The sequence below is a fragment of the Aeromonas aquatilis genome (genome assembly GCF_054052405.1).
On the sequence record NZ_JBSTYP010000017.1, the window covers coordinates 1 to 56,255 of the forward strand.

Below are 56,255 nucleotides of genomic sequence, written 5' to 3' on the forward strand. Positions count from 1 at the left end.
GGGGCGTACAGCTTCACCCCGGCCGCCAACTACAATGGCGCGGTGCCGGTGGTTACCTATGTGCTGACCGACGGCTCGGGTCCGACCGACAGCTCGACCCTGAGCATCACCGTGACCCCGGTGAACGACGCACCTACTACCTCCGGCGGTTATTCCCAGGGTGAAGAAGATATGCCGCTTACTTTGAAGTGGAGCGACTTCAAGGCCAGCGATGTCGATACCGCTGCGGCTCAGCTGTCGATCAAGATCACCTCACTGCCGGCTGATGGGGTGCTGCAGTACAAGGATGCCAACGGTAACTGGCAGTCAGTGGTGAAAGATCAGGTATTTAGCCAGGCCGATATCGTCGCCGGCAAGCTGCAGTTCCTGCCTGACCAGCATGAGGCGAGCGGGTCGGTGAGCAGTGGTGCAAACACCGGAGCGGACGGTAACAAGCTGGGGGATTATGCGTCGTTCGGTTATCAGGTGAGCGACGGGGTAAACAACAGCGGTAATGCGACCTTTGTGGTTGACGTCAAGCCGGTGGCTGACGGCGTGACGCTGAAGGTTGAGCTGGTGAGTGGCGGGTTTGTGCCGGGCGCGGTGAAGGTGGAGCAGATTGTGTCCGGCCTGAATGGCAAGACGCCTTCTACGTCGCCGACTGGCGGAGATGATTATCTGGTTTCCAGTAATGGCAACTGGGTTCAGGCCGGTGGCGGCAACGACACGATCAAATATGGCAGTGGTGGCAGCTTCCAGGCCGATGGCGGGGTGGGTAACGACATACTGATCGGTGGTGCCAGTGTCAACGATCACCTGATTGGTGGCGATGGCGATGACATTCTGATCGGGGGTAAAAACGCAACTTCCTCGGTCAAGCTGCAGGGGGATGGAGGTAACGACACGCTGATTGCCCAGAGCTTGAAGGCCTCTACCTCATATTATGGTGGCGATGGTCTGGATGTGGCCTATATGCCGGGTTCGATGAAGGATCTGAAGCTGGTGACGACAGGGTTGCCACCGAGCTGTAATTACCGATTGGTTTATCAAGATCCGGTTAGCGGGGCGCTGACCAACCATGATTTTTACAGCGTTGAGACCCTTTACCTGCAAGATGGCAAGTATGAGTTCAAGGATGGCAACCTGACCAAGGTGGCTGATCTGGCGACGTTGAAAGTGGATGTCGATCTGATCGATACCGATGGCAGCGAACATTTTACCGAGCTGACCATCAAAGGGTTACCTCAGGGGACGCTACTGTCAGGCGGCACACTGCAGGCAGACGGCAGCTGGAAGGTGCCAGCCAGCATGCTGGATAAAGACGGGAAATTGTCGCTGCAGGTGGAGTTGCCTGTCGGTAGCCAGAATATCAAGGTGACCGTGGTGGCCGGCTCGCAAGAGTATGACATGAATGGTCAGCCGATAGCCGGTGAAGTGAAATATACCGAAGCGGATACCGGCTTTATGGTCAAGCCCAGCAATCCGAACGGTGATAACACTGTCGAGGGTGGGCGTGGTGATGATGTATTGCTGGGAGATATCGGTGGTATCAAGACCTCGGTTGAACCGGGCAAAAATTACAATATCGCTCTGATCGTTGATATGTCGGGTAGCATGAAGTGGGGATTAGATGGCAGCCAATCTCCTGCAGCGGGTAAAGACAGAATGACGTTGACGATTGCAGCGCTGAAAGTGCTGGCCAATCAGCTTGCAGATCATGATGGTGTCGTTAACGTGACGCTCATAGGCTTTCATGAGTGGGCAAGTTCACTGTTGACGATTAACGATCTCTCCAAGAGTAATGTGCAGTCATTTATCGACAAGGTCAGCTCGTTGTCTGCTGGCGGTGTGACCAACTATGAGGATGCCTTTATCAAGGCGACCGAGTGGTTTAACAGCAAGCCTGGTAGCAGCTCCGGATTGACCTTTGAGAATGTCACTTATTTCCTGACCGATGGTGATCCGACGGCTTATAACGGGAACAGAAACGCATCTGAATCAGATGCGATGCAAAAAGCCATCGATGCGTTTGCTCCTTTATCTGGGCAGAGCGAGGTCAAGGCGATCGGCATCGGTAATGGCGTGACGAAGGAGAATCTGAATTATTTTGACAACACGCAGGTGACTGGCTCAGGCAGTGAATATGAAAACACTCTGTTACTGAATGATTTTTCTGGCAATGCGGGGTCTTGGAACACGAGTAGCTGGAGCAAGACTGGCGATAGCTCGGGGAGTGTCACAAGGGTCGGTAGTCGGTTGGAGTTGAAGGACAATGCGGGAAATGATGCGTCGGTATTTGCCAGCGAAAAAATGACATTGGTGGCTGGTAGCGGTCTGCGCTTCGACCTTGGCAAGGGTGGTGATGTCGGCTCCGCTGACAGTTTCTCGGTGCAACTACAACGCTGGAACGGCACTTCCTGGGTGAATGTGGGCGCTGCTGTGACCTCCATTGGCACCATCAGCAGCGGCGCGCTGCTTGCCGGGGATTACCGTTATGTCTTTACCATAAACGAGGGGAGAAACTCAGGAACAGCTACCCTGACTATCGATAACCTGAGCAAGGTGACCTACCCGCCGGTTGGCCAACCCGATATCATCACCACGGCAGATCAGCTTAAGGCTGTGCTGGTTGGCAGTTCGACCACCAATACACCTGCGGCAGTGGGGGCGGATGTCCTGCACGGTGGCGCGGGTAACGATGTTCTGTTCGGGGATGCCATCAACACCGACAACCTGCCCTGGGGCACGGCCGGTAATCCGGCCAAGCCAGCAGATTGGGTTGATGGTAAGGGACTGGATGGGCTGACCCAGTTCCTGACCTTGAAAAACGGTTATGCACCCAGCTCGATAGAGCTTTACGAGTACATTAAGGGAAATGCCAACTCACTTGATGTGGCGGGCGATACCCGAGGGGGCAACGACAAGCTGCACGGTGGTCTGGGGGACGATATCCTGTTTGGCCAGGGCGGTGACGATGAGCTCTACGGTGACGATGGCAAGGATATCCTTTATGGCGGCACCGGCAGCGACAAGCTGGATGGTGGTGCCGGGAACGATATTCTGAGCGGCGGCTTGGGCAACGATACTCTGAGCGGTGGTTTGGGCAACGATACTCTGAACGGTGGTCTGGGCAATGACATACTGACCGGTGGCGATGGAGCGGATATCTTCGTGTGGAACAAGGGGGATACCGAATCAGGCAAGTTGGCCGTTGATACTGTCACGGACTTCAAACCGAGCCTGAGTGATCCGACGCTGCGCGACAAGCTGGATCTGAGTGATCTGCTGGATCACGATGGCGCTAAAAATGAATCATCATTGAAAGGTTTGTTGTCTGTGTTTGAAGATAGCCAAGGCGTGCATTTCAAGGTCAGCGAGTCGCAGGGGGGCCTTGCTACCCAAGAGATCGTGTTGTCTGGTCATAGTTTTGCAAGTCTGACCGGTAATAGTGCGTCAAGTGCCAGTCAGGTTATCGACTACATGTTGGCCAACAACATGCTCGATATCGACAAGTAAGCCCAATTTGGGGCAATAAAAAAGCGGCAGAGCAATCTGCCGCTTTTTTTATCTTTGCAGGGAAGAGAAATCAGTTGCCGAGGGTGGCGAACAGGCTCTGCTCCAGGGTGCCGCGGGAGACGCAGACCGGCTTGATGGACGGGGCCGGTACACGCTCGCCTGAGGATTCAACGAAGAACAGCTCGGTGTTGCCCTTGACGTTGACGGTGGCCACGCTGCTGTTACCGCTCTGGGTGATGATCAGGTTGATCTGCAGGTTCGGGTTGCCCAGTGCAACTTTGGAACCCATGGTACCGCAGTCCAGCCACTCCAGCCCGTCGGCTGACTGGTTGACGTTGGCGGTCATCAGGCCGGAGCCACGCTGGCTGTTTTCGATGGTGAGGCCGTGATCGGTGAACCACTTCTCGGCGCGTGCCCACACCAGATCCACCGGGATCGCCATTTCCTGAGTGTTGTTGGTTGCCTTGGCAATTGGCTGGTTGTAGCGATACTCCTCACCGCCGTTATTGTCACCAGCACAACCAACCAGCAGCAGCGCCAATGCGCTCCCCATCATCTTTTTCATCTTGTTTCTCTCGTCCATATCACCAGGCCATTGGCCAACCGGCGCCTATTATCGCCGGAGCGACAATCTCTGTCAGCAACCATCCAGCGTTCGGTGTTATGGGGAGGTGATCGGGGTGCTTTACAAAATGGGTTTGCTATCATAGATTTGCTCGAAATTCCTCCATAAGCGCCCCTGTGACCAACATGCTCACCCCGGATCTGCTGCAGCAGATCATCGACCAATTGCCAATGAGTATCTTCTGTCGGGATAGTCATGGGCGTTATCTGTTCGCCAATCGTGAGTTCGCCCGTGAAGCCAAGCTGGAGTCGCCTGCCGAGGTAGTCGGCAAGACAGATGCAGAGATGCCCTGGGGCGATCTCTTTCGCAGTGAGGATGAACAGCTGCTTGCCGGGGGCGTGCCGATGCTGTATCAGCAGCTCCATTGCAACCGGGGTGGTGATACCTGCTGGATGGAGGTGCACAAGGTGCCTCTTTACACCCCGCAGGGAGAGGCGTGCGCAGTGTTCGGCGTAGTTAACGAGATTGCCCAGCGCAAGAGCCTGGAACAGACGGTCAAACAGCAGCAGTTGTTGCAGCGTTTTCTGCTCGATGCCATTCCTGATCTGATCCGTTTCGATGATCACAATGGGGTGCTGCTGGAGTGCAATCAGGCGTTTCTCGACTTTATCGGCCAGGGGGCGGATGAGGTGCTGGGTCAGCAACTGCCGTTCCGGTTGTCGGCGCCGCAGGGGATGGGCCACGGCGAGTGCTGTCTGCTGGATGCCAGTGGGCAGGGACGACACATGGAGATCACCCGGGTCGATGTCCCCGATGGTGACGGCCACTCCCTCGGGATCCTGACGCTGGGGCGTGACATCACCGGTCTGCGCACCACTCAGGCGCAGTTGCAGCAGGAGCAGCACTACGACAGTCTGACCGGACTGCTCAAACTCTCCCGGTTCTTGCAGACCAGCCGCCATCTTGGGGGGCGCAATGCCACATTGGTGCTGGTCGATCTGCACCATTTTCGTGAGATCAACGATCGCTTCGGGATCCGGATTGCTGACCGCCTGCTCAGCCAGGTGGCCAAGCGGTTGCAGCAGCTGGTACCGCCGCGTTCCCTGCTCTGTCGGGTCGCTGCCGATGACTTCAGCCTGCTGCTGCCGGACTTCAACGAGCCATTGCAGGGGTGGAGCCAGCATCTGCAGCAGCAGTTGATGGAGCACTATCAGGTGGAAGATCACCGCATCCAGATCCCGGTGTTTCTGGGAGTGGCCCAGGGGCGGGCAAGCGATGCCGAGCGGTTGCTCAGCCATGCCGAGGCTGCGCTGGCGCAGGGCAAACGGCAGCAACAGTACTGCACCCTGTTTGATCCCGAGCTGCATGCCCGGCTCAAGCGGCGTCAGCTGATCGCCGCTCAGTTGCCGCTCGCCATCAAGTCAGCCCAGCTGGTTGCCGTCTATCAGCCCATCATTTGTACCCGCACCCACCGGCTGCACGGGGCCGAGCTGCTCTGTCGCTGGCCCCATCCCGAGCTTGGGATGATCTCCCCCGACGAATTCATGCCGTTGGCGGAAGAGATGGGGATCATCGGTCAGCTTGGTCAGCTGATGCTGGAGCAGGGCTGTGCCCAGCTGGCGCAGTGGCAAACTGCGCAGCCGGATATGGTGCTCTCCATCAACCTCTCGCCGCTGCAGTTTCGTGATCCGGCGCTCTGTGAGCGGGTCTCGGCCTGCATCGCTCGCCATGGTCTCAAGGCCAGTCAGCTGGAGCTGGAGATCACCGAAGGGGTACTGATGGAGAACGCCGATGAGATTGAGACCAACCTCGACAACCTGATCGCCGCCGGTTTTCAGCTGGCCATCGACGACTTCGGTACCGGTTACTGCTCGCTGGCCTACCTGCCGCGTTTGCAGGTGGCGACCCTCAAGCTGGATCGCAGCTTCACACAGGGGCTGGCCAGCAATAGCGCGACCACCGCTATCGTGCGTTCGGTGATCGGGTTGGGCCATGAGCTCGGGATCCGGATCACCGCCGAAGGGGTTGAGACACCCGAGCAGCAGTTGTGGTTGACCGAGGCGGGGTGTGATCGGTTACAGGGCTATCTATTCAGTCGCCCCCTGCCGCCAGCGGAGTTTGCCGCCAGTTATCTGGTGTGAGATATCGCCAGAAACAACAAGGCCACCGCAAGGTGGCCTTCAGATTGCTGAAGAACCCCCTCTTTTTCAAAGAGGGGGTTCTTTTTTCGCTCGGCGTCATGGGGCTGCTCATTGGCTGACAAGTCGGCCTATCGGCCATCTTCGCCATGAAAAAGGCATCAAAGACCATGCTATCGCCCTAACAAGACCATCTGCCGGGGAATTCGGCGGAGTCGGGCCCTTACTCCCCTTCCTGCTCTGCACCAACGCGATTTTCTTCATGTTCTGGCACGCGGCGGCCAGCAGTCCTTGCATCTGCACTTTGCCCAGACCCCGATAACGCGCATATCGGTGCCCGTGATGCTGTTTCGCATCCGCAAAACTGCGCTCCACCGTCTCTTGCCGCCCCTTGTAAATCTGTTTGCCCACTTCGCTCAGCCGGTTTTCGGCTATCCGCTCCCGGTCTCCCTGCCAGACATGCCGGCTTAATTGCTTGATACCCTTTTTACTGCGCGTGCATTGCGCCCGTAGCGGGCATTCCCGGCACTTGTCCGGGTCGCTGGCATACAGCCGGTATCCCTCCCCGTTGGTGGTCTGGTAGCGCAGGATTTCGTTTTGCGGGCAGTGGTAGCAGTCTTGCTGCGCATCGTAGCGATATTCACGTTTGGCCAGCATGCCCTTCCTTTTCGAGGGGCGGCAGTAGCCAATGACGCTGTGTGCCAACCCTCGCTCAATCAGCCCATGGCATTAGCAAGGGGGCATTGCTATAGCCCGCATCCAGTCCCACCGCTTCGACGTCAAAGCCAAAGGTCTCGATTTGTCGGTCCAGCCTGGCGAGATAGGGCACGCTGTCATGGACGTTGCCCGGGGTGATGAAGCTGTCGGTGATGATGGCGTATTTGGCATCGACCGTGCGGTGGTCAAGGTAGAAGAAGCCCTTGGGTTTGCCCTCGCGCACCATGTAGCCGCTATCGGGGTCGGTGGTGCTCTGCTTGATGGTCCGCGTTTCCCCGGTGGGGGTGGCAGCTTGAGACTTGCCTTGCACTGGTTGCTCCGATTGCTCCGATTGCTCCGATTGCTCCGATTGTGCGGCTTTTACCCGGCGGCGCAGCGGTTTTTTCCCATGCTGTTCACGGTCCTCATCGATAGCCTGCTCCAGCTCATCAAGATAGGCTTTGGGGGTGACAGTGACCTCGACCTCGGTCAGCTTCTTCTTGTTGGCATTGGCTTGCAGGTGGGTGCTGTCGGTATAGAGAACCCGGCCGCCGACCATCCGGTAGCTCATGGCCTGATTGACGATTTCATCGAAGATGTCCTGATAGATAGAGGACTCGGCAAAGCGGCGGCGGCGGGTCTGACAGAAGCTGGAGGCATCAATAACCTTGTCGGTCAGCCGCATGCGCAAGAACCAGCGATAGGCCACGTTGAGGTGAATTTCCTGAACCAGACGGCGCTCACTGCGAATGCCAAAGAGATAGCCGATGAAGAGCATCTTGAAGAAAAGAACCGGGTCGATGGCGGGGCGGCCATTGTCTGGGCAATAGCAGTGGCGAACCTTGTCGCGAATGAATTCAAAGGAGATGAACTTGCCGATTTTGCGCAGGAGGTGGTCTTGGGGGACGAGTTCCTCAAGGGTGACCATCTCGATCTCAAATTGTTGGGGTGCGGGTTCTCTGAGCATGGTGCAGTCCATTTATTGGCCATGCAGCAATTAGATCAAACCCCGGGATCGGCGTCCAGGGGTTTGTCAGCAGTCTGAAGGCCACCGCAAGGTGGCCTTGTTGTTTTACGATGGAGGCAGGATCAATCCTGGAAGTAGGTACCCCAGCCATCGTAATCCACCCCGTATTTTTCCAGGATGGGCAGCATCTTGGCGATATCGGCTACGATCGCTTCGACATTCAGCTTGCACTCGATGGTGGCATCGAAGCAGAAGATGGTAGCGCCGTCATCCAGTTCCATCTCTTCGGCATCGGTCACTTCAAAACCGGCCTTGAACAGGTCAACCGCTGCTTTTTCCAGACGGTCGAAATCCTGGCAGGCGAAGTGGTGCTCGATGTCGTAATCCGCATCGGGATTGCTGCCATCGGCCAGCAGTTCGTTGACGATCTCGGTGGTCTCATCACGCCACTCTTGCATATTCAGACTCATGTTGCCTCCAGGCGGTATCATTGCGGCAAAGCATACTCGCAGAGTGGATTCGGCTCAATGCGGCGGACCCACTGAACCTCGAATTTCCATCATATTAGCGCAGACTGCAGGGGGTTCAGAGGCCAACAAGTACGGGAAACGGGACTGGAATGGCGAATAAATGGTCGTTTCGTTCGGTTGTTGAGCGAACGCGCTTTTTATCGTGCCATCATGGTTGACACTCTACGCAGGAAAGGGTTTAATGCGCGCCGTTGCCCAGATAGCTCAGTCGGTAGAGCAGGGGATTGAAAATCCCCGTGTCGGCGGTTCGATTCCGTCTCTGGGCACCAAAATTCCTCCTTAGTTCAGTCGGTAGAACGGCGGACTGTTAATCCGTATGTCACTGGTTCAAGTCCAGTAGGAGGAGCCAAATTCGAAAAGCCCGCTCAATCGAGCGGGCTTTTTCATTTCTAGTTGCTGTTGCATGCTGCCAAAAAGAGCGTTGCGCCACAGGTGGCACTGAACAGCAGCATTCCGGTCTGCAGCATGCTGCCAGGGCATGGCTTCTTCTCTCTTTTTCTGGCCCTGATCCACTTCGGTTTCATCACATTCCCTTATCCATGTTGTCAGCCTGAATGGCTGCACTCCTGTGCAGGCAAGCCATCTTTGTTGAATGGCGCCATGGCGTCAATCTCCCCCGCAAAACAATTAATTCAGCACCGTTGAAGAGCGGCTTGTCGGGTGATGTTTCGACCTTTAAGCCATTGTTAACATTTTGGAAAACCGGAGTGACCCCAAGGCAGGGTGGGGCTATGATGGGTGCAATGATGTTCCCATCCTGACGGAGAGATCCCAGATGAACAGCCCCTTGAGCTATGTACTGGACGGTATTCATTGTGAGCCGCACTTTTTTACCGTTCCCCTCGATCATGATGAGCCGGATGGTGACAGCATTACCCTGTTTGCCCGCACCCTCTGCCGTAAAGACAAGCTCGATGAGAAGTTGCCCTGGCTGCTGTTTCTGCAAGGTGGGCCGGGGTTCGGGGCACCGCGCCCGACGGCCAACAGTGGTTGGCTCAAGCGGGCGTTGCAGGAGTTCAGAGTGCTGCTGCTGGATCAGCGCGGCACCGGGATGTCGAGCCCCATCCATGGCCATGCCCTGGCCAACATGACCCCGACCGAACAGGCGGAGTATCTCAGCCATTTTCGCGCCGACAGCATAGTGCAAGATGCCGAGTTCATCCGGCAGGAGCTTAGCCCCAAGCATCGTTGGAGCCTGCTGGGGCAAAGCTTTGGCGGTTTTTGCTGCCTGACCTATCTCTCGCTCTTCCCCGATAGCCTGCGGGAGGTCTATATCACCGGCGGTATCGCGCCGATCGGCCGCAGTGCCGAGGAGGTTTACCGCGCCACCTACCAGAGGGTGGCTGACAAGAACCGTGCTTTCTTCGCCCGCTTCCCCCACGCTCAGGGGATTGCCAACCGGTTGGCCAACCATCTGCACCAGCACGATGTGCGACTGCCCAACGGCCAGCGCCTGACGGTGGAGCAGTTCCAGCAGCAGGGGCTGGATCTCGGTGCTACGGGTGCTTTCGAGGAGCTTTATTACCTGCTGGAAGAGGCCTTTATCGGCGACACGCTGAGCCCGGCCTTTCTCTATCAGGTGCAGAGCATGCAGCCATTCAATACCAACCCGTTGTTTGCCATCTTGCACGAGGCTATCTATGCCGAAGGGGAGGCGACTCGCTGGGCGGCGGCTCGGGTCAGGGGGGAATTCCCGGCGGTGAACTGGGCACCCGGCAAGGATTTCGCCTTCACCGGCGAGATGGTTTACCCCTGGATGTTCGAGCAGTTCCGCGAGTTGCTGCCCCTGAAAGAGGCGGCTCATTTGCTGGCCAACAAGGCGGACTGGGGTGCGCTCTATGATCCGGCACAATTGGCCCGCAACCAGGTGCCGGTAGCCTGCGCTGTCTATGCCGAGGATATGTATGTGGAGTTTGACTACAGTCGCGAAACTCTGCGTGGTCTTGGCAACAGTCGCGCCTGGATCACCAATGAGTATGAGCACAACGGTTTGCGTGCCGATGGTGAAGCGATTCTTGATCGCCTGATCGCCTTGAATCGCGACCGTTAATTGCCGTTATCGGCAACCATCGCGGGAGCTCGGATTCCCGCGATGGTTGTTATGAAAGCGTGACACCCTGAACCTTGACCCGTATCCGCCAGACGATGAGTGGATAGCCGGCTGATTAATTTCCCCCTCTTTCACTGTCTCTGTCGATCCCTCACCATATACTTGCCAAACGACTCTGTATTGAGTAGCGGTCAAACCGATTGACCAACCCGTGCTCGTTACCATTAGAAAGTCGCTCCGATGCTCTGTATCCGCGTATCTGATATGCCATCTCTGCATGCCCCGCTATCCGGGGGAGGGGATGGTCGTGCTTTTCAATCAAGATAAGGATGTATGATGAGAAAGTCTCTGTTGGCCTGCTCCCTGTTGCTGTGCCCTGTCGTGTTTGCTGCGACCCCCCATTGGGAATATAGCGGCGAGGCGGGGCCTGCCCACTGGGCAAAGCTGACCCCGGAGTTTGGTCAGTGTGCGGGCAGCAATCAGTCGCCGGTTGACCTGAGCGGGCTGGTCGAGGCCAAGCTGGCTCCGCTGGCGCTCCACTATCAGGCGGGTGGCAAGACCGTGGTCAATAACGGTCATACCGTGCAGGTCGGTTATGCCCCGGGCAGCACCTTGCAACTCGATGGCACTACCTTTGAGCTCAAGCAGTTCCACTTCCACGCCCCGAGTGAAAACCTCATCGAGGGCAAATCCTATCCGCTGGAAGGGCATCTGGTACACGTCAGTGACAAGGGAGAGATCGCGGTAGTGGCGGTGATGTTCGAGGCGGGCAAGGCGAATTCGGCACTGGCGGCAGCCTGGAGCGCGTTACCTGCCAAGGTGGGGGAGATCCAGGCCCTCAAGGCGCCGCTCTCCGCTGAGCAACTGCTGCCCGAGAACCGTGACTACTATCGCTTTAGCGGTTCCCTCACCACGCCGCCCTGCTCGGAAGGGGTGCGCTGGCTGGTAATGAAGCAGCCGGTCGAGGTCAGTCAAGCCCAGATCGATGCCTTCAAGGCGGTGATGCACCACCCCAACAACCGGCCGGTGCAACCACTCAATGGGCGCGTGGTACTGCAATAACACAGCGCAGCTGATAGCAAAAACAACAAGAGGGCCGCGAGGCCCTCTTTTACATGGCGAGGTGTCGGTGTGCGATCAGAGGCTGGCGGCGATGCGGGCGCCGAGGGCCGCGTTGTTCAGTACCAGCTGGATGTTGGCGGCGAGCGAGTTGCCGCCGGTCAGCTCGCAGACGCGGGCCAGCAGGAAGGGGGTTGACGCCTTGCCCTTGATCCCCTGCTCGTCCGCTTCATGGAGCGCCCGGGCAATGGCTGCGTCGATATCGGCTTTCGGCATGGCGTGTGCGGTCGGGATGGGATTGGCCACCACGGCGCCGCCCGCCAGTCCCAGCTCCCACTTGAGGCGCAGCGCCTCGGCGATGGCTGCCGGGGTATCGAGGCGATAATCGACCCTGAAGCCGCTCTCGCGGGTGTAGAAGGCGGGCAGCTCCTCGGTTTGATAGCCGATCACCGGCACCCCTTGCGTCTCCAGATACTCCAGAGTCAGCCCGATATCGAGAATTGATTTGGCACCGGCACAGACCACTGCCACTGGCGTTTGCGCCAGCTCCTGCAGATCGGCCGAGATATCGAAGGTCTCCTGCGCGCCGCGATGTACCCCGCCAATGCCACCGGTGGCAAAGACCCGGATCCCCACCATGGCAGCGATGATCATGGTGGAGGCGACCGTGGTGGCTCCCATCCCCTTGCGCGCCAATACGAACGGAATGTCGCGGCGGCTGCACTTGGTGACGCTGTGGCCTGCCCGGCCCAGTGCTTCCAGCGCACCGGCATCCAGACCCACCTTGAGGCGGCCGTCGATGATGGCGATGGTGGCCGGAATGGCGCCGTTATCGCGCACCACCTGCTCCACCTGACGGGCCGTCTCCACGTTCTGCGGATAGGGCATGCCGTGGGAGATGATGGTGGATTCGAGGGCGACGACCGGTTTGCCGGCGGCTAGCGCGGCAGCAACTTCCGGTTGGATATCGAGGTAAGCGTTCAGCATGAGTACTCCTCCAGTATGCGGTCAACGGCGGTCTTGCTCAGACCGGAAAAAACGGTATCGGAACAATTGACGGTGAGGGCGGCGCAGCCCAGGGCAAAGCGGGTGGTTTGGGCTATGTCGAGCTGTTGCAGCCAGGCGTGGGCGAGGCCAGCCATAAAGGCATCCCCGCCGCCGGTGACGTTGAGTACCGGACTGCCCAGCACCGGCAGGTGGCCCTGCTGCTCGCCATCGCTGTAGAAGATCCCCTGTTCACCCAGACTGAGGAACAGTCGCTTGACCCCGGCGCGGTGGAACCAGGCGGCCACCATGGGCCAGGTTTCGGGTCCGGCGATGGTTATGCCGCACAGCTGCTCAGCCTCGCTGCGATTGGGTTTGAGGGTGTGGATCTTGCCGAGCCAGGGGCGGATCTTCTCCACCTTGGCCACCGAAACAGTATCGACAAAGATGGCGTGATCACCCTGCCGTTCAAACAGCCAGTCGAGGGTGTGGATGGCCAGATTGGTGTCGAGCACCCAGAGCCGGGCACCGCCGAGAAAGCCGCCGAGTGGGGTCAGGCGGGCAGGAGTGAGCTGCTCGATAATGGCCATGTCATTGATGGCACAGCTCATTTCGCCGCTGCCATCATGCAGGCTGAGATAACAGGAGGTGGTGTGGCCATCGAGCACCAGAGTCTGGCGCACATCGACGCCGGCCCGCTGGCTTACCTCCAGCAGATGGTGACCATACTGGTCGTTGCCGACAGCAGTCAGCAGTCGGGTATCACTGCCGAGCCGCGCCAGATTCTCGGCGATATTGCGGCCAACACCACCGGCCGAGGTACGCACCTTGCCCGGATTGGAGTCGCCGAGCAGCAGGTTGTCGTTGCTGGTGCCGCAAATATCCATATTGGCGCCCCCAATCACCACGACGTAGGGGCCTTCTCGCAGTACATACCCTCTGCCTTGCACATATCCCTGCCGGATCAGGCTGGAGATGTGGCTGGCCAGCGCGGAGCGGCTGATGCCGAGGCGATCGGCCAGCTCCTGCTGGGCAATCATGGGATCCTGACGCAGCAGGGCGAGGATCTCTTGTTCACGCTCAGTCATAGACAAGTATCCATTTACAAACGTTTGTCCATTATTGCTGGGAAACGTTTGCTGGCTATCGACTTGTACAAAATTTGTCGGGTTGCGCACAAAAAATCGACATTCGTGATGGGGCGACGAGTCGTTGAGCCTGGCGAGGTACTTTTAACGGGTCGATGACCTCGCAGCTGATTATAATGGCCGCCGCAAGATTAAGGAGAGATGATGGAAAAGAGTGCATTCTGCTGCGTGGGGCTGGTCAATCCCAAGTCCCCGGAAAATGTTGGTTCCGTGATGCGGGCGGCCGGTTGCTACGGGGTAGACGAGGTCTACTACACCGGCAACCGCTTCGAGCTGGCGCGCCGCTTTGCCACCGATACCAAGCAGATGGTGGAAAAGATCCCGCTGCTCGGGGTGGATGATCTGATGGCGTTTATCCCGCAGGGATGCGTGCCCGTGGTGGTCGATCTGATCGATGGCGCTACGCCGCTTCCCGACTATATCCATCCGGAACGCGCCTTCTATATCTTCGGGCCGGAGGATGGCACGCTCGATCCCGCCCTCTATGGCGCGGTGAAAGATGTGGTCTATGTACCGACCAAGGGCTGTATGAATCTGGCCGCTTCGGTCAATGTGATCCTCTATGACCGGCTGGCAAAGGGATATCGACAGCCCTGAATCGTGGTGTGGCGATGGATAATCACACAGTAATGGAAAAAGTGCTGTTCAGTGGCAAGTTGCTGGATGTGGTGACTGCGGGTGTCTCTTGTTCTTTACTGGCTGATCCCTCTTTCTTGGCTGCGTCAGCCTGCAAGCGAGCAATTTCAGCCATGATCACTGCCAGCTGCTGTTGCAGCACTTTTATCTGTTCTTGTCGCAGCTTTGCTGACTCTTTATCCGTTGGCGCATCATCCCCATTAGGTTTTGTCAGGTTACTGATCTGTTTTTGAATTTTCGCCGCCTTGGCTTGTAATTGCGCAATTTTTCCTTGGGGTTCACCAGAATGATTGTTGTCACTGGCTGCCGTTTCATGGCGACCGATGGCTGAGGGGGGGTAAGGAAATCTGCATGCTGGCTCCCGTTATTGTTAATTAATTTGATTAATTAACCCCTTATCGGCCAAGCGTCGAGATACTTAATTTCTTTCTTCTATCACTGCATTAATGGTCATCAGATCGGAGCTTTTTTTCCTGCTCCTCGATAAAACCGCGATAGTAGTCATAGAGCTGATTGCGCCGATAAATATCAGCCAGGGTGCCGTCGCTAATCAACTTGACCATCTCTTGATCCCACAGTTGCAGTAGCCTGTGACCCTGTGCGGTGTCGGCAAAGATGGGATAGGTCGGGATCCAGCGCAGGAAGGCGCGATGCAGGTCGGTGGGGATGTCATCATCCGCATAGAGCACGCCGGCAGTCAGGTAATAGCGATGGCGCTCTTTGCCGAGTAGTTGCAGGGCCATCTCATCGCTATCGATCTCATGCCACTGCATGGTGACAGCAATGTATTTTTCGAATGCCCAGCCTCGTCGCCATACCACAGATTGTCCCTGCAGGCTTTTTTCCCCCTGCCACTTGGGCTGCCATTTTTGGAGCATGAACACGGTCAGGTCATCGGCCGACGCAGGATAGCGAGGTTGTCGTACACCGATGACTTCATCGCGATATACCCCCATTGCCATATCGCCTCCTTTTTTGGCAATGACAGCGAGAGCTCGTTTATAGGGCACGATATGGGGAGTGATTTGATAACCGTGGGGTTGGTAGATGGCGCGGACCTGATCGAGATAAATGCCTTTGCCATCTTGTTGGCAAAAGCCGGGCCAGTCGTCGCAATAAACCTCAATAGAATCTGCCCGGCAATTAACCACCGAGCACAAACAACAGAGCAACAGACAGATGCGTAGCATGGTCAGAGCTAGCCTCGTTGGGGCAGAGGAAAAAACTGATACCCTGCTTTATACCATGGCATTGATCGTGGCAGGGCGTAGAAAAAATCTCGCATCTCCATTTTGCGACAGGGTCGAGGGTTATTTGCCATCGTCTTGTTATGATCAGGAAAAGATTCAATAGTGCCCCAATCAGGAGAGGAGACTGCATTATGCCATCGATTAAAACGCTGCTCTGTCCGGTCGATTTTTCCCAGATGTCTCGCGCGGTACTCGACTATGCCGTTTTCATGGCACAGAGCCATCAGGCACAGCTCAAGCTGATCCACGTGGTTGATCAACTGTATGGTTTTGACAGTTACAAGATCCTGCATATGACGGCCATCGAGATCACCCACGAGATGGAGCGTCAGGCCAGAACCCAGCTCAAAGAGCTGGTTGCCACCCTGCCGATCCCGGCCACCTTTGATATTCGCTTTGGTCGCGCCGCCGATGAGATCGTCATTCAGGCCAAGGAGGATGAGGTTGAGCTGATCGTGATGGGCAGCCATGGCCGCTCCGGTATCAGCCATCTGCTGGTAGGCAGTGTCGCCGAGTCTGTGGTGCGCCATGCTCCCTGCCCGGTACTGGTGGTGCGCCAATAACGCGCCCCGTTTAGCGTGAAAAGCGTAACAAACAAGGCCAGCGATTGCTGGCCTTGCTTTTTCTCGCTAGCCGTGGGCGTAGATGACACTCCCTCCCTTGATGGTATCTATGATGGCCCTAGCCTGCTCTTTGGGCAGGGCGGGGCAACCCCAGCTGCGGCCCAGCTTGTCATATTTGCGCAGATGGGTGGGGCTGGCATAGGCGGCGCCGTGTACCACGATGGCACGCTTGCGGGCATTGCTGTTCTTGCCGGGGCTGAGCCCGTCCAGCCGCAGGGAGTAGCCATGCTTGCCCAGATAGGTTTCTGCGGTGCGATAGACTCCGAGGGAACTTTGGCGGGAGTTGAGCTGGTTGGAAAAGCGCTTTGCGGCCAGTTCACCTGAGTTGCGGCCATGGCTGACCCAGGTGTGATAGAGCAGCTTGTGGCGTTTCATATCGATGACAAACAGCCTGCGCTGGGTGGATGGCTTGCTGTAATCGATGATGGTTAGAATGGGTTTGCGTTTGTGGCGCACGGTTTGAAAACTGTTGAGGGCCTGACGAAAGATCTGTTTATCCAGCTTGCCAGCCAGACCCAGCTGGCGATAGAGGCTCTGATCCCCGCTTGCATGCGCCTGGCCGTCCAAGCTGATGGCGAGCAGCAGTGGCAACAGCGGCCACATCAGCCAGTGTTTGTGTCGGGCGTATCCTTTCATCCGTGAATTACCTCGCTATTCCCGGCCGTTCAGGCGTTCGCAGATACTCCATTATCCGCTCAATAGTTATATGCAAGGTACTGAAAAGTCGCAATAAAAAACCGGCCGCAGAGCGGCCGGAAGTAATTCAAATAGTAGACATTGGTATCACAGGGTATAACTGACTTCCAATTACTTAGAAGTTGTACTGCAGAGCAACGCCGACTACGTCGTCAGTGTTCTGGCCCAGCTTGCTGGTAGAGTTACCAACGGAATCCAGCAGGTTGACCTTGTAGTCAACGTAGGCGTTGAAGTTGTCGGTGAAGTTGTACCAGGCACCAATAGATACGTACTCGGTCAGGGTGTCATCGAATTTGACATTAGTGTCATTCTTCACGTCAGTGCGCAGGTAAGCCAGAGATGGCTTGAACTTGCCGATGGTGTACTGGGCGACCGCTTCGTAACCATCGTGCTTCTCGGCATAGCCGTTCTTGACGAAGATGTGATCTTCACCGTGAGCATAGGTGGCAGCCAGGTAGAGGTCACCCACAGCGTACTTGGCACCAAAGCCCATCAGCTTGGCATCCTTGTCACCACCGAAGGCAGAGAATTGAGCTTGCTCATCGGTCTTGCCAGCCTGGTTGTAGGCAGCTGACAGGCCCAGACCCATATCGAAGTCATAGGAGGCCGCTACAGCAAAACCCTCTTTGGAACCTTTCTTGTTCCAAGTTGTGCCATTGGTGTTGAAGTTGGAGCGATCGGCATTCTGCGGATCATTCTTGCCGGTGAACTGGGCACCCAGGGTCAAACCATTTTGGTTGAATATGTACTTGGCAACACCATTGGTACGCCCGGTACCAAATACTTCGGTGCCTTATCAAGACTGGGTGTGACGTTTTTTGACAGGATAAAAAGAGATTAAATTCAATGAATTATTTTCTAGTGACTTTTTTAACATCAAGACTGTTCTGAGCAACAAGGTCGATGGCTCAAGTTGTGAGCTATATCACTCAGGGGAGAATGGGGCGGGGCGGGAGCCTTGCAAGGCTCCCCCCAGTGATCAGATGGGCTTTTGCCACAGGGTCAACAGCAGATCCTGTTCCAGCTCATCCGGGCCCTGTTGCGCGAAGGCGTGACGCTGCTCACCGGTTGCCCGCCAGCCGAGGCGGCTGGTCTCCAGAATAAAGCTGCGCATGGCGTGATCCATGGCGAGGCTGAATTGGCAGCGCTGTTGGGCCACCTGATTGAGGCCGCCGAGGGTGGGCCAGCTAAGGGGATGTTCCATGCTCACCGGGTTGAGGCTGACTCGCAGTTGCCACTGATGGCGGGGGCCCGGCTGCAGATAGAGCAGATAGCCACCGGGGGCCAGCCACTCTGCCAGCAATTCGCTTTTTACCTTGAGATCGTTGACCAGCAGTACCTGAGCCGAGCTCGGTTGCAGCGGTGCGCGGGCAGGATCGGCAATGACAAACTGACCGTCCGGCTGCGCTTTTTTGGCGGCAAAGATGGTGTTCTTGGCGATATCAACGCCAGCAAACTGCCAGCCGGGCAGGCGCTCTGCCAGCGCACGGCAGTAGTAGCCTTCACCACATCCTAGATGAACCAGCTCTTGCGGGGCAAGGGGCGCGAGCAGGGCGGCCATGGCCTCGACCAGCGGTAGTTGGTGGCCGGCTTCCAAGAAATGGTGCTTGGCGCGCATCAGGGCTCGGCTGTCGCTGTCTTTGGGGTTTTTCTTGCCGGGGATGAGATCCAGATAACCTTCCGGTGCCGGATCGAAGTGATGCTTGTTGTCGCAATAGCGCCCCTGGGAGGCTTCATGAAGATGGAGCGGGCTGCGGCAACGGGGACATTGAAGGTGCATAGAAACTCTCTTGGCGAACGCCGGAACAGTGAAGGGCGTTCGGGATTATAGGGGAGAGGATCAAAAAAGGCTGCCGTAGCAGCCTTTTTTATCCCAAGGCCTCAGTCAGGCCTGTGGACGGATCATCAGCGAGTGCCAAAGACCACAATGGTCTTGCCGTGAGCAGAGATGAGCTCCTGCTCTTCCAGCATTTTGAGGATGCGGCCCACGGTTTCACGGGAACAGCCGACGATCTGGCCGATCTCCTGACGGGTGATCTTGATCTGCATGCCATCCGGGTGGGTCATGGCATCCGGCTGTTTGGCCAGGTTGAGCAGGGTCTGGGCGATCCGGCCGGTCACATCCAGGAAGGCGAGGTTACCCACTTTCTGGCTGGTGTGTTGCAGGCGCTTGGCCATCTGGCCGGAGAGGCGCAGCAGAATGTCCGGGTTGACCTGGATCAGCTGGCGGAACTTCTTGTAGGAGATCTCTGCCACTTCGCAGGATCCTTTGGCGCGAACCCAGGCGGAGCGCTCGGGATTCTCGTTCTCTTCGAACATCCCCATCTCGCCCAGGAAGTCGCCCTGGTTCAGATAGGAGAGGATCATCTCTTTGCCCTCATCGTCCTTGATCAAGACGGCCACAGTGCCCTTGACGATGTAATAGAGGGTCTCCGCTTTTTCACCCGCATGGATCAGGGTGCTCTTGGCGGGATACTTATGAATGTGGCAGTGCGACAAGAACCATTCCAGGGTGGGATCGCTTTGCGGTTTGCCAATGACCATGAGAATTCCTCTGTAGTGTCTTTTTATGGACTTGTGCGTCCGGGCAAGTTGCCAATCTTGCCATTCCTTGTATTAGTCGCAGTAGGATAAGAGCCTTTGCCTGTGCTGACAAGGCTTTGCGGGCTTTTGACAGAGCCCTTTGAGTAATGCCTGCTGCGCCGCTTCGGCCATTCTAGGGAAGATAGAGGTCGGAGATGTTGATTTTGATCTATTTCTATCCCGACTTCGGCTGTTCGGCAGGGAGATAGGACTGGGTTATGCTAGGGTTCCATCATCATGATGAACAGGAGAGATCGCGAGATGAAAGCCAGGGTCAGCTGGGTGGAAGGAATGAAGTTTGTCGGGGAGAGCGAATCCGGTCACCGGGTTATTCTGGATGGCGCCAACCCCGGCGAGGGGGCCAGCCCGATGGAGATGATCCTGCTGGCGGTCGGTGGCTGCAGCTCCATTGATGTGGTCTCCATCCTCGAAAAAGCACGCCAGTCGGTGACTGCGTGTCATGTCGATGTCAGTGGCGAGCGGGTCGATAGCGTGCCGCGGGTTTTCGAGACGATTAACCTGCACTTTGTGGTCACCGGCAAGGGGCTGGCGGAGAAGCAGGTCGCCAGAGCCGTTGCACTGTCGATGGAAAAATACTGTTCTGTTTCCCTGATGTTGGAAAAAGCGGTACAAATTACCCATAGTTATCAAATTGTTGAAGCTTGATAACTGTCGATTGTTTCGTTGGAACTCAGGCATAAGGCCGTCACGCAAGGCCATTACATAAGGAAAGTGCAATGAAAAAATTGATCGCTCTGCTTCCCCTGCTGGGTCTGGCGGCGTGCAGCAGCCCGCAGCCCACCCAGTATCAATACAGCCAATACCAGTGTGGCGAAGAGATGTTGGCTATCACCTATGATGCCCAGGCTGACATGGTGCAGTTCCCCTATGCAGGGGTTTACCACAAGCTGGGCCGCGTCGAGGCTGAGTCCGGCGCCAAATATTCAGACGGTGTGACCACCTTCTGGAATCAGGACAAGCAAGGACTGCTTACCCAGAAAGGGGTGACACTGCTGACTTGTACGCTCAAATAGCTTGATGGTGTGCCGCTTCGGCCCCGGTGCTGATTGGCGGCTGGAGGCCACAAAAAACGGCTTGCCGAGAGGCAAGCCGTTTTTCTATCCACTCATATTCGCCAGACCAGTGTCAGTTGGCAGGAACGGCCTGCAGCAGCGTGGTGGCCAATTGTTGGCTCAACTGCTGGCGCTCATTGTCTGTCACACTCACATCGCTGGTCAGCTGGATGATGCTGCTCCAGACCGCTTTCTGGGTTTTGCGATCGAGCAGCACGATGGCCAGCGAACCTTTGCGCTCGTTGGCCGAGGCATATACCCCGGGCGTCATGCCAAGGCGTGCGAAAATCTCGCCGTCACTCATATCCTTGCCGCCCGCGACGCCGATGGCGACCCACAGATCAGCCTCGTCAAGCGGTGCACTCTGCCACCCCTTGCTATTGAGCTCCCGGCTTACCGCCTGCTGCATTGGCTCAAGCCACCCTTCCGCTAACTCACCGGCAAATTGATACTGCTCGGCCAGGGCGTAGCGCGGGGTTGCACCATAGGTCCAGTTGCCCATCGGGCGAACCAGCATGGTGCCGGACTCCAGCGTGGGGGCCGCCGGCCCGCTGCTGCAACCGCCAAGCAGGGCGAGCAGTGCCACAGAGAGATAAGCAAGCCGCATCGTGAACTCCTTTGAATCAGGTTATTTTGCCGGTTTCGATCAATTGCTGGATGAGCGGGCGCAGGATCAGCTCCATCGCAAAGCCCATCTTGCCACCCGGCACCACTATGGTGTTCATCCGCGACATGAATGAGCCGTCGATCATCGACAGCAGGTAGGGGAAATCCACCTGCTTGATACCGCGAAACCGGATCACCAGCATACTCTCGTCCAGACTCGGGATCACCTTGGCGCTGAAGGGGTTGGAGGTATCCACCGTCGGTACTCGCTGGAAGTTGATATGGGTGCGCGAGAACTGCGGGGTGATGAAGTTGATGTAGTCATCCATGGAGCGGACGATGGAGTCGGTCACCGCCTCGCGGGAATGCCCTCGCTCCGAGGTATCGCGGATCAGCTTCTGGATCCACTCCAGGTTGACGATGGGCACTACGCCTATCAGAAAATCCACGTGGCGCGCCACATTGTGATCCTCGGTGACCACACCACCGTGCAGCCCTTCATAAAACAGCAGGTCTGTGTCGCTGGGCAGATGCTGCCAGGGGGTGAAGGTGCCGGGCATCTGGTTGAAGGGCACCGCCTCGTCAAAGCTGTGCAGGTAGCGGCGATACTGGCCATTGCCATCCTGCCCATAGCCCTGAAAAAAGCTCTCCAGCAGCCCGAAGTCATTGGCCTCAGGGCCAAAATAGCTGATATGACGCCCCTGTTCGCGCGCCTTGCGGATCGCTACATCCATTTCCGGTCGGGTGTAGCGGTGAAAACTGTCACCTTCCACCACCGCCGCGGTATATCCCAGTTGATGGAACATGGAGCGAAAGGCGTTGGTGGAGGTGGAGGTGCCGGCACCGGACGAACCGGTAACAGCAATAATGGGGTGCTTGGCCGACATGGGATTCTCTCTTCCTTGGGAATTCCGTTATAAGGTCCGGATTGCGGTTGGGTCAAGAGTGCTCGATGAAGCGGTCTTTCATCACGATATTCACCGATTCGTGCAGCTCGCTATAGACGATGACAGCTTTGCCTTGCTGTAATTGTTCTCTCACAGCATCGACTTTGACGCCAAGCGGTACATCCTGCTCTCCATATTCTGTTCCTTCCTGCAACACAAAATGTTCGATCAGGTTGGTCAGGGTGTCGCCGTCCAGTTCTTGCCAGGGAATGATCATTTAAAGGTCTCACAGCAAAAGAGGTGATCGTCAGGCTATTGTTGTGTTGAATCCCGCGAATGCAATCACTTTTTACCTTTTCACCGGAGTCTGAGAGATGTTGTCTGAAGCGCAGCGCAGCGCGCCGTTAACCCTGACTGAGCATCTGGACAGCGCACGTCGAGAGGCGATTGCCCGAGGCATGGTGTGGTTCTGGTTGTTGAACTGGCTGGTGGTGTTGTTTCTTTCGATACGCTACGAGGTTTACAGCCAGGTTGGGCTCGCCAGTGATGACAGCTTGCCCTGGCGCTTTCAGAGTGAGCTGGCTCTGGTCATGGTGGTGCTATTGCTGCTACCTGTTGTCAGCCTCTTTTGTGACCATCTGCAGGACCGCCTCTGGTTACGGTTGGCTGCACTAGTGATGGTGCTATGGGGCGGACTCTGGACGCTGCACATCTACACGATTGGTCAGGTAGAGCTGCGGGGAGGGGTCAGCTATGCCAACGGGATCATGCGGCTCAACCTGCTGGCTGCGCTCATCGCGTTTTATCCCGATCGCAAGGTGTTTTATGGCTATCTCTTGGGCCCGATGACGGTGGGTGTGGGGTTGGGGCTCTTTTTACGCGTCGATTTTCCCCAGATCTACCTGCTTGGCGTGTTGTTTGGCGTGATTGCGCTGGAGGTCGGCCGCCGCATGCTGCACCGCTGGTTTGAGTTGGCGATCATGCGGGAGCATGAAAATCTGACGCTGCTGCGCCAACTTGATCAGCTCGCCAAGCAAGATCCTCTGACCGGTGTCGCCAACCGGCGGCATTTCAATATCGAGTTGGATCGCGCGTTGGCCCATAGCCAGGAGAGCGGCGCTCCGCTATCGCTCATCCTGATGGATGTGGACTATTTCAAGCGCTTCAACGACTACTACGGCCATCAGGTGGGGGATATGTGCCTCAAGGAGGTGGCACAAGCGCTCAACCGTGCGGTACGCACGCCATCTGATCTGGTGGCCCGCTATGGCGGAGAGGAGTTTGTGTTGCTGCTGCCCAATACCGACCGTCAGGCGGCGGCCAGCGTGGCACAGCGGCTGCAAGATGGCTTGGCCAGCCTGCGGCTGGAGCATCTGGCGTCCGATGTTGCCCCCTGGGTGACGGTGAGTCAGGGTATTGCCAGCTCAGTGTCTGGCGAAGGGGCGAGCCAGTTGCTGGAGCGGGCCGATCAGGCGCTCTATCGGGCCAAGGAGTTGGGACGTAATCAGTTCTGCGTTGCAGAGTGACTCTGTTCGGCAATCCAGCGACTGATCCGTTCGTCCAGCCAGAAGCGTGGTCGCCAGGGTGTGCCGTGCAAAAAGCCGACATGGCCGCCGCGTTGGCTCAGCTCATAGCGCACCGTGGGCGAGAGCTGCTCCGGCCGGGGGATGACGGCGTGTGACATAAAGGGATCGTCGGCGGCGTGAATGACCAGGGTCGGGATGGGGATCTGAGCCAGCAGCGGTAGCCCCGAGCAGCTCTGGTAGTAGTGGCTGGCGCTGTGAAAGCCGTGCAGCGGCGCGGTGACTTGCTCGTCAAAATCACGCAGGGTGGCAATCTGCTCCACTTGTCGAGGTTGCCAGCGTTCACTCGCTTGCTGCTGGTGGCTGATCTTGTTGAGCAGGTTGCGGCGCATGGTGCGCAGCAGATAGTTCTGATAGACCTTCGAGAAGCCCTGATTGACCCGCTCGGCGCAGCTTGCCAGTTGCAGCGGAGCCGAGACCACCACCGCCGCTTTCAATGCCGCAGGACAGCCCCGTGCCAGCAGATTGACCAGCATATTGCCACCCAGTGAAAAGCCGATGGTGATCAGCGGTTTGCCCGGGAAGCGCTGGCTCAGCTCGGCAATCAGCTCCTGCGCATCACCGATGGCGCCGGAGTGATAGGCCTGCAGGTGGCGATTGGGCTCGCCGCTGCAACCGCGAAAGTGCATCAGCACAGCCTCTCTGCCCTCTTGCTGCAGATGGGCGAACAATCCCTTGGCATAGTGGGAGTGAATGCTTCCCTCCAGCCCGTGAAACACCACCACCAGTGGCTGCTCGTCAAGGCAGACCTCCCCGCTCCAGGCGAGGTCGACAAAGTCCCCATCCTGCAGTTCAAACCGCTCCGCCACAAAACGGGCAGGGGTGCGGCGCAGCCATTTGGGCAATATGGTCTGCAGATGAGGATTGCGTGCCCACCAGGGGGCGTGGAAGTGGCTCTCGGTCAGCATGGGATCGTTGGTCTGGGTCAAAGATAAAGAGGACGGGAGGTTTTCTCCTCCCGCCAGTCAGTCACTTGCTTATTTCAGCAGGCGATCGTGATGCTCGGCACCGCGCAGCATGGCCTGGATCAGCTCGTTGGCCTCGAACTTGGTCAGCGCTTCATGGGCCCCCACCTGATGGGCCCGTTCCACACTGATCTCGCTGGAGAGCGAGGTGTGCAGGATGATGTAGGCCCCCGCCAGCTTGCTGTCGCTCTGCACCTCGAAGGCCAGCTCGTAGCCATCGAGCCCCGGCATCTCGATATCGCTCACCAGAATGTCGATGGGGGTCTTCTGACTCGCCCGCTCCTGCATCAGGGTCAATGCATCCTTGCCGTTGGAACGGACTTCATAGGGGATATTGATGTAGTCCAGCGCCGCCATCAGCTGACGGCGGGCGACAGAGGAGTCATCGACCAGCAGGATCCGCATCGGCTTGATCCGTTCGCGCTGCACATCGGTCAGCACCGGATAGAGGTGGCTCGGGTCATCCGGATAGACCCTGGAGAGGATCAGCTCCACATCCAGCAACTGGATCAACTGGTCATTGACCCGGGTGACGCCGGTGACGAACACATTTTGGCCGAGGGCGGCGGGCGGTGACTCGATATCGCGCCAGTTGCACTCGGTGATCTTGTCGATGCCTCGCACCAGAAAGCCCACCAACGTGCGGCGGCAGTCGGTGATGATGATGAAGCAGTGAGGCATCTCCTCCTTGCTGATCGGGCGATAACCCACCGCCATCGCCATGTCGATCACCGGAATGGTGGAGCCACGCATATTGGCGGCCCCCAAAACGGTCGGGTGCGAGTGCGGCATTGCCGTCAGCTGGGTGTAGGGGACTATCTCCTTCACCTTGAGGGTGCCGATAGCAAAGGATTGTTTGGCTGAAAGGTGAAACAGCAACATGCCCTGGGATTGATTGGCTTTGCTCGTCATGGCAGATGTCCTGTTGGTCGAAACGTTGGCAGTCACTTCAGGCCTCTAGCATAAAGGATTACGGGGGGGATGGCCCTCCCTTGTTAGCGACCATCTGGCAAAAAACTGGACCCATTCAGCCAATTTCGTTGGCGTATTCCATCGGCGTCCAGTTATTGAACACCATCCTCGCCAACTCCCCACTGTTGGCAGGCAGCTTGCAATGCGGCCTCATCGGCATAACCCAGCTTGCTGGCCACCTGCGCGGGTTTGCTGCCGCCTTTGAGCAATCTGAGCGCCTGCAGCAGTTGCCACTGTTGTTGCAATTCACTCCCTTCCACTGGCGCATCGGCTTGTTGTGCCCACTGTTGCAGAGACTCCGGTTGGCCATTGGCCAGCGCTTGCCAGCAGGCTTGCAGCTCACCGTGGCCCTGCTGGCTGATGGCACACTGTTGCAGCTCATCCAGGATCACCTGCAGTCGCTGACCGTAGGCCCCTTGCCACTCTTTCGGACGTTGCCACCGGGCCAGCGAGTCGAGCAGGGCATCGAGCAGCGGGGTGGTCTGCAGCCAGCCTGCCTGCTGCGGCTGAGCCACGCGCAAAGAGACGCTCAGCTGATCGTAATCGCAACTGCTGAGGGGGCTGAAGGCCGCAAGGGCATCGGCGCAGAGCCAGAAGCTGCTGCCTGCCGGCAGCAACAGCTCATGTTGGCCCAGTCTCAGCAGCGCGGCGCCACGGGTGATCCGCAACAGCTGCCCGACCGGAGTTCGTTTGCGGTTGCCGGCGTGCAGGCACTGGCAGGAAAAATGGTGATACTCGATGGCGTGATGCATGTAAAAACCCTGATATGATGCTGCCTGGAGGTAACAAATATGGAAACCAGACGTAAAAAACGCTTCATTGCCGGTGCTGTCTGCCCGGCGTGCGGCAAGTTGGACAACATGATGCTGTATCTGGAGCATGGAGTCGAGAAGGTGACCTGCGTCGCCTGTGGCGATACCCAGGTACAAACGCCTGCCGAGGTCGACAAGCAGACTCGCGAGGCGGAAGAGGTGATAGGTGTGTTTCGCCCTTGATAAGGCAACGGCGGGTGGAATGCGGGTCTCCTCGCTGACGCTGTTGCCGTTTTTTTCGTCACTCCGTGGCGCCGCACGGCATATGCGCGGCCCACTTTTTAGGGTATTCTGAGCCCGTTTTTTTCTATCCGCAGGATCCTGACATGAAAGTAGCTCCTCTGAGCGTGGTTACGCTGGAATACACAGTCACCGACGAGCACGGTGAAGTCATCGACAGCACTGTCGGCAAAGAGCCGCTGGTCTATCTGCACGGCACCCGTTACCTGGTCTCTGGCCTGGAAGCCGAGCTGGAAGGTCGCGCGGTAGGTGAAGCCTTCGAAGTGACTCTGGCACCGAGCCAGGCCTACGGCGAATATGACGAGACACTGGTACAAGAAGTACCGGGCGAGCTGTTCGACGGCATGGAAGTCTCCGAAGGGGATACTTTTGTGGCTGAAACCGACGATGGCCACCGTCCGGTGACCGTGGTTGAAGTGTCCGAAGAGTTCGTCAAGGTGGATGGCAACCATCCGCTGGCAGGCGTAACCCTGGGCTTCAAGGTCGAGATCAAGGACGTGCGTGCTGCCACTGCCGAAGAGCTGGCTCACGGCCACGTTCACGGTGCCGGTGGTTGCGGTCACGATCACGGTCATGACCACGATCACGGCGGCTGCTGTGGCGGTCATGGTCACGACCACGATGAGGATCACGGCCAAGGCGGTTGCTGCGGCGGTGCTGGCCACGGTCACGATCATGGCCACGACCACGGTGACGACCATGGTCACGGCGGCTGCTGCGGTGGCGGTGGTTGCGGTGGCAAGGGCCATCACCACTGATCACGGCTATGCCGATGATAAAAATCTGCCATTAGGAGTCATACCGAGCAATTAAAGATAGTTAATTGCTCCTCCTTGGGTGACGACATCCGAAGCCAGTTATTCTGGCTTCGGATTTTTTATGTCTGTCAAATAGGCTCGCGGCTTTTCCCAAGCTAACAGGGCCGCTTATTTTTGGTTAATGCTCAACATTATTTCCTTCTCGATTCCGCGATGTGTTTTTGGCTCGGTGCGTAAACGGGTTACCAAATCGGTGTCTTCATCAGCACAATATGACCAAGTTACTTCATGCCCCAACAGCTGCCAGCGTCAGTCTCTATTTGGTCTCGTTGTGCCCCATAAAAAAATAGCCAGTCAGACTTAACTGACTGGCTATTTCCTAGTGACTAACTGATTGGCGCGAAGCCTTACAGCTGCTCGATACCGACGATATGCCAAGGGGCATTGTTTTTGGCCAGATCGCGCTCGAGGTGCCACACCTCTTTGATGTCTTCTTCGACCTGCTCCTGACGGTCCATGTAGCGGCCGCTGAAGCGCACGCTCACCTGAGCCCAGTCGCTGCCGTAGTCGGCGCGTACCAGCTGGGTATCGACGTACATCACTTCGGTATGCTGGTCGCCAGTCAGTTCGGCGCGCTCGGCTTTGAGCTGTTCAAACAGTTCCGGGCTGACGTACTCGCGCACTTTTTCCAGATCGTTCTTGTTCCACGCCTCTTGCAGGGTGCGATAGTGATCGCGGGCACCGGCCAGGAAGCTGTTCATGTCAAAGCCTGGCGGCAGGCGGAACGGCACGTCGCTGTCGGCAAAGCCGGTGGCTTGCGGTGCGCTGTTGCTCTGCTCAAACTGCTGCGGGGTCGCGGATTGCGGTGGCTGATAGCCCGCATAGGCGGCCTGTTGTGGCTGTGGCGTCGCGACCTTGCCCTTGCGCAGGGTACGGATCAGGAAGACGGCACCCAGCGCCAACAGGGCGATCAGCAGGAAGTCCATTCCTTGCAGACCTTCAAAGGCACCGCTGCCCAGCAGGTAGGCGAACAGGCCGCCAGCCAGCAGGCCGCCCAGCAGGCCACCCATCATGCCGCTCTTTTTCGGCGCAGTCTGGGCACCCAGTGCCGGGTTCTTGGTGTCGACCGGTTTGGCCGCAGGCTGGGCTGGCGCAGTTTTGTAACTTTTACCAAAGGATTTGCCGCCGCCAAATTTCTTGGCTTCGGCGTGAGGTGCCCCCAGGCCAATGGCCAGGATCACGGCAAACAGGGTCAGCATCTTTTTCATTTTGACTCTTTTCACTCTCGTCTGTGGGTGGGGCATGCTCCGCTTTGGCAAGCTCAGCAAGGCGCATGGCAGGCTGCCTGTCCCTAATTGTGTCGCAGCTTGTATTCATCAATATCACCTCTGGCATGAATTATTCATGAACGAGGTTGCCGCGATGCGGCGTCAAACAAGAGGAGTAAACCGGATGAAAAGCAGAAGATTGAGTCGCAAGGAGCGCAAAATGCGAAGCAAAATCAAAATGGTCAAGGTAGAGCAGACTCTGGTTTGGCCCTTTATGATGGTATGAGCCGCCAGATAGGGCTCGCCGTAGTTGGCTTTCTTTTGTAAAATTCCCGTCCCCTTCCCGCTGCGGTTTTTATGTGTATGGCAGAGCAAGTGACGGCGAAAAAAGACGCCAAGACACAACAGCTGAAAGTTCCTCCCCACTCTTTTGAGGCCGAACAGTCCGTACTGGGCGGCCTGATGCTGGATAACGATGCCTGGGATCGGGTTGCCGAACGGGTCATCGATCAGGATTTCTACAGCCGTCCGCACCGGTTGATCTTCCAGGCCATGACCCGCCTCTCCAACGCGGGCAACCCCATCGACCTCATCACCCTGCAGGAGGAGCTGGAACGCTCCGAGCAGTTGGAGGAGTCCGGTGGCTTCGCCTATCTGGTGGAGATCGCCAAGAACACCCCGAGTGCCGCCAACATCAACGCCTACGCCGAAATCGTGCGCGAGCGAGCGGTCGTACGGGAGATGATCTCGGTCGCCAACGAGATAGTCGAAGCAGGCTACGAGCCGCAGGGCCGTACCTCAGGCGATCTGCTGGATCTTGCCGAGAGCAAGGTATTCAAGATTGCCGAGCAGCGCAGCAGCGCCAACGAGGGGCCCCAGCCCCTGAAGCTCATTCTCGAGCAGACCGTCGACAAGATTGAAGAGCTGTTCAAGACCCCGCACAACGGCGTGACCGGGGTATCGAGCGGTTACAACGATCTCGACAAGATGACCGCCGGTTTGCAGCGCTCGGACTTGATCATCGTGGCGGCCCGTCCCTCCATGGGCAAGACCACCTTTGCCATGAACCTCTGTGAACATGCAGCGCTGACAGCTGACAAGCCGGTGCTCATCTTCTCGCTGGAGATGCCCTCCGAGCAGATCATCATGCGTATGCTCGCCTCGGTGGGGCGTATCGACCAGACCAAGGTGCGTACCGGTCAGCTCGACGACGAGGATTGGGCCCGTCTCTCCTCCACCATGGGTCTGCTGCTCGAGAAGGGCAAGATGTATATCGATGACGCCTCCGGCCTCACCCCGACCGACGTGCGTTCTCGCGCCCGTCGTATTGCCCGTGAGCACGGCGGCCTTTCGATGATCATGATCGACTACCTGCAGCTGATGCGGGTGCCGGCGCTCTCTGACAACCGTACTTTGGAGATCGGCGAGATCTCCCGCTCTCTCAAGGCCTTGGCGAAAGAGCTGCAGTGCCCGGTGGTGGCGCTCTCCCAGCTCAACCGAAGCCTGGAACAGCGGGCCGACAAGCGCCCGGTCAACTCGGACCTTCGTGAATCGGGCTCCATCGAGCAGGATGCGGACTTGATCATGTTTATCTATCGTGATGAGGTTTATCACGATGACAGCCCGGACAAGGGGATTGCCGAGATCATCATCGGCAAGCAGCGTAACGGCCCAATCGGCCGGGTGCGCCTCACCTTCCAGGGCCAGTTCTCCCGGTTCGACAACTATGCCGGTCCGGCGTTTGATGATGATTATTGATAAGTAATGGATAAGGCCGTCCGGATGGGGATTGCCAAGAGAGCCCTGAAAGATGCCGGATATCTCCGGCAAGCAGCGTAACGGTGCCAATGTCGGCCGGGTGCGTCTCACCTTCCAGGGCCAGTTCTCCCGGTTCGACAATTATGCCGGTCCGGCCTTCGACGACGATAAGTGAGTGGCGGTCTTCGGCCCGATGAGGGGGAGACCATTTGTGCCCTCGTAAGGGAAAACCATGAAAGCGGCTACTGCCCAAATCAACACTGCGGCCTTGCGCCACAACCTCGCCGTGGTCAAGCGCCACGCTCCCGCTTGCAAGATCATCGCTGTGGTCAAGGCGAATGCCTATGGCCACGGACTGCTGCCGGTCGCCCGCACCCTTGTGGATGCGGATGCCTATGCGGTGGCCCGCATCGAAGAGGCGCTGATGCTGCGCTCCTGCGCCGTGGTCAAGCCCATAGTACTGCTGGAGGGATTCTTCTCTGCCGACGACCTGCCGGTGCTGGCGGCCAACAACCTGCAGACGGCGGTTCACACCTGGGAGCAGCTCGAAGCGCTGGAGCAGGCCGAGCTGCCAGCTCCTGTGGTGGCCTGGCTCAAGCTCGACACCGGCATGCACCGGCTCGGGGTGCGCAGCGATGAGATGCCTGCCTTTATCGAACGACTCGGCAAGTGCAAAAACGTGGTGCAGCCGTTCAACATCATGACCCACTTCAGCCGTTCCGATGAGCTGGAGCAGCCTACTACCCGCGAGCAGATCGACTTGTTCAGCAAGTTGACCGCACCGCTGGCGGGCGAGCGTGCCATGGCCAACTCGGCGGGCATTCTGGCCTGGCCAGACTCCCACTGCGACTGGGTGCGCCCCGGCGTCATCCTCTATGGCGTGTCGCCCTTCCCCAACACGGTGGCGGCCGATTACGACCTGCAGCCGGTGATGACCTTGAAGACCCAGCTGATTGCGGTACGGGATCACAAGGCGGGCGAGCCGGTGGGCTACGGCGCCAACTGGGTGTCCGATCGCGATACTCGCCTTGGCGTGATTGCCATCGGCTACGGTGACGGCTATCCGCGCATGGCGCCCAACGGCACATCCGTGCTGATCAACGGCCGCATCGTGCCGCTGGTGGGACGTGTCTCCATGGATATGAGCACGGTGGATCTGGGGCCGGGCGCGACCGACAAGCCCGGCGACGAGGCGGTGCTGTGGGGCGAGGGGCTGCCAGTGGAGCGGGTGGCCGACGAGATTGGCACCATCCCCTACGAGCTCATCACCAAGCTCACCTCCCGCGTCTTTATGGAATACGTCTGATGTGGCAGCAGTGCCTGTTGACCCTGAAGCCCCGTTCGCGGGGCTTTCATCTGGTGACGGACGAGCTGGTGGCCAAGCTGCCGATGCTGGCGGATTACCGGGTCGGCATGGCGCACCTGCTGCTGCAACACACCTCCGCCTCGCTCACCCTCAACGAAAACTGCGATCCGAGCGTGCGCAGCGATATGGAGGCTCATCTCCACCGGTTGGCGCCGGAAGATGCCCCCTACTATCGCCACACCTATGAGGGGGCGGATGACATGCCCGCCCACATCAAATCCTCCCTGCTCGGGGTGAGCCTGCAACTGCCAGTTCGCGATGGTCAGCTGGCGCTCGGCACCTGGCAGGGGATCTGGCTCGGTGAGCATCGCGTCGATGGCGGTGCCCGCAAGGTGCTGGTAACCCTGCAGGGTGAGTAGTCAGGCTGCAACCAGCTGAAAGATGACGATAAAAAAGAGGGATGGCATTGAGCCATCCCTCTTTTGTTTTTACGGTTTCGCGAGCTATCCGCTGGCAAGTGGCGCGGCGCTCTGCGTGGCTCAGCCGACCTTGAAGGGGGTCAGCTCGGCTAGCGGGCTCGCGTCCATAAAGGCTTGCGGCTCCTGGCCATGTTTGAAGATCTTGAAGTCCTGATCGCGGGCGCTCCAGTACTCAACGGTATCGCCGCTGATCTGCAACAGGCTCGCTTCGCGCAGGGCCACCACATATTCGCTCGGGTTGATGGCGCAGAACTCGGCCAGACGTTCGTCGCGGGTCTCGCCCATGTGGCCGCTGATGCTGGCATCCAGATAGTGCGGGTTGATCTGCAGCGGGAACAGGCCCAGCGCTGGCAGTACGGCGGCGTTACAGACCGGCATATCGTTGGTGGTGCGGATGCTCGGGGTCGCCACGTTGCAACCGGCGCTCCAGCCCACATAGGGGACGCCCCGCTCGCGCACGGCACGCTGGATCGGCACGATCAGGCCGTTTTCGTGCAGCATCTGGTTGAGGCGCCAGGTGTTGCCACCGCTGATAAAGATGGCATCGGCCTGATTGACGGCATCGACCGGATCATCGAAGTGGTGAATGCTGATGGTCTCGATCCCGAGGCTCTCGGTGAGATCATTGGCGCGGGCATCCCAGTCGCTGCGGATCACCGCGTAGGGGATCAGCAGAATACGCTTGACCGGTTTGCGGGCCAGCAGGCTCTGCACCCGGTCGCGGGCCCAGCCGAGCAGCCCCGGAAATTCGTTGGCTTTACCGTTGCTAAGCAGAAGCAGTTCCATCAAATAGGTCCTCAAAAAGTGAAAGCAGAGGAGGGAGGGCCACCGGATCCGAAGTGCGGCCCGATGGCAAGAGGAGGCATGCTACCACCATTGGCGCAGCGGTTCTGTGATCGGGGGGCCCATTCAACGGCTATGGATGAGTAACTCAATGCCAAACGGTGGATTAATGAACCGTGGTCAACTCGTCACCCATCGCCAATAAAAGACCCCGCCGCAGCGGGGTCATGTCAGGGGTAAAGCTACTCGCTCATCAGGAGGCGGTCGCTTCCACCACCTTGTAGGAGGGCTGCTGGCGCAGCTTCCACAGCTCGCTCCATTTGCGCAGGGCGGAGAGCAGGATCAGCATCCCCAGTACCAGCATGATGAGGGAGATGATGCCGTTCATCGGGTTGTAACCCTTGGCCGCCGCGTTGAAGTAGACGTTGCTCATCATCCAGTAACCGGCGTAGTTGACGGTGACGAACAGGTAGGCCAGCGGGATCAGGCAGGTCAGCATGTAACGGCGCTTGCTGGCCAGTCGCAAGATGATGGTGGCACCGATGATGAGGCCCACCGAGGCCATCAGCTGGTTCGAGACCCCGAACAGCGCCCACACAGATCCGATATCACCGGACATCAGCAGGTAGCCCCACATCACGCAGGCGAGCACGCTGGCCCCGATGGCGCCCGGCATCCAGTCGATGCGCTTGAGGGGCGGGTAGAACTCGCCGAAGAAGTCCTGAATGAGGTAGCGGGAGACCCGGGTACCGGAGTCAACGGCCGTCAGGATGAACACCGCTTCGAACATCACCACGAACTGGAAGAAGTAGGAGGCGAGGTTACTGAACCAGGGCACCTTGGTGAAGATGTAGGACATGCCCACCGCCAGGGTGACGGCGCCGCCGGTGCGGCCGTTCAGATCCATGCCGATCTCCTGGGAGAGGAACGGCAGATCCACCACCTGCATCCCCAGTTTGGCGAAGGCTTCCGGGGTGGCGTTGATGGCGAAGTAGTCCGCCGGGTGCAGGGCAGTGGCGGCGATCAGCGCCATCACGCCCACCACGCACTCGGCCAGCATGGCACCGAAGGCAACCGGCAGGATGTCGTTCCACTTGTCCACCAGTTTCGGGGTAGTGCCGGAGCCAATAAAGGCGTGGAAGCCGGAGATGGCGCCACAGGCGATGGTGATGGAGATGAAGGGCCAGACCGGGCCACCCAGTACCGGGCCGCCGCCGTGGACAAACTGGGTCATGGCGGGGAACTGGATCTCCGGGTTGATGCAGATGACGCCGATCACCAGGGCGCCGAATACACCGATCTTCATAAAGCTGGAGATGTAGCCGCGCGGGGTGAGCAGCAGCCAGACCGGCAGGGCGGTGGCGAAGAAGGCGTAGATGGGCAGCGCCAGACTGATGGTCTCGGCACGCAGGGTCAGCCAGGCACCGAAGGCGCTCTCCTGCACGTAGGGGCCGAAGAAGACACAGGCCAGCACGGCGGCAAACCCGACCCAGGAGGCGGCTTGCAGGTTGCCGGTCAGCTTGTGCCAAATTCCCACCACCATGGAGATGGGGATGGTCATGAAGACGGCAAACACGCCCCAGGCGTTACGCTCCAGCGCGTGCACCACCACCATGGAGAGACCCGCCATGGTGATGGTGATGATGAAGAGCATCGCCAGACCGGTGCACCAGCCGGCGATGGGGCCGAGTTCGGCCTTGGCCACCTCGGAGAGGGACTTGCCCTGATGCTTCATGGAGGCGAACAGCACCACGGTGTCGTGCACCGCACCGCCGATGACGCAGCCGATCAGCAGCCAGAGAAAGCTTGGCAGGTAACCGTACTGGGCGGCCAGTACCGGGCCGACCAGCGGGCCGGCGGCGGCGATGGCCGCAAAGTGCTGGCCGAAGTTGACCCACTTGTTGGTCGGCACATAGTTCTTGCCATCTTCCAGCTGGTGGGAGGGGGTGACCAGTTTGTCGTCAGCCTGCAGCACCTTGCGCACAAAGAACACGCCGTAGAGGCGATATGCAATGGCGAGGATGCAGAGGGCCGCAATGACAAAAGTGATTGCGTGTTGCATGGGGGAGTTTCCTTTTCCTGTGGCCAGTCTGGCCGGGCTCATGCTGCACTCTACCGATGCGGTGGGGAAAGGGGAGGGAAGAAAAGGTCAGTGGCCGGGTTCCGCCCGCGAGTGGCAGAAAAGCGACCCCGAGTGGTTTGGCGGGAGTGCCGACGGCCGTGATCAGCGGGTGAGTGGTAGCTGGTAGAGCAGGTGTGGGATGAGGCGTCCCGCCCCATCAGGGAATATCGAGCAGCTCCTTGAGGGGCTTGAGATAGCGGCGACTCACCGGCACCTTGTGGCCGCCCTGAGTCACCACTTCCGCCAGCCCGCCGTCCAGCAGCAGGATTTCGCGGATCTGGCCCGGGTTGAGCAGGTACTGGCGGTGACAGCGCACGAAGCCGGTCTTCTCTTCCAGAGTGCGCAGGGTCAGCTCGGTGGTGCCCTGCTGCTGGCCGCTGATCACCCGGTTGCCGGTGAGATCGCTGTGGATGAACTCCACCTCGCCAAGGGGCAGTAGCAGAATGCGGTTGTGGCCGGTGCAGGGGATACTGCGCAGGGGTTGGGCGATGCGGGTCGGATCCGGCAGCGGTTGGCCAGCTAATTCGCCTTTGGGAGAGAGTAGCCGCTGGATGCGCTCCAGCGCCTTGTTCATCCGCTCCGCGGTGACCGGTTTGAGCAGGTAGTCGAGGGCGTTCTCCTCGAACGCACGCAGGGCAAACTCGTCGTAGGCGGTGATGAAGACGATGTGAGGGCGCAAGTCAGGATCCAGCATGCCCACCAGCTCCAGCCCGTTGATGCGCGGCATCTGGATGTCTAGAAACAGCAGGTCGGGTTTGAGGCGATGGATGGCGGGCAGCGCCTCCATGGCGTGGGCGCACTCTCCCAGCAGGCGAATATTGCCCGCCTGCTCCAGCAGCAGCCGCAGCTCCTCGCGGGCGAGGGGTTCATCGTCAACGATCAGGGCGGTCAGCATGGGCTCTCCTGCAGGGGAAGGGTGATCCTCACCCGGGTTGATTGATGGGGGTCGCAGTCGATGGCGACCCCGTACTCGGCGCCGTAACGGGCCTTAATGCGCCGATCCACTATGTTCATGCCAAGGCCGCTCCCCTCCTGTTTCGTCTGGTAGAGCCCGGCGTTGTCGCATACCTCCAGCACCACTCGCTGCGCCTCAACCCTGGCAGTCAGGGTCAGCAGGCCGGGTTCGAACATCTGGGAGATGCCGTGCTTGACCGCATTCTCGACGATGGGTTGCAGGGAGAAGGTGGGCAGCCGGTACTCCATCAGCGGCTCGGGAATATGGATCTGCACGCTCAGGTGCTCGGCGAAGCGGGCCTGTTCGATATGCAGGTAGGCGTTCACATGCTCCAGCTCATCGGCCAGGGTCACCTCGTCCCCCTGCCGTTTGAGGTTCTTGCGAAAGAAGGTGGAGAGGTTGTGCACCAGGGTGCGGGCGCTTTCGGGGTCGCGCCGGATCACCGCCGACAGGGTGTTGAGGGCATTGAACAGAAAGTGCGGGTTGATCTGCGCCTGCAACAGCTTGATCTCCGACTGTGCCAACAGCCGTTTCTGCTCGTTGTACTTACTGGCCAGGATCTGGCCGGAGAGCAGCCGGGCAATCCCTTCCCCCAGGGTGCGGTTGATGGAGGAGAAGAACTTGCGCTTGGGCTCGTAGAGCTTGATGGTGCCAACCACCGACCCCTCTTCCCCCCGCAGCGGAATGACCAGCGAGGAGCCGAGCCGGCACTGGGGATGCAGGTTGCAGCTGTAGGGGATGAGGTTGCCGTCGGCATAGACCACCTCGTTGTGCTGGATCGCCTTGAAAGTGTGGGCCGAATTGATGGCGGTGCCCGGCAGATGGTGATCCTCGCCGATGCCGATAAAGGCGAGCAGCTTCTCCCGATCGGTGATGGCCACCGCGCCCACTCCGGTCTCTTCGTAGAGAATGCGCGCCATCTGCTGGCACGCCTGCTGGGTGAAGCCCTTGTCCAGCACCCGCATCGCCCGCTCGGCAATCTTGAGGGCGCGGGCGGAGAAGGCGACCGAGTACTTCTCCAGCATGGCGCGGTGATCGAGGATCATCCGCATGAACATGGCGGCCCCCAGGGTATTGGCCACCAGCATGGGGGCGATGATGTTCTCGATAAGGTGGATGGCATCATCGAGGGGGCGGGCCACCAACAGAATGATCCCCATCTGCATCAGCTCGGCGATAAGGGCCACCGAGCCCACCACCCAGGGGCTGAACAGCAGGTCGAGCCGGTGGCGGGCGACGAAGTGGCGGTGCACCAGCCCGCCAAGCAGCCCCTCGGCGATGGTGGAGAAGGTACAGGCCAGCGCAGTGAAGCCCCCCAGCGAGTAGCGGTGAATGCCGCCGGTGAGCCCCACCAGCAGTCCCACGGCCGGGCCGCCGACTATGCCCCCCAGCACGGCGCCGATAGCGCGGGTATTGGCGATGGAGTCCTCTACCCTCAGGCCAAAGTAGGTGCCCATGACACAGAAGCCGGAGAAGATGAGGTAGCAGAGGATCTTGTGGGGCCAGCTCAGGGTCACCTGAGTGAGCGGCATGAACAGCGGCGTCTTGGAGAGCAGCCAGGCGATCACCAGATAGACGCAGAGCTGCTGGAACAGCGAGATCACCAGAGTGAATTGTTCAAACGCCACGGCTCGTTGCCCCGGTAATGGTTGGTCATTTAATGGACGCGGAGTATTAGCAAACCCCATACCCCCTTGCAAGACAGGGGTATCGGAATGGTGGCGTAGCGCACGATTTGCCGAATCGTCTGCCGCCGTGGCGGGCGGTAACTGTCTGGTTACTCAGCATGGAGTCTGATCCAGCGGCAGACGCGGCGATATGGCGAAAACAAAAAGGGGGCCAGAAGGCCCCCGAATTGACGGTCAGTGGGTAGCTCAATCGAGTTTCAGATCGACCCAGACCAGACGGTGATCCGAGCTGACCCCCTTGGCGATGCCGAGTTTCGCATCATAGACCAGGTGATAACCCGCCTCGAAGCTGGCAGGCCAGTAGATACCGCTCTTCACCGCGTTGAGGTTGGCGGAGGGGATGACGTGGTCCAGCTGCAGCACGCTGGAGTTGGTGATGCGTTCCGGGTTGGGGCGATTGAGGTTGCGTTTGCAGTCGGCCCCCTTGCTGACACACTCCGGGCCCCCTTCGCTGACCGGGATCAGGGTGCCATTGGTGATGGCCTGATTCATCAGCGGATTGTTAAGCAGATCCTGAATCGCACTCAGGTCACCGTCACCGGTTTGCGGATCGGCATTGAGATCGCCCGCGATAACGAACTTGGCGTTTTGCTTCAATCCACCCTTGGTGCCCTTGTCATCGGTCATGTAGTTGAGACCCTTGACGTAGTCGTTCCAGAAGGCGATCTCGGCACGGTTGTGCTTGACGGTATGGCGCGCCGCGTTGGCAAAGATCGGTGGGGTCGGGTGGGAGATCAGGAAGTGAATGACCTCTTCCCCCTTGTCGGTCTTGATGCGTACCGGCACATCAGCGTGGTTCTTGGAGGAGAGCGGGTACAGCTGCCAGGCTGCGTCTGAATACCAGGCATCGCCACACTGGCGGCTGGCTGGGATCTTGACCTTGGGATTGTTGCAGTCATCGATGATGGGGTTCTTCTCGCCCGGCATATCCTTCCACTTGAAGTTCTGGAAGGTGCGGATCTGCTTGGTGTCGATGGGATATTTGGACATCACCGCAAAGGCGTACTGGCCGTGGTAGTTGCCAAAGCCCCAGGCATCATCGGGGCCGTTGTTGACCTTGCCATCCAGATTGAGGTCATAACCGCTCATCAGGCCGGTGTTGGTGGCGAAGTTCTGCATCACCGGATAGCTGATGGCCGTCACTTCGGCGTGCTGGGCGTGGGCCAGATAGTTGTCGTTGAAGGCTTTCAGATCGGCGGTGCTCTCGCCTTTGCCGTCGTTGTCGAATTCGTTGAGCAGGAACACATCCGGGCGGGTGCGCTGGATGATCTCCGCCACGTTGCGGATCTGCTGCACGTTCTTGGCTTTGGTTTCCGTGGCGCCGCTCAGGCTCCCTTCGGCGAGGCGGGTCAGCAGGGCATCCTGCTCGGTGCGGGTCAGCGCCAGCTCACCGGTCAGCATACCGGCGGCAGTGCGGTCAAAAGAGAGGTTGAAGGTGGCAAAACGAACCATGGGATCAGCTGCCTTTGAGTCGTTGTCGCTGTTGCAGCCAGCATCCCGAGAGAGATGGCAGCAGCCAGTAGGGTTTTGTTGAGGTTTTTCATTGTAATTATTCCGTAGCATCAATTGAGTCAAGCCTTCTGTGAGGCGGCGCCATTATAAGTAGACGGCGATGCTGCGGGGATTTTGCCTGAGCAAAGTGTGAGGATATTCACACCACATATCTGGCGATGATGAATGTTAACAGGGCGATATGGGGTGTGAAAAACCGGTTTATACGCTGCAGTTTCCGGGATGAATGGCGCATTTCCTGCCGTTACCGCACTCTGAATTTGTCACACCACCATCGGCAGGCCGCTCTCGGGATGATGGATCACCTGGGCCGGATAGTCATAGAGACGGGCGATGAGCTCAGGGGTCAGCACTTCGGCTGGTGTGCCATCGGCCATCAGTTTTCCCTGCTCCAGCATCACCAGCCGATCGGCATAGCGCGCCGCCAGATTGAGATCGTGCAACACCACCAGCACGGCGGTGTTGCGGCTGGCCAGGGCGCGCGCCATGGCCAGCAGCTGATGCTGGTATTTCAGATCCAGGGCTGAAGTGGGTTCATCGAGCAGCAGCAAGCGGGGTTGCTCAGGCTCGCGCTGCTCGGCCGGGGAGGGGGCCTGCCAGATTTGCGCCAGTACCCGGGCAAACTGTACCCGCTGCCGCTCACCACCAGATAGCCCGGGATAGAGCCGCTTGGCCAGATGTTCGACCCCCGCATGGGTCATGGCGGCGGCCACTATCTCCTCTTTGCGGCGAGCGGGTTCGCAGTGGGGCAGGCGCCCCATGGCCACCACCTCTTCACAGAGAAAGGGGAAGTTGAGTGAGGAGCTTTGCGGCAATACCCCTAGTCTGTGGGCCAGCGGGCTGCTGTCCCACTGCCGGCGATCTGCGCCAAACAGGGTGATGGAACCCTCATATTCCAGCTCGCCGGTCAGGCACTTGAGCAGCGAGCTCTTGCCCGCCCCGTTGGGGCCGAGCAGCGCGGTGAGGGTGCCGCTCTCGAGACTAAGATCGAGCCCATCCAGGATCTGGTGCTGGCCACGGCGCAGGCTCAGTCGGCTGCAGTTCAACAGGGGGGAGGAGAGTGAGGATGAGAGTGCGGATGAGAGTGGTTGCATAACAGTCCGTATCACAGGGCGCGGCGGCCTTTTACCAGCAGCCAGATGAAGAAGGGGGCGCCGAGCAGGGCGGTGATGATGCCCACCGGCAGCTCGGCCGGAGCCAGCAGGGTGCGCGCCAGCATGTCGGCCGCCAGCAGCAGGGCGGCGCCAAGCAGGGCCGAGAGCGGCAGCAACCTGACGTGGTTGGGGCCCGCCAGCAGGCGCACCAGATGGGGCACCACCAGCCCGACGAAGCCGATCATCCCCGATACCGCCACCGCCACCCCGACGCCTGCAGCGGTGAGCAGAATGAGGCGACGTTTGAGGGACTGCACATTGACCCCCAGATGACGAGCCTCCCCCTCACCCAGCAGCAGGGCATTGAGGGGATTGGCATCGCGCATAAAGAGCCACAGCAGGGCCGTCAGGGTGAGCAGGGCCAGCGCCACATCGGCCGGTTTGCCTGCCGCCAGCGTCCCCATCTGCCACAGGCTCAGGTTGCGCAGCATCTGATCGTCCGCCAGATAGGTGAGCAGACCGATCACCGCGCCGGAGAGCGCCGTGATGGCGACCCCGGCCAGCAGCATGACGGTGACCGAGGTGCCCCCCTCACGGGTGCCGAGCAGATAGACCAGGGTGGTGGTGAGCGCGCCGCCGAGAAAAGCGAGCAGCGGTAGCAGACCAACCCCTATGGTGGCTTGCAGCTGCTGGCCGAGGGGGGCCAGCAGCACGATGGCGAGCGCCGCACCGAGCGCCGCACCGCCGGAGACACCTATGATGCCGGGGTCAGCCAGAGGGTTGCGAAACAGCCCCTGCATCACGGCGCCACAGAGCCCGAGGATCCCCCCCACTGCGATACAGAGCAGGGTTCTCGGCAGGCGAATTTCCTGCACGATCAGCAGTTTGTGTGACTCAATCCCGCTCTCCTGCCCGGCAAACAGCGCCCGCAGACTCTCGCCCAGGGTGAGGGTCATGGGGCCGGTTGCCAGCGAACCGAGCAGCAACAGCGCCAGGGCGGCCGTGGTGAAGGCAAGCAGCCAGGAGAGGGGTAACCGCATCATGACCCCTGCTTGATCCATTGGGCGATCTGGTTCGCCTGTTGCAGGGAGTTGAGGCTCAGGCCCCCTTGCAGGGCGTGGCCGTCGATGGCGTGAATGGCGTTGCGCTTGCCTGCCGGGGTAGCCGCCAGTGCGGGCACTTCCGCCAGCACCTTGGCCGGATCGGCATACTGCTGCCAGTCACGACCGCTGACCAGCACCAGATCGGGCTGCATCTCGATGAGGGATTCGGCGGATACCGGCTTGTAGTTGCGCAACTCGGCGACCGGATTGATGCCGCCCGCCAGCGAGATCAGCGCGCTGGCAGTGGTGTCCCCCCCGGCGATGCTGGTGGGTTGCCCCTTGTGCAGCAGCAGGAAGGCAACCTTGAGCGGTTTGTTCTGTTTGGCTTGCGCCGCCAGCTGATCGGTCTGAGCCTGGATCTCTGCCTTCAGGCGATCGCCAGCTGCTTTGTCGCCCAGCAGGCTGGAGAGGGTGTCGATACGCTGGTTGAGGTTGGCGAGAGTAGGCGCGGTATTCATTACCTCCACCTTGACCCCGGCACGGCGCAGCTGATCCAGGGTTGGGGCCGGGCCCATCTCATCGCTGCCCACCAGTCGGGTGGGGGAGAGGCTCAGGATCCCTTCGGCGGCCAGCGCCCGGTGATAACCCACCTTGGGCAACCCTTTTGGCAAGGGGCTGCTGACATCGGTGGCGATCAGGCTCGATTCACCGCCAAGGGCCAGAATGAGTTCTGTGGTGGCGGGGCCGATACTGACGATACGCTCTTTCTGTCCGTCGGCGGCAACGGCAGAGAAGGGGGACAGTGAACTGCAGAGCAGGGTGATGGCGAGGGCAAGACGACGGCCCATGCTAACCTCCGAAGGGGTGAATGAAACGGGTGTGCCGCCGAGAATATCAAGGCTTTGGAAAAAATGCACTGATAATGATAGCAATTATCAATTGCATTGATTCCAGTGCTTTATTAGAGTAGCCGCCATGATAAACAGCGGGACAAGATGGTCCCGCAGAGGGAGAAAACATGAGCATTGCACAACGCATTCACGCGCTGCTGGAGCAGGATCCCGGCGCTCATCCGTCCACCCTGGCGGCCCAGCTTGCCATCAGCGAATGGGAGGTGGTTCGCCATCTGCCCGCAGAGCTGGTGACCCTGTTGCCCGCCGATCGCGCACAAGCTCTGCTGGAAGATCTGGCCAACTGGGGTCCGGTGACCACCATCGTCGAATCAGAAGGATCCATCTTCGAGGTAAAAGCCCCCTTCCCGAAAGGCAAGGACGCACGCGGTTACTACAACCTGATGGGCCGCGACGGTGAGTTGCATGGTCACCTCAAACTCGACAACGTGGCGGGGATTGCGCTGGTCAGCAAGCTGTTCATGGGCAAGGAGGGGCACTCCTTCCAGTTCTTCGGTCACACCGGCCGCTGCATTTTCAAGGTCTATCTGGGTCGCGACGAGAAACGCCAGCTGCTGGCCGATCAGGTCACCCGTTTTATGGCGCTGCGCCACAACTCTCAAGAGGAAGTCAAAGCATGAGTGAACGTCAGGAGCGTCTGCAGAACCGCCTGCAACCGGAGATCCGCGAGTTTCGCGACAGCTGCCGTACCCTGCAGCTCGCCACCGTCGATGGCGAAGGCAATCCCAACGCCAGCTATGCCCCGTTCGTGTTGCAGGAAGATGGCTACTATGTGCTGATCTCCGAGATCGCCCGCCACGCCCGCAACCTGCAACAGGTGCCCCGGGTATCCCTGATGCTGATCGAGGATGAGAGCGGTGCCCGCGAGCTGTTTGCCCGCAAGCGCTTGACCTTCGATGCGGTGGCTGAAGTCGTTGCCCGTGATGACGCTCGCTGGAGCAAGGCAGTTGCGGCGCTGGAGGGGCGTTTTGGCGAGATCATCAAGGGTCTCTCCAACCTCAAGGATTTCAAACTGTTCCGCCTCAAGCCGGAGCAGGGGCTGTTCGTCAAGGGCTTCGGTCAGGCGTTCGCGGTCTCCGGTGACGAGCTGGTGGATTTCGTCCATCTGGTGGAAGGGCATAAGCGCATCGACACCGGTGCCGAGCTCACCAGCCCGGCCGATGCGCCGGTCTGACGATCCCTGTCGACCACGACAGCCGTTATAACAAAACGGGCAGCCAATTGGCTGCCCATTTTTATTGCGTTATCTCATCCGGCCTGTTCAATCCTGCCAGGAGATCTTGTTGGGAAAAGCGCGACGATCGGCGTCGGTGGCCGTTTCGTTGCACTCTCCCCGCACCTTCCAGGAGGTCTGGCTCAGCACTATGTAGCCCTGGCGGCAATACTGCTTGGTCGCCAGGGTCTCGGTCAGCAGGTTCTCCTGCAAGGCTTCCCGCTGTTCCAGCAATCGTTGACTCTGAGCCGCCGAGAGGCCGCGCGGCAAGGTGTCGTTGGGCGCGGCTTCAAAGGTGAAACGCTTGCTTCCCTCCTCGTTGATGTGGGTCAGAAACAGGGGTTCCGGCCCGTCATACTTCTGTCCGGGCAAGCTGGAGCAGGCCGACAGTAGGGGAACAATCAACAACAGGGTGGCAGACAACAGGCGCACGACAGACTCCAGTGAGAAACGAAGCGAGGCTCGCAGATTAGCACGGCTGCAGGGCGGGTGTGACTGCCAGCAGCTCGTCGGTGGTGAGCAGGGTGACACTGCGCCCCTCCGGCAGACTGAGGTGGCGCCACATCCAGTGATGGTGCTCGGTGATCTGGGCCGCACTCAGGTGGGGGCGATCAGCGGTGGTGTGACCATCGTTTAATACCAGCACCTCGTACCCATGGGAGGCGGCACTGCGCACCGTGGTGTCGACGCAGAAATCGGTGGCGCAGCCACAGAGGATCAGTCGATCGACCGGCTGCTCGGCCAGTAGGAAGGCGAGCTCGGTGTCGAGAAAGCTGTCACAGGCCGTTTTGCGCACCCGGCTCTCTCCCTTGGCCGGTTGCAGCGCACTGTGCAACTGCCAACCCGGGGTGCCGGGTTCCAGTTCGGTACCGGGGGGCGAGTCATGCTGGATATAGATGACTCGTCCCTGTTGTTGCCTGACATGGGCCGCAGCCCGATTGATATTGGCCAGCACCTGCTCCTGGCGGTAACGGGGCTCGTTGAACAAGCCTTGCTGCACATCGATGATCAGTAACACATCCATATTTTACCCGCCGTTTCCTGGAAGATTAGGGTTGCAGCCACTGGCTGCAGTCACGACTGCGGGATTGATGCAGCGCGCCCATATCTTGCTTCATCTCGTCACTGTTTTGCCAGCGCTTAGGCAGCGGCATGATGGTTACCTGCACATCGTCTGCGGGATCTGCAACAGAGGTCTCATCTGTACGGGGCACGACCAGCGCTACCTTGAGGGCAGGATTGCGGCTGGCGATGCGACTGGCGAGTCCAAGCCCCCCCTCGACGTGGAAATTGCCGGCGATATGCATGATCTGCTGGCCCGGGTGCTTGGCGAGATAATCCACCATGCTCTCGGCCATGGTGTCATCCCAGCTGGTCTGGGCGGCGAAGCGGCGGGCGTTGCTGTCGGCATCGCCGTGGTGCATGGAGGCCATAAATTTCTGGCGATAGGGATCATCCCCCAGCGTCAATTGGCGGGCCAGCTGGCTGCGGCGCGACGCGGGCAGTTTGTCGAGCCACTCAGCCCCCTCCTGACCGACACAGCTCACCAGCGGTTTGGGGGCGTTGGCGGCGATCACCGGCATCTGGTGAGCCTTGGCAAACTCCACCAGCGGACGGTAGTCGCTTGGATAGTTGGGCCAGGCGTTGCCTTCGCGGATCAAGGCCGCTTCACCAATCTGGTTCGCCAGATAGGCATCCAGCGTCTTCTGATCGGCGCGGCTGAACTGCTCCATGGAGAGGGCCAATGGCCGCCCGTGCTGCTGGCCAGTGGTGTAAAGCCCGCTCAGCAGGCGCGATTGCAACAGATGCACGGCGGGATGGCTGTGCAGCTCACCCACCAGAATGATGTCGGCGTCGGCAATGCGCGCGATTGCCTGCTCTAGCGTTAGGTCTGCTTCTCTTTCGCCGCTTAGCCGGTAGTCATAGAGCGTCTGCAACTGTGATGACTGGGTCGGTTGGGTGGGGGTGGCACAGGCTGCCAGTAGCAGCGGCAGGGCGAGCAGGGGAAGTCGTCTAATCATGGGATCTCACGGCTGATATGCCCGGATGCCGGTGCATCTCGGGGGGCGAATAGAGAATAAGGGCAACACAGGGCGACAGTGTAAAACCAATTTGGTTCAAAACAAATGAGAATGATTTCGCTTCTTGTTGATCTTTGTCGAGAGCCGGGTAATATGCGGCCTGTTTGATAACAGTTCTCAATAAGGATTCGCTGTGACCCATCATAACGCACTCTCTCTGGTTGCCCTCGCCGTGGCGGCCGGTCTCTCTTCCCAGGTCTTTGCTGCCACTCATAAGGCGGATGAAGTCGTGGTCGTCAGCGGCTCACGGATGGAGCAAAAACTGGAAGATGTCTCCGGCCCCATCTCGGTGATCACCGCCAAGCAGATTGAAGAGCAGGTCGTCACCAACGTCGCCGACCTGTTCCGCTACGAACCCGGTGTGACCGTGCTCGGCGGTCAGGGGGATGCGCAGACCTTCATCATCCGCGGCATGGGAGAAAACCGGGTCAAGGTGGTGCGCGACGGTGTGCGCCAGAACGATGCTTACAGCAAGGGCGGTGTTGGCCAGAGCTACTTTGATACCGACATGATCAAGCAGGTAGAAGTGGCCAAGGGGCCTGCGTCTGCCGCCTACGGCTCCGATGCGCTGGGTGGCGTAATTGCCATCACCACCAAGGATGCCAGCGACTTCCTCAAGGGCAAGGACAGCTATCTGGATGTGACCAGCGGTTACGCCTCCAGCAGCCACCAGAAGATGGCGGGATTTACCGGCGCCCTGCGCACCGGCGAAGTGGAGAACCTGCTGCGCTACACCTGGCGCGATGGCGGTGTGACCCAGAATTTCGACTCCACCAAAAACGACTTCGATATCGGTACCCACGCCCTGCTGCTCAAGAGCAAGTGGAACCTCTCCGATGAGCAGTTCCTCAAGCTGACCGTTGACTACCTGACCGATGGCGAGGAGCCGGATGCGGTCAAGCTCAACAAGGTCGGTACCGGCACCGCCCGTGTCTTTGATCAGCCCATCACCGACAAGCAGACCGACAACCTCTCTGTGGTGCTGGATCACGGCATCGCGCTGAATCAAGGTTGGGCTGATCGGATGGATAGCAAGGTCTACTTCGCCCGCACCAAGCAGACACTGGATCAGTACGCCTCATCCAAGTATCCGGTTAACCCCGGCAACCCCTATGTGACCAAAAACTCGCTGGATCACAACGTGTTCGATCAGAAGAACATCGGCGCCCAGCTGCAGTTCCACAAGGCGGTCGCCAACCACCGCCTGGCCTGGGGGGCTGAATACGAGCACACCGACAACGAACGTACCCGTTACAAGGGGCCGACGACTCCCGGTGATTTTGTCGGCTACAACGAGCTGAGTTTCCCGGCTACCACCAGCGAGCGCAGCGCCCTGTGGGCCTTTGACGAGATCAAGTTTGGCGAGCGCTGGGTGCTGACCCCGGGAGCCCGTTATGACTACTACCGGATGACCCCGGACAACGATCCGGCCTACACAGGCGACAAGCTGCACAAGTTCTCGGAAGGGGAGTTGTCACCCAAGCTGGGTCTGGTGTTCAAGGCCCACGAGGCGGCCAACCTGTTCGCCCAGTACAGCCACGGTTTCAAGGCCCCCATGTATGACAGCGCCTTCTCCACCCTGAACCATCAGGCGTACGGCTATCGCATCGAGCCCAACCCGAACCTCAATCCGGAGAGCAGCGACGGCATCGATCTCGGCGTACGTGGCAGCAGCAACGGCTTCAGCTATGAAGTGGCCAGCTTCTACAACAAGTTTGAAGACTTCATCGAGATGGTGGAAGTGGGCAAAGAGGGGCGCACCGCCGTCTACCAGTACCAGAACCTGAGCAAGGCGACCACCAAAGGGGTCGAAGCCAAGGCGGATTACTGGCTCAACGATATCGTTAATGTCTGGGGCAACCTCGCCTACATCGAAGGCAAGGATGGGGATGGCAACTACATCAACAGCCTGAGCCCGCTGAACGGCTCCGTCGGTGTGCGTCTGGAACAGTCCCAATGGAACTTCAACACCGCGCTGCGCTTTGCTGACGACATGGACAAAGTCCGTAAAGATAGCAAAGGCAAGGATTACGTGAAGAGCGCCGGTTGGGGTGTGGTGGATATGTACGCCCAGTTCAACCCGATGACCGACCTGCAGCTCAACGTCGGGGTCTTCAACCTGTTTGACAAGGAGTACACCAGCTACGAGCGCATCGCTGGTCGTGCCGAGGGCTCCGATAACAGCATGATGACCGAACCGGGCCGCAACGTGAGTGCACGGGTCAAATACGTATTCTAAAGAGCAAACAACAGACGCAGATGATCAAAGGGGCTTCGGCCCCTTTTTTGTGGCCGCCATGTTGTGACGATGGCGCAGAGCAGATGTTTGCCTAAAAAAGAAACCCGCCATGGGCGGGTGGAAGGATTGCAACACTAACCAGGAGGAGGTGTTATCAAGTAGACCCCGCCTCTTCGGTAATAGTTCAATTTTATTGAAGTTTTTTCGTTTTCTGCGCAGGGTTTCCATCGGGATCTGCGGGGGCGGATGGGTTATCATTCTGCTCCCGTCATCCGGTTGCAGAGGATCTATGCCCGCGTTTTCCTGGTTAGCGCTCTTTTTCGGCGCCTTCTATTTTGTCTACGGCGCTTACTTGCCGTTCTGGTCGCTCTGGCTGGAGGGGGTGGGCGTCAGCGCCGAGATGATTGGTCTGCTGCTGGGGGCGGGGATGGCGATCCGCTTTGCCGGCAACCTGATGGTAATGGGGCAGATCAAGGGGGCGGGCCATCTGCTGCCGGTTACCCGGTTGCTCTCCCTGCTCAGTCTGCTGGCGTTTCTCGGCTTCTATCTCAGTCATAACCTCTGGTGGCTGGTGGGCTTGACCCTGCTGGCGAACTTTATCTATCCGACCCTGATGCCGGTGGGGGAGGCGCTGGCAACCCGCATGGTGGTACAGGCTCACCTCGATTACGGCAAGGTGCGGCTGTGCGGTTCGTTTGCCTTTATCGTCGCCTCGACCCTGGTGGGGGCGCTGGTGGGCAATTTCGGTAGTGAGTGGATTTTGCACACCATGGTGGCGGGGCTGGTGCTGATGCTGCTGCTCAGCTGGCTGCCGCTCTATCCGGCGCCACAGGATAGTCAGGGCGAGCGGGCCAAAGCATCCTTGCTGGCAACCCTGCGCAGCGCGCCGGTGCGCCGCTTCCTGCTTTTGACAGCTCTGCTGCAGGGGAGCCATGCCGCCTATTACGGCTTCAGCGCCATCTACTGGAAGGCGCAAGGGTATAGCGGCACCATCATCGGCTATCTCTGGGCGCTCGGGGTGGTGGCGGAGATTTGCATGTTCGCCGCTGACAAGCGCTTCTTGCAGCGCTTTGGCGCCCAGAGTCTCTTTATCGCCGGTGCCATCGGTTGTGTGGTGCGCTGGGTATTGCTGGGTGCCTCGACCGAGTTGTGGGTGCTGGTGCTGGGGCAATTGCTCCACTCGGTGACGTTCGGTATGAGTCATCTGGGGGCGGTGCGTTTCATGACTCGCCAGCTGCCTGCCGAGCAGTTGATCCCGACCCAGGCGCTCTATGCGGCCCTTGGCCTCGGCATGACGGTGGCGGCCCTGATGGCACTTTGCGGCGTGCTATTCGAGCCTCTCGGCGGCGGCATCTTCTTCCTGATGGTGCTGGTGGTCTTGCCGGTGTTCTTCCTGCGGCTGCGACACTCAACCGTTACCGCGTGAGCAGGGATTGAACTGCTCAAGGGGGCAGGGAGTGCGCCTCTTGATGCATGACTTTTTCGGCCAGTCTCTCTAGACTGGCCGAACCTGCACACAAATTATCAACATGGACAAGGGGTTGCAGATGCACCAGGGATGGTTGCTGATCGGATTGTCGCTCTCCTATCTGGGGCTGCTGTTTCTGATTGCCTTCGTGGCGGACAAACACAAGCGGCATCGCATGAAGGGGCAGCCCCTGCTCTACAGCCTGTCGCTGGCGGTCTACTGTACCTCCTGGACCTTCTTCGGGACCGTGGGGCAGGCGAGTGAATCGCCCTGGTCGCCGGTGCCCATCTATCTCGGCCCCATGCTGGTTTTTCTGTTTGGCTGGCGGCTGCTGGCGCGCCTCATTCTGGTGGCCAAGCGGGAACACATCACCTCCATCGCCGACTTCATCGCCGCCCGTTACGGCAAGTCCCAGCGGCTCGCCATGCTCATCGCTCTTATCGCCATCATGGGGATCCTTCCTTACCTGGTGTTGCAGCTCAAAGCGATCGTGACCGGGCTCGATCTGCTGATGGTCAACAGCGCCGGGACGGGGCACGCCAGCGCCATATCGGGCAATACCGCAGAACTGGCGCTCGGGGTCGCCATGCTGCTGGCGTTGTTCAGCATCCTGTTCGGTACCCGTCATCTCGATGCCACCGAGCATCACAGGGGGATGGTGGTGGCCATCGCTTTCGAGTCGGTGGTCAAATTGCTGGCCTTTATCGCGGTGGGGGGCTTCGCCCTCTGGCTGATCCTGAGCAAACCGGGCGAGGCTCACGAACAGGTGACCCGCGACTTCTTTGCGCAGGTGGTGGCGGTGAGCCCAGGCAACCTGCTGGAGCTGGCTATCTACACGATACTGGCGATGTGCGCGGTCATCTGCCTGCCGCGCCAGTTTCATGTGACTGTGGTGGAGAATAATCAGGGGCAGGATTTGCACTGGGCGCGCTGGATCTTCCCGCTCTACCTGTTCGTGATGGGGCTTTTTATCTGGCCGCTGGCACTGGCGGGCAAGCAGTGGGTGGGGGCGGACATGGCCTCCGATACCTATGTGATCAGTCTGCCGATGGCCCTCGGGTTCGATGGCATGGCGATGCTGGCGTTTCTCGGCGGCACCTCGGCGGCCACCGGCATGGTGATCGTCTGCACCATCGCGCTGGCGATCATGGTGAGCAACGATCTGGTGCTGCCGGTGCTGCTGCGCCGCTTCTGGCGGCAGGGGCGCGACGAGCGGTTGGTGCGGCTGCTGCTGCAGGTGCGCCGTGGCGCCATCCTGCTGATCTTGCTGGCGGCCTGGGGGCTCTACCTCTGGCTCGGTGATCTCACCAGCTTGTCGCGCATCGGTTACCTCTCCTTTGGCGCGGTGGCCCAGTTTGCGCCCGCCCTGCTGCTCGGTCTCTATTGGCGGCACGGCAATCGCAAGGGGGTTTATCTTGGGTTGAGCCTCGGGGTGAGCCTCTGGTTCATTACCCTGCTGGTGGAGAGCGGGCTGCTGGCCGGCTCGCCACTGGAGGCGTTGCTGGCGCCACCCGACTGGCCTGCGTTTCGCGATCTCAGCCTCGGGGCCTGGTGCATCTTCCTGAGCCTGCTCTTCAACCTGCTCGGCTATGTGGCAGGCTCGCTGCTGTCGCGCCCTGCGGTGAGCGAGCGGTTACAGGCGGCCAACTTCGTCGGCAAGCCGAGTCGCGATACTACTGCGCTCTATCAGGCGCGGGTCTCGGTGAAGGAGCTGGAGATGCTGGCCGCCCGCTTCGTCGGGTCGAGCCGGGTAAAGCGTGCCTTTGGGCGCTTCGCCGGTGAGCATGGCGGCACGCTGGCGCCGCAGATGCAGGCGTCGGCCGAGCTGATTGCTCATACCGAGCGGCTGCTGGCCGGGGTGTTTGGCACCTCGTCGGCGAGGCTGGTGCTCGCCTCTGCCCTGCAGGGGCGCAACATGCAGCTCGAGGAGATCGCCACCATCGTCGATGAGGCCTCCGACGTGTTTCGCTTCAACCGTGGCTTGCTGCAAGGGGCGATCGAGCATATCGGGCAGGGGATCTCGGTGGTGGATCGGGAGCTCAAGTTGGTGGCGTGGAACCGGCGCTACATCGAGCTGTTCCACTATCCGCCCGGGCTTATCCAGGCGGGGCGCCCCATCGAGGAGATCATCCGCTACAACGCCCGCCAGGGGCTCTGTGGTCCCGGTGATATCGAGGGACAAGTGGCTCGCCGAGTGGCCTTTATGCAGCAGGGCAGTGCCCATATCTCGGCGCGGGAGCGTCCCGATGGCCGGGTGATCGAGATGCAGGGCAATCCCATGCCGGCCGGTGGTTTCGTCATGACCTTCACCGATATCACGCCGTTTCGTGATGCCGAACGGGTGCTGCGAGAAGCCAACGAACATCTGGAGGCGCGGGTCGCCGAGCGTACCCGCGAGCTCTCCGAACTCAACCGCCAGCTGTTGCTGGTCAACCAGCAGGTGGAGCGGGCCAATCAATCCAAGAGCCGTTTTCTGGCGGCGGTCAGCCACGATCTGACCCAGCCCCTCAACGCGGCCAAGCTCTTTACCTCCTCCCTGCTGGAGATGCTGCCGGCCGAAGAGGAGCCTGCCCGGATCGCCCGTCATATCGACGATGCGCTGGGAGCGACCGAAGACCTCATCAGCGATCTGCTCGATATCTCCCGGCTGGAGGCGGGCAAGTTCAAAGCCAAGAAACTCGACTTCGCCCTGCACGATCTGTTCGACAACCTGAAGGCGGAGTTCGGCGTGCTGGCGCAGGCGGGGGGGATCCACTTCTCGGTGGTGGAGAGCAAGCTGGCGGTGCACAGCGATGTGCGCCTGCTGCGGCGGGTGCTGCAGAACTTTCTCACCAATGCGTTTCGCTACAACCCGGGCGGCCGGGTGCTGCTCGGCTGTCGCAGGCTGGGGAGCAAGATCCGCATCGAGGTGTGGGACAACGGCCCCGGCATTCCGCAAGACAAGCAGGAGGCTATCTTCGATGAGTTCTCCCGCCTCGATCACTCCCGCACTGCCAGGGAGCAGGGGCTGGGTCTGGGGCTCGCCATTGCCCGCGGCATCTCGCTGGTGCTGGGTCATCAGCTCACATTGCAGAGCTGGCCAGGCAAGGGATCGGTCTTTGCGGTGACCCTCAATCTGGCCACCCGGCCGGTGGTGGCCCATCCGGTCGCCGCGCCCGCTCTGCGTGACAGCCAGCTGGAGGGGGTCAGGGTGCTCTGCATCGACAACGAGCGCGATATTCTGGCGGCGATGAGTTCGCTGCTTGGCCGTTGGGGCTGTGACGTGCGCTGCGCTGTCGATCTGGCCGAAGCCGAGGCGCTGGTGGCAGACGGGTTTGTGCCGAGACTGGTGCTTTCTGACTACCACCTTGACGACGGCAAGACCGGGTTGGAGGCGCTGGCTGCCCTGCAGCGGGTGTGTGGCGACGAGCTGGGAGGGATCATCATCAGTGCCGATCGCAAGAGCGAGTTGCAGGTGCAGATCCGCGAGCGGGGGTATGGCTACATCAGCAAACCGGTCAAACCGCTCAAACTGCGGGCCCTGATGAACAGCCTGCTGCTGCGCTAGCGACAGGCCGTGAACAGGCTCACAAAATCGTGCAAATAACGCGGCGGTCATCGCCATGATGGCATGCCGCCCATCAAGGTATATTGGCGAAGATCCTCTCATTTTTCAGTGTAATAGCGGCAGATGGCCGCGCAGAGATATCGCTGTCTGCAAACGCAGACAGTGGCACACCGGATCGGCTCAATCTATAGTCTGGATGCGATTATTTTCATCGCGAATGAAGTAGCTAAAGGGCAAACCGATCGCAAGGTCGGGACGCAAAGCTTCCGGTCCAGGGATGAGCCGTACTTGAGATAGCGGGGCCACCACAGGTTGTTGTGTACCTTTGCCAAGAGGCCGCACAGCTGTCTGCGTTACCTGTCAGGGCGTCGCCCTTTTCGTTGCCAACATAACGAAATAGGGAAATATAAAAAATGCCAAGTCCAAAGCCTACCATGCTGGCCCTTGCGGTTGGTCTATGTTGCGCCTCGTCCGCCTATGCCGCTGCGCCCGGCAAGCCGACTATCGGCTGGGGTTCCACCAAGTTTGCCATTGTCGAAGTGAGTCAGTCTGCCACCTCCTATAACGAGCTGGTCAAGGTGAAGGATGGTGCCGATGTAGAGGTGAACTGGAACCTCTGGAGCGGTGATCTGGGTCAGAGTGCCAAGGTGCTGCTCAACGGCAAAGAGGTGTGGTCCGGTCCCTCTGCCGCCGCGGGCAGCGCCAAATTTAAGGTGAAACAGGGCGGGCGTTACCAGATGCAGGTGGCGCTGTGCAACGCCGATGGCTGCACCCTTTCCGATCCGAAAGAGATAGTGGTCGCCGATACCGACGGCAGCCATCTGGCACCGCTCAAGGCACCGCTGCAGGAGAACAACAAGCCCTACGCCAACAAGTCCGGCAAGGTGGTGGGGACTTACTACGTGGAGTGGGGCGTCTATGGCCGCAAGTTTACGGTCGACAAGATCCCGGCTCAGAACCTGACCCATATCCTCTATGGTTTCACCCCCATCTGTGGCGGAGATGGCATCAACGACAGCCTCAAGGAGATCGAGAACGGCAACAGCTTCCAGGCGCTGCAGCGTGCCTGTGCCGGCCGGGCTGACTTCAAGGTTGCGATCCACGATCCCTGGGCTGCGGTCCAGATGCCGCAAAGCGGCCTGACCGCCTATGACGAGCCCTACAAGGGCAACTTCGGCGCCCTGATGGCACTCAAGCAGGCCAATCCGAACCTCAAGATCCTCCCCTCGGTCGGCGGATGGACCCTCTCTGACCCCTTCTACTTCCTCGGTGACAAAACCAAGCGCGATGTGTTTGTCGGCTCGGTGAAAGAGTTCCTGCAGACCTGGAAATTCTTCGACGGTGTGGATATCGACTGGGAGTATCCGGGCGGACAGGGCGCCAACCCGAAACTGGGCAGCCCGAGCGATGGTGCCACCTATGTGACCCTGATGAAGGAGTTGCGCACCATGCTCGACGAGCTGGAGGCACAGACTGGCCGCAAGTATGAGCTCACCTCCGCCATCGGGGCCGGTTACGACAAGATTGAAGATGTGGATTATCGCGCCGCTCAGCAGTACATGAGCCATATCTTTATGATGACCTACGACTACAACGGTGGCTGGAGCAATACCGAGCTGGGCCATCAGACCAACCTCTACGCGGCGAGCTGGGATCCCAAGACCAAGTACACCACCGACAAGGCGGTCAACCTGATGCTGGCGCAAGGGGTTGAGCCTGGCAAGCTGGTGGTCGGTGCCGCCATGTATGGCCGTGGCTGGACCGGGGTAAGCGGTTATCAGGGCAACAACCCCTTCACCGGCAAGGCGACCGGCAAGGTGAAAGGCACCTGGGAGGACGGGGTGGTGGATTACCGCGACATCGTCAACAACCGGATGGGGGCGGGCTGGGAGAAGGGCTACGACGAGGTGGCCGAGGCGCCCTATCTGTTCAAGGCGGCGACCGGCGATCTCATCACCTATGACAACGAGCGCTCGGTCAAGGCCAAGGGGCAGTATGTGCTGGCCAACAAGCTCGGTGGCCTCTTTTCATGGGAGATCGATGCCGACAACGGCGACATCCTCAATGCCATGCATGAAGGGCTGGGCCACGGCGAGGGGACGACTCCACCAGCCAACAAGCCGCCATTGGCCAATGCCGGCAGTGACCTCAAGGTGACCGGCCCGACCGAGGTGACGCTGGACGGCTCCGCGTCCCACGACCCGGAAAATAGCGCTCTCAGTTATAGCTGGAAGCAGATCTCCGGGCCGCAGGTTGGCTTGCTTGATGCCACTCAGGCCAAAGCCCGCGTGGTGCTGGATGCAGTGACCGCCGATATCAATCTGGTGTTCGAGCTGACGGTGACTGATGACCAGCAGTTGAGTGCCAAGGATCAGGTGGTGGTCACCAACAAGGCGCCGCAGGCCAATCAGGCGCCGGTGGTGAGTGTACCTGCCACGGCCTCTGTGGAGGCGGGCAAGCAGGTGACCATCAAGGCGACCGCCTCCGATCCGAACGGTGATCCGTTGACTTATCAGTGGAGCGTGCCGGCAGGCATCACCGCAACGGGTCAGAACAGCGCCACCCTGGTGGTGACTGGCCCGAACGTCACCATCGACACCGGCTATGACCTGAGCGTCACTGTCTCCGACGGTGGGCTGGATGCCAGTGCGGCAACCCGTCTGACGGTTAAACCGGCCAGCAGTGGCGGTGGTTGCACGGCGACTGATCCGGATGCGGCCAACTGGCCTGCCTGGCAGGCCAGCAAGGTTTACAACGGCGGCGACAAGGTGAGCCACAACCAGCTGGTATGGCAGGCCAATTACTGGACTCAGGGCAACGAGCCAAGTCGTTCCGCGGGCCAGTGGTTACTGGTGAGCAAGGTGCAACTGGGGTGGGATGCCAATGTCGCCTACAACGGCGGCGAGCTCACTACCTATAATGGCCGTCAGTGGAAAGCCCAGTACTGGACCAAGGGTGATGAGCCTGGCAAGGCAGCGGTCTGGCAGGATGTGGGGGCAGCCAGTTGTAAATAAGCGTTGAATGGTCGCGGGGCATGCCAGTCATGCCCCGTTTTTTCTCCCCGCTTCGCCACATTCTGGCGGGTCTGCCAATCGGTTTCCCCACCCAGCTTCTCTTTTGTGTCTGCAAAGCAGCCCTTCCGGGCTAGTGATTAATGCTCTCCCCGATAGCTGGCATCTGTGCCGCCCGCAGCTCTTTGTGGTGCCGCTTGTGTTGGTACATGTCGGCATCGGCTCTGGCAAACGCGGCGGCAAAGTCGCCGCGATAGGGGGCCATCCCCATACTGCACGAGATAGTGGGGGAGGCGCTGGCCAGCATGGTGGTCAGCCTGGCCATCGCCTGTTGCAGCTCGGTCGGTGTCAGAGTGGTGAGCAGCACAAACTCATCCCCGCCGAAGCGGGCGGCAATCACCCCCTGATCGAAGTGCTGGCGTATGCCGTCTGCGATAAGGCGCAGGGCCTGATCACCCGCC

The 56,255-nt window shown here is 59.4% G+C and carries 49 protein-coding genes, 2 tRNA genes, 3 pseudogenes and 1 riboswitch (1 of these 55 running past the window's edge); of the genes and pseudogenes, 24 read left to right on the plus strand and 30 right to left on the minus strand.

The genetic code is table 11. The annotated features are described in order from the left end of the window. The first annotated feature begins 48 nt into the window (after positions 1-48). Positions 49-3,495: a type I secretion C-terminal target domain-containing protein gene (locus ACW5W8_RS08465; RefSeq protein ID WP_498627333.1), complete on the plus strand. Its 3,447-nt coding sequence runs from the start codon at positions 49-51 to the stop codon at positions 3,493-3,495. A 70-nt stretch (positions 3,496-3,565) separates the two neighbouring features. On the opposite strand, the gene ACW5W8_RS08470 is transcribed toward ACW5W8_RS08465, so the two are convergent. Then, the gene (locus tag ACW5W8_RS08470; protein ID WP_498627334.1) at positions 3,566-4,060 is read right to left on the minus strand and encodes a hypothetical protein; all 495 of its coding nucleotides are present in this window, start codon (positions 4,058-4,060) and stop codon (positions 3,566-3,568) included. A 185-nt stretch (positions 4,061-4,245) separates the two neighbouring features. Between ACW5W8_RS08470 and ACW5W8_RS08475 the strand changes: the two genes are divergently transcribed. Then, positions 4,246-6,201 (plus strand): sensor domain-containing protein, encoded by a 1,956-nt coding sequence (locus ACW5W8_RS08475; protein ID WP_498627418.1) that lies wholly within the window; start codon positions 4,246-4,248, stop codon positions 6,199-6,201. A 108-nt stretch (positions 6,202-6,309) separates the two neighbouring features. On the opposite strand, the pseudogene ACW5W8_RS08480 reads toward ACW5W8_RS08475, so the two are convergent. Together ACW5W8_RS08480 and rraB are read right to left on the minus strand one after the other, a co-directional pair. After that, positions 6,310-7,861: pseudogene (locus ACW5W8_RS08480) on the minus strand (IS1182 family transposase). A gap of 122 nt (positions 7,862-7,983) precedes the next feature. After that, entirely contained in the window at positions 7,984-8,319 is a 336-nt protein-coding gene (gene rraB / locus ACW5W8_RS08485) for a ribonuclease E inhibitor RraB (protein WP_026034893.1), read from the minus strand. A 265-nt stretch (positions 8,320-8,584) separates the two neighbouring features. On the opposite strand from rraB, the gene ACW5W8_RS08490 reads away from it, so the two are divergent. The 4 genes from ACW5W8_RS08490 to ACW5W8_RS08505 all read left to right on the plus strand — a co-directional run bounded on the left by ACW5W8_RS08490 (position 8,585) and on the right by ACW5W8_RS08505 (position 11,503). Further along, positions 8,585-8,660: transfer RNA gene (locus ACW5W8_RS08490), tRNA-Phe, on the plus strand. A 4-nt stretch (positions 8,661-8,664) separates the two neighbouring features. Then, positions 8,665-8,740, plus strand: a tRNA-Asn gene (locus ACW5W8_RS08495). Positions 8,741-9,166: 426 nt separating this feature from the next. Then, entirely contained in the window at positions 9,167-10,441 is a 1,275-nt protein-coding gene (locus ACW5W8_RS08500) for an alpha/beta fold hydrolase (protein WP_498627336.1), read from the plus strand. A 336-nt stretch (positions 10,442-10,777) separates the two neighbouring features. Continuing rightward, positions 10,778-11,503, plus strand: coding sequence for a carbonic anhydrase (locus ACW5W8_RS08505; protein ID WP_498627421.1), 726 nt, complete (start codon positions 10,778-10,780; stop codon positions 11,501-11,503). Positions 11,504-11,578: 75 nt separating this feature from the next. Here the strand turns inward: ACW5W8_RS08505 and ACW5W8_RS08510 are convergent, their stop codons facing one another. Both ACW5W8_RS08510 and ACW5W8_RS08515 read right to left on the minus strand, forming a co-directional pair. Further along, entirely contained in the window at positions 11,579-12,487 is a 909-nt protein-coding gene (locus tag ACW5W8_RS08510; RefSeq protein ID WP_498627337.1) for a pseudouridine-5'-phosphate glycosidase, read from the minus strand. Then, a complete protein-coding gene (locus ACW5W8_RS08515; protein WP_498627339.1) occupies positions 12,481-13,572 on the minus strand; it encodes a PfkB family carbohydrate kinase in 1,092 nt (363 codons plus the stop codon). The genes ACW5W8_RS08510 and ACW5W8_RS08515 overlap by 7 nt, the downstream gene beginning before the upstream one ends. Positions 13,573-13,776: 204 nt before the next feature. Between ACW5W8_RS08515 and ACW5W8_RS08520 the strand changes: the two genes are divergently transcribed. Continuing rightward, positions 13,777-14,229: an RNA methyltransferase gene (locus tag ACW5W8_RS08520; protein WP_498627423.1), complete on the plus strand. Its 453-nt coding sequence runs from the start codon at positions 13,777-13,779 to the stop codon at positions 14,227-14,229. Positions 14,230-14,251: 22 nt separating this feature from the next. On the opposite strand, the gene ACW5W8_RS08525 is transcribed toward ACW5W8_RS08520, so the two are convergent. Next, entirely contained in the window at positions 14,252-14,593 is a 342-nt protein-coding gene (locus tag ACW5W8_RS08525) for a FlxA-like family protein (RefSeq protein ID WP_498627424.1), read from the minus strand. A gap of 118 nt (positions 14,594-14,711) precedes the next feature. Further along, positions 14,712-15,458 carry a transporter substrate-binding domain-containing protein gene (locus ACW5W8_RS08530; RefSeq protein WP_498627340.1) on the minus strand — a complete coding sequence of 249 codons (747 nt, stop codon included), beginning with the start codon at positions 15,456-15,458 and terminating at the stop codon, positions 14,712-14,714. 191 nt (positions 15,459-15,649) lie between these two features. Here ACW5W8_RS08530 and ACW5W8_RS08535 point away from each other — a divergent pair, with 191 nt between their 5' ends. Further along, positions 15,650-16,081 (plus strand): universal stress protein, encoded by a 432-nt coding sequence (locus ACW5W8_RS08535; RefSeq protein WP_498627342.1) that lies wholly within the window; start codon positions 15,650-15,652, stop codon positions 16,079-16,081. A 66-nt stretch (positions 16,082-16,147) separates the two neighbouring features. Here the strand turns inward: ACW5W8_RS08535 and ACW5W8_RS08540 are convergent, their stop codons facing one another. The 4 genes and pseudogenes from ACW5W8_RS08540 to crp all read right to left on the minus strand — a co-directional run bounded on the left by ACW5W8_RS08540 (position 16,148) and on the right by crp (position 19,381). Continuing rightward, on the minus strand, positions 16,148-16,777 hold the full coding sequence (locus ACW5W8_RS08540; protein ID WP_498627344.1) for a murein L,D-transpeptidase catalytic domain family protein: 630 nt from the start codon (positions 16,775-16,777) through the stop codon (positions 16,148-16,150). A 175-nt stretch (positions 16,778-16,952) separates the two neighbouring features. Continuing rightward, a pseudogene (locus tag ACW5W8_RS08545) lies at positions 16,953-17,627 on the minus strand (porin); the annotation flags it as partial. A gap of 189 nt (positions 17,628-17,816) precedes the next feature. Further along, on the minus strand, positions 17,817-18,617 hold the full coding sequence (locus tag ACW5W8_RS08550) for a putative RNA methyltransferase (protein ID WP_498627346.1): 801 nt from the start codon (positions 18,615-18,617) through the stop codon (positions 17,817-17,819). 125 nt (positions 18,618-18,742) lie between these two features. Then, a complete protein-coding gene (crp, locus tag ACW5W8_RS08555) occupies positions 18,743-19,381 on the minus strand; it encodes a cAMP-activated global transcriptional regulator CRP (RefSeq protein ID WP_033135974.1) in 639 nt (212 codons plus the stop codon). A 300-nt stretch (positions 19,382-19,681) separates the two neighbouring features. Between crp and ACW5W8_RS08560 the strand changes: the two genes are divergently transcribed. Next, positions 19,682-20,086: an OsmC family protein gene (locus tag ACW5W8_RS08560; protein WP_498627347.1), complete on the plus strand. Its 405-nt coding sequence runs from the start codon at positions 19,682-19,684 to the stop codon at positions 20,084-20,086. A gap of 71 nt (positions 20,087-20,157) precedes the next feature. Next, a complete protein-coding gene (locus tag ACW5W8_RS08565) occupies positions 20,158-20,454 on the plus strand; it encodes an MliC family protein (protein WP_042060888.1) in 297 nt (98 codons plus the stop codon). 112 nt (positions 20,455-20,566) lie between these two features. Here ACW5W8_RS08565 and ACW5W8_RS08570 read toward each other — a convergent pair whose 3' ends face one another. Genes ACW5W8_RS08570 through ACW5W8_RS08580 form a run of 3 tightly spaced genes read right to left on the minus strand, consistent with a single transcriptional unit; the run spans position 20,567 to position 22,263 of the window. Further along, a complete protein-coding gene (locus tag ACW5W8_RS08570; RefSeq protein WP_498627348.1) occupies positions 20,567-21,100 on the minus strand; it encodes a DUF4136 domain-containing protein in 534 nt (177 codons plus the stop codon). A gap of 16 nt (positions 21,101-21,116) precedes the next feature. Next, positions 21,117-21,986: a phosphoribulokinase gene (locus ACW5W8_RS08575; RefSeq protein WP_123172457.1), complete on the minus strand. Its 870-nt coding sequence runs from the start codon at positions 21,984-21,986 to the stop codon at positions 21,117-21,119. A 52-nt stretch (positions 21,987-22,038) separates the two neighbouring features. Continuing rightward, complete coding sequence (locus ACW5W8_RS08580) at positions 22,039-22,263, minus strand: YheU family protein (protein WP_498627349.1); 225 nt, start codon at positions 22,261-22,263, stop codon at positions 22,039-22,041. A 97-nt stretch (positions 22,264-22,360) separates the two neighbouring features. Here ACW5W8_RS08580 and ACW5W8_RS08585 point away from each other — a divergent pair, with 97 nt between their 5' ends. Beyond that, entirely contained in the window at positions 22,361-23,512 is a 1,152-nt protein-coding gene (locus ACW5W8_RS08585) for a GGDEF domain-containing protein (RefSeq protein ID WP_498627351.1), read from the plus strand. Here the strand turns inward: ACW5W8_RS08585 and ACW5W8_RS08590 are convergent. The 3 genes from ACW5W8_RS08590 to ACW5W8_RS08600 all read right to left on the minus strand — a co-directional run bounded on the left by ACW5W8_RS08590 (position 23,491) and on the right by ACW5W8_RS08600 (position 26,258). Next, positions 23,491-24,477 carry a hydrolase gene (locus tag ACW5W8_RS08590; protein ID WP_498627352.1) on the minus strand — a complete coding sequence of 329 codons (987 nt, stop codon included), beginning with the start codon at positions 24,475-24,477 and terminating at the stop codon, positions 23,491-23,493. The two genes, ACW5W8_RS08585 and ACW5W8_RS08590, sit on opposite strands and share 22 nt — an antisense overlap. A gap of 69 nt (positions 24,478-24,546) precedes the next feature. Next, complete coding sequence (locus ACW5W8_RS08595) at positions 24,547-25,446, minus strand: chemotaxis protein (RefSeq protein ID WP_335846710.1); 900 nt, start codon at positions 25,444-25,446, stop codon at positions 24,547-24,549. A gap of 152 nt (positions 25,447-25,598) precedes the next feature. Next, positions 25,599-26,258: a hypothetical protein gene (locus tag ACW5W8_RS08600; protein WP_498627353.1), complete on the minus strand. Its 660-nt coding sequence runs from the start codon at positions 26,256-26,258 to the stop codon at positions 25,599-25,601. Positions 26,259-26,297: 39 nt separating this feature from the next. Here ACW5W8_RS08600 and ACW5W8_RS08605 point away from each other — a divergent pair, with 39 nt between their 5' ends. Together ACW5W8_RS08605 and slyD are read left to right on the plus strand one after the other, a co-directional pair. Next, positions 26,298-26,501: a YheV family putative zinc ribbon protein gene (locus ACW5W8_RS08605; protein ID WP_005335287.1), complete on the plus strand. Its 204-nt coding sequence runs from the start codon at positions 26,298-26,300 to the stop codon at positions 26,499-26,501. Between the two features lie 143 nt (positions 26,502-26,644). Next, positions 26,645-27,316 carry a peptidylprolyl isomerase gene (gene slyD, locus ACW5W8_RS08610; protein ID WP_005348264.1) on the plus strand — a complete coding sequence of 224 codons (672 nt, stop codon included), beginning with the start codon at positions 26,645-26,647 and terminating at the stop codon, positions 27,314-27,316. A gap of 407 nt (positions 27,317-27,723) precedes the next feature. Here the strand turns inward: slyD and ACW5W8_RS08615 are convergent, their stop codons facing one another. Further along, positions 27,724-28,584, minus strand: a complete 861-nt coding sequence (locus tag ACW5W8_RS08615) for a Tim44 domain-containing protein (protein WP_498627356.1) — start codon at positions 28,582-28,584, stop codon at positions 27,724-27,726. Between the two features lie 363 nt (positions 28,585-28,947). Here ACW5W8_RS08615 and dnaB point away from each other — a divergent pair, with 363 nt between their 5' ends. The 4 genes from dnaB to ACW5W8_RS08635 are packed head-to-tail and all read left to right on the plus strand — an operon-like array spanning position 28,948 to position 32,067. Then, complete coding sequence (gene dnaB, locus ACW5W8_RS08620) at positions 28,948-30,342, plus strand: replicative DNA helicase (RefSeq protein WP_498627358.1); 1,395 nt, start codon at positions 28,948-28,950, stop codon at positions 30,340-30,342. Between the two features lie 52 nt (positions 30,343-30,394). After that, positions 30,395-30,517 (plus strand): hypothetical protein, encoded by a 123-nt coding sequence (locus ACW5W8_RS08625; protein WP_498627426.1) that lies wholly within the window; start codon positions 30,395-30,397, stop codon positions 30,515-30,517. A gap of 57 nt (positions 30,518-30,574) precedes the next feature. Continuing rightward, positions 30,575-31,648 (plus strand): alanine racemase, encoded by a 1,074-nt coding sequence (gene alr, locus ACW5W8_RS08630; protein ID WP_498627360.1) that lies wholly within the window; start codon positions 30,575-30,577, stop codon positions 31,646-31,648. Then, positions 31,648-32,067, plus strand: coding sequence for a secondary thiamine-phosphate synthase enzyme YjbQ (locus tag ACW5W8_RS08635; protein ID WP_215801818.1), 420 nt, complete (start codon positions 31,648-31,650; stop codon positions 32,065-32,067). The genes alr and ACW5W8_RS08635 overlap by 1 nt, the downstream gene beginning before the upstream one ends. A gap of 120 nt (positions 32,068-32,187) precedes the next feature. Here the strand turns inward: ACW5W8_RS08635 and pepE are convergent, their stop codons facing one another. Together pepE and ACW5W8_RS08645 are read right to left on the minus strand one after the other, a co-directional pair. Next, the gene (gene pepE / locus ACW5W8_RS08640) at positions 32,188-32,913 is read right to left on the minus strand and encodes a dipeptidase PepE (protein WP_498627362.1); all 726 of its coding nucleotides are present in this window, start codon (positions 32,911-32,913) and stop codon (positions 32,188-32,190) included. A gap of 250 nt (positions 32,914-33,163) precedes the next feature. Next, positions 33,164-34,972 (minus strand): carbon starvation CstA family protein, encoded by a 1,809-nt coding sequence (locus ACW5W8_RS08645; RefSeq protein ID WP_033114626.1) that lies wholly within the window; start codon positions 34,970-34,972, stop codon positions 33,164-33,166. A gap of 40 nt (positions 34,973-35,012) precedes the next feature. Here ACW5W8_RS08645 and ACW5W8_RS08650 point away from each other — a divergent pair, with 40 nt between their 5' ends. Beyond that, positions 35,013-35,159: a hypothetical protein gene (locus ACW5W8_RS08650; protein WP_498627364.1), complete on the plus strand. Its 147-nt coding sequence runs from the start codon at positions 35,013-35,015 to the stop codon at positions 35,157-35,159. A gap of 30 nt (positions 35,160-35,189) precedes the next feature. On the opposite strand, the gene btsR is transcribed toward ACW5W8_RS08650, so the two are convergent. The 6 genes and pseudogenes from btsR to ACW5W8_RS08680 form a co-directional block, all read right to left on the minus strand. After that, positions 35,190-35,927, minus strand: a complete 738-nt coding sequence (gene btsR, locus ACW5W8_RS08655; RefSeq protein ID WP_498627368.1) for a two-component system response regulator BtsR — start codon at positions 35,925-35,927, stop codon at positions 35,190-35,192. Next, the gene (locus tag ACW5W8_RS08660) at positions 35,921-37,615 is read right to left on the minus strand and encodes a LytS/YhcK type 5TM receptor domain-containing protein (protein WP_498627369.1); all 1,695 of its coding nucleotides are present in this window, start codon (positions 37,613-37,615) and stop codon (positions 35,921-35,923) included. The genes btsR and ACW5W8_RS08660 overlap by 7 nt, the downstream gene beginning before the upstream one ends. 246 nt (positions 37,616-37,861) lie before the next feature. Beyond that, positions 37,862-39,219 (minus strand): annotated as a pseudogene (locus tag ACW5W8_RS08665) (endonuclease/exonuclease/phosphatase family protein). Positions 39,220-39,450: 231 nt separating this feature from the next. Further along, positions 39,451-40,281, minus strand: a complete 831-nt coding sequence (locus ACW5W8_RS08670) for a heme ABC transporter ATP-binding protein (protein WP_498627370.1) — start codon at positions 40,279-40,281, stop codon at positions 39,451-39,453. 11 nt (positions 40,282-40,292) lie between these two features. Beyond that, positions 40,293-41,324 (minus strand): FecCD family ABC transporter permease, encoded by a 1,032-nt coding sequence (locus ACW5W8_RS08675; RefSeq protein ID WP_206877592.1) that lies wholly within the window; start codon positions 41,322-41,324, stop codon positions 40,293-40,295. Further along, complete coding sequence (locus tag ACW5W8_RS08680) at positions 41,321-42,172, minus strand: heme/hemin ABC transporter substrate-binding protein (RefSeq protein ID WP_498627372.1); 852 nt, start codon at positions 42,170-42,172, stop codon at positions 41,321-41,323. Before ACW5W8_RS08680 ends, ACW5W8_RS08675 begins: the two co-directional genes overlap by 4 nt. Before the next feature lie 170 nt (positions 42,173-42,342). Here ACW5W8_RS08680 and hutX point away from each other — a divergent pair, with 170 nt between their 5' ends. Both hutX and hutZ read left to right on the plus strand, forming a co-directional pair. Continuing rightward, positions 42,343-42,855, plus strand: a complete 513-nt coding sequence (gene hutX / locus ACW5W8_RS08685; protein WP_498627374.1) for a heme utilization cystosolic carrier protein HutX — start codon at positions 42,343-42,345, stop codon at positions 42,853-42,855. Then, positions 42,852-43,409: a heme utilization protein HutZ gene (gene hutZ, locus ACW5W8_RS08690; RefSeq protein WP_042658521.1), complete on the plus strand. Its 558-nt coding sequence runs from the start codon at positions 42,852-42,854 to the stop codon at positions 43,407-43,409. The genes hutX and hutZ overlap by 4 nt, the downstream gene beginning before the upstream one ends. Before the next feature lie 87 nt (positions 43,410-43,496). Here hutZ and ACW5W8_RS08695 read toward each other — a convergent pair whose 3' ends face one another. Genes ACW5W8_RS08695 through ACW5W8_RS08705 form a run of 3 tightly spaced genes read right to left on the minus strand, consistent with a single transcriptional unit; the run spans position 43,497 to position 45,469 of the window. Then, positions 43,497-43,880 carry a hypothetical protein gene (locus tag ACW5W8_RS08695; RefSeq protein WP_498627377.1) on the minus strand — a complete coding sequence of 128 codons (384 nt, stop codon included), beginning with the start codon at positions 43,878-43,880 and terminating at the stop codon, positions 43,497-43,499. A 37-nt stretch (positions 43,881-43,917) separates the two neighbouring features. After that, positions 43,918-44,472, minus strand: coding sequence for a cysteine hydrolase family protein (locus tag ACW5W8_RS08700; protein WP_498627379.1), 555 nt, complete (start codon positions 44,470-44,472; stop codon positions 43,918-43,920). A 25-nt stretch (positions 44,473-44,497) separates the two neighbouring features. After that, positions 44,498-45,469, minus strand: a complete 972-nt coding sequence (locus ACW5W8_RS08705; protein ID WP_498627381.1) for a ChaN family lipoprotein — start codon at positions 45,467-45,469, stop codon at positions 44,498-44,500. A 193-nt stretch (positions 45,470-45,662) separates the two neighbouring features. On the opposite strand from ACW5W8_RS08705, the gene ACW5W8_RS08710 reads away from it, so the two are divergent. From ACW5W8_RS08710 to ACW5W8_RS08725, 4 genes are all read left to right on the plus strand, one after another. After that, positions 45,663-47,768: a TonB-dependent hemoglobin/transferrin/lactoferrin family receptor gene (locus tag ACW5W8_RS08710; protein WP_498627383.1), complete on the plus strand. Its 2,106-nt coding sequence runs from the start codon at positions 45,663-45,665 to the stop codon at positions 47,766-47,768. 289 nt (positions 47,769-48,057) lie between these two features. After that, complete coding sequence (locus tag ACW5W8_RS08715) at positions 48,058-49,194, plus strand: 3-phenylpropionate MFS transporter (RefSeq protein WP_498627385.1); 1,137 nt, start codon at positions 48,058-48,060, stop codon at positions 49,192-49,194. 121 nt (positions 49,195-49,315) lie between these two features. Then, positions 49,316-52,783 carry a hybrid sensor histidine kinase/response regulator gene (locus ACW5W8_RS08720; protein ID WP_498627387.1) on the plus strand — a complete coding sequence of 1,156 codons (3,468 nt, stop codon included), beginning with the start codon at positions 49,316-49,318 and terminating at the stop codon, positions 52,781-52,783. Between the two features lie 222 nt (positions 52,784-53,005). Beyond that, positions 53,006-53,093: riboswitch (cyclic di-GMP riboswitch) on the plus strand. Positions 53,094-53,196: 103 nt separating this feature from the next. Beyond that, the gene (locus ACW5W8_RS08725; protein ID WP_498627388.1) at positions 53,197-55,797 is read left to right on the plus strand and encodes a glycosyl hydrolase family 18 protein; all 2,601 of its coding nucleotides are present in this window, start codon (positions 53,197-53,199) and stop codon (positions 55,795-55,797) included. A gap of 130 nt (positions 55,798-55,927) precedes the next feature. On the opposite strand, the gene ACW5W8_RS08730 is transcribed toward ACW5W8_RS08725, so the two are convergent. Further along, positions 55,928-56,255, minus strand: partial view of a sensor domain-containing diguanylate cyclase gene (locus ACW5W8_RS08730; protein WP_498627390.1) — the 3' portion only. Its footprint extends 836 nt past the window's final position; the window shows 328 of its 1,164 coding nt (coding positions 837-1,164); the start codon falls outside the window, past its right edge; its stop codon occupies positions 55,928-55,930.

Excerpts from the sequence above, each read along its gene's own strand:
- ACW5W8_RS08470 (WP_498627334.1), bottom strand. The coding sequence starts at position 4,060 with ATGAAAAAGATGATGGGGAGCGCATTGGCGCTGCTGCTGGTTGGTTGT.
- ACW5W8_RS08475 (WP_498627418.1), top strand. The coding sequence starts at position 4,246 with ATGCTCACCCCGGATCTGCTGCAGCAGATCATCGACCAATTGCCAATG.
- rraB (WP_026034893.1), bottom strand. The coding sequence starts at position 8,319 with ATGCAAGAGTGGCGTGATGAGACCACCGAGATCGTCAACGAACTGCTG.
- ACW5W8_RS08500 (WP_498627336.1), top strand. The coding sequence starts at position 9,167 with ATGAACAGCCCCTTGAGCTATGTACTGGACGGTATTCATTGTGAGCCG.
- ACW5W8_RS08505 (WP_498627421.1), top strand. The coding sequence starts at position 10,778 with ATGAGAAAGTCTCTGTTGGCCTGCTCCCTGTTGCTGTGCCCTGTCGTG.
- ACW5W8_RS08510 (WP_498627337.1), bottom strand. The coding sequence starts at position 12,487 with ATGCTGAACGCTTACCTCGATATCCAACCGGAAGTTGCTGCCGCGCTA.
- ACW5W8_RS08515 (WP_498627339.1), bottom strand. The coding sequence starts at position 13,572 with ATGACTGAGCGTGAACAAGAGATCCTCGCCCTGCTGCGTCAGGATCCC.
- ACW5W8_RS08520 (WP_498627423.1), top strand. The coding sequence starts at position 13,777 with ATGGAAAAGAGTGCATTCTGCTGCGTGGGGCTGGTCAATCCCAAGTCC.
- ACW5W8_RS08530 (WP_498627340.1), bottom strand. The coding sequence starts at position 15,458 with ATGCTACGCATCTGTCTGTTGCTCTGTTGTTTGTGCTCGGTGGTTAAT.
- ACW5W8_RS08535 (WP_498627342.1), top strand. The coding sequence starts at position 15,650 with ATGCCATCGATTAAAACGCTGCTCTGTCCGGTCGATTTTTCCCAGATG.
- ACW5W8_RS08540 (WP_498627344.1), bottom strand. The coding sequence starts at position 16,777 with ATGAAAGGATACGCCCGACACAAACACTGGCTGATGTGGCCGCTGTTG.
- ACW5W8_RS08550 (WP_498627346.1), bottom strand. The coding sequence starts at position 18,617 with ATGCACCTTCAATGTCCCCGTTGCCGCAGCCCGCTCCATCTTCATGAA.
- crp (WP_033135974.1), bottom strand. The coding sequence starts at position 19,381 with ATGGTCATTGGCAAACCGCAAAGCGATCCCACCCTGGAATGGTTCTTG.
- ACW5W8_RS08560 (WP_498627347.1), top strand. The coding sequence starts at position 19,682 with ATGAAAGCCAGGGTCAGCTGGGTGGAAGGAATGAAGTTTGTCGGGGAG.
- ACW5W8_RS08565 (WP_042060888.1), top strand. The coding sequence starts at position 20,158 with ATGAAAAAATTGATCGCTCTGCTTCCCCTGCTGGGTCTGGCGGCGTGC.
- ACW5W8_RS08570 (WP_498627348.1), bottom strand. The coding sequence starts at position 21,100 with ATGCGGCTTGCTTATCTCTCTGTGGCACTGCTCGCCCTGCTTGGCGGT.
- ACW5W8_RS08575 (WP_123172457.1), bottom strand. The coding sequence starts at position 21,986 with ATGTCGGCCAAGCACCCCATTATTGCTGTTACCGGTTCGTCCGGTGCC.
- ACW5W8_RS08580 (WP_498627349.1), bottom strand. The coding sequence starts at position 22,263 with ATGATCATTCCCTGGCAAGAACTGGACGGCGACACCCTGACCAACCTG.
- ACW5W8_RS08585 (WP_498627351.1), top strand. The coding sequence starts at position 22,361 with ATGTTGTCTGAAGCGCAGCGCAGCGCGCCGTTAACCCTGACTGAGCAT.
- ACW5W8_RS08590 (WP_498627352.1), bottom strand. The coding sequence starts at position 24,477 with ATGCTGACCGAGAGCCACTTCCACGCCCCCTGGTGGGCACGCAATCCT.
- ACW5W8_RS08595 (WP_335846710.1), bottom strand. The coding sequence starts at position 25,446 with ATGACGAGCAAAGCCAATCAATCCCAGGGCATGTTGCTGTTTCACCTT.
- ACW5W8_RS08600 (WP_498627353.1), bottom strand. The coding sequence starts at position 26,258 with ATGCATCACGCCATCGAGTATCACCATTTTTCCTGCCAGTGCCTGCAC.
- ACW5W8_RS08605 (WP_005335287.1), top strand. The coding sequence starts at position 26,298 with ATGGAAACCAGACGTAAAAAACGCTTCATTGCCGGTGCTGTCTGCCCG.
- slyD (WP_005348264.1), top strand. The coding sequence starts at position 26,645 with ATGAAAGTAGCTCCTCTGAGCGTGGTTACGCTGGAATACACAGTCACC.
- ACW5W8_RS08615 (WP_498627356.1), bottom strand. The coding sequence starts at position 28,584 with ATGAAAAAGATGCTGACCCTGTTTGCCGTGATCCTGGCCATTGGCCTG.
- dnaB (WP_498627358.1), top strand. The coding sequence starts at position 28,948 with ATGGCAGAGCAAGTGACGGCGAAAAAAGACGCCAAGACACAACAGCTG.
- ACW5W8_RS08625 (WP_498627426.1), top strand. The coding sequence starts at position 30,395 with ATGCCGGATATCTCCGGCAAGCAGCGTAACGGTGCCAATGTCGGCCGG.
- alr (WP_498627360.1), top strand. The coding sequence starts at position 30,575 with ATGAAAGCGGCTACTGCCCAAATCAACACTGCGGCCTTGCGCCACAAC.
- ACW5W8_RS08635 (WP_215801818.1), top strand. The coding sequence starts at position 31,648 with ATGTGGCAGCAGTGCCTGTTGACCCTGAAGCCCCGTTCGCGGGGCTTT.
- pepE (WP_498627362.1), bottom strand. The coding sequence starts at position 32,913 with ATGGAACTGCTTCTGCTTAGCAACGGTAAAGCCAACGAATTTCCGGGG.
- ACW5W8_RS08645 (WP_033114626.1), bottom strand. The coding sequence starts at position 34,972 with ATGCAACACGCAATCACTTTTGTCATTGCGGCCCTCTGCATCCTCGCC.
- ACW5W8_RS08650 (WP_498627364.1), top strand. The coding sequence starts at position 35,013 with ATGCTGCACTCTACCGATGCGGTGGGGAAAGGGGAGGGAAGAAAAGGT.
- btsR (WP_498627368.1), bottom strand. The coding sequence starts at position 35,927 with ATGCTGACCGCCCTGATCGTTGACGATGAACCCCTCGCCCGCGAGGAG.
- ACW5W8_RS08670 (WP_498627370.1), bottom strand. The coding sequence starts at position 40,281 with ATGCAACCACTCTCATCCGCACTCTCATCCTCACTCTCCTCCCCCCTG.
- ACW5W8_RS08675 (WP_206877592.1), bottom strand. The coding sequence starts at position 41,324 with ATGATGCGGTTACCCCTCTCCTGGCTGCTTGCCTTCACCACGGCCGCC.
- ACW5W8_RS08680 (WP_498627372.1), bottom strand. The coding sequence starts at position 42,172 with ATGGGCCGTCGTCTTGCCCTCGCCATCACCCTGCTCTGCAGTTCACTG.
- hutX (WP_498627374.1), top strand. The coding sequence starts at position 42,343 with ATGAGCATTGCACAACGCATTCACGCGCTGCTGGAGCAGGATCCCGGC.
- hutZ (WP_042658521.1), top strand. The coding sequence starts at position 42,852 with ATGAGTGAACGTCAGGAGCGTCTGCAGAACCGCCTGCAACCGGAGATC.
- ACW5W8_RS08700 (WP_498627379.1), bottom strand. The coding sequence starts at position 44,472 with ATGGATGTGTTACTGATCATCGATGTGCAGCAAGGCTTGTTCAACGAG.
- ACW5W8_RS08705 (WP_498627381.1), bottom strand. The coding sequence starts at position 45,469 with ATGATTAGACGACTTCCCCTGCTCGCCCTGCCGCTGCTACTGGCAGCC.
- ACW5W8_RS08715 (WP_498627385.1), top strand. The coding sequence starts at position 48,058 with ATGCCCGCGTTTTCCTGGTTAGCGCTCTTTTTCGGCGCCTTCTATTTT.
- ACW5W8_RS08720 (WP_498627387.1), top strand. The coding sequence starts at position 49,316 with ATGCACCAGGGATGGTTGCTGATCGGATTGTCGCTCTCCTATCTGGGG.
- ACW5W8_RS08725 (WP_498627388.1), top strand. The coding sequence starts at position 53,197 with ATGCCAAGTCCAAAGCCTACCATGCTGGCCCTTGCGGTTGGTCTATGT.